This is a genomic window from Mesorhizobium sp. M7D.F.Ca.US.005.01.1.1 (assembly GCF_003952545.1).
GTDB classification, from domain to species: domain Bacteria; phylum Pseudomonadota; class Alphaproteobacteria; order Rhizobiales; family Rhizobiaceae; genus Mesorhizobium; species Mesorhizobium loti.
Genome location: NZ_CP034453.1, coordinates 1,417,762 through 1,475,432 on the forward strand (window position 1 = coordinate 1,417,762; position 57,671 = coordinate 1,475,432).

The 57,671-nt window shown below is 63.6% G+C and carries 46 protein-coding genes, 1 tRNA gene and 1 pseudogene (2 of these 48 only partly in view); 29 read left to right on the top strand and 19 right to left on the bottom strand.

What is annotated here, in order from left to right; genetic code table 11:
* The 8 genes from EJ076_RS06910 to EJ076_RS06945 form a co-directional block, all read left to right on the top strand.
* Positions 1-2,045, top strand: partial view of an EAL domain-containing protein gene (locus tag EJ076_RS06910; RefSeq protein ID WP_109665708.1) — the 3' portion only. The gene continues 268 nt to the left of window position 1, outside the view; 2,045 of the gene's 2,313 nt are visible here — the last part of the coding sequence; its start codon lies beyond the left edge, outside the window; it ends in the stop codon at positions 2,043-2,045.
* Positions 2,046-2,194: 149 nt separating this feature from the next.
* Positions 2,195-2,974: a hypothetical protein gene (locus EJ076_RS06915; RefSeq protein WP_126067378.1), complete on the top strand. Its 780-nt coding sequence runs from the start codon at positions 2,195-2,197 to the stop codon at positions 2,972-2,974.
* A gap of 116 nt (positions 2,975-3,090) precedes the next feature.
* Positions 3,091-3,240 (top strand): DUF3096 domain-containing protein, encoded by a 150-nt coding sequence (locus EJ076_RS06920; RefSeq protein ID WP_109665714.1) that lies wholly within the window; start codon positions 3,091-3,093, stop codon positions 3,238-3,240.
* A gap of 216 nt (positions 3,241-3,456) precedes the next feature.
* Entirely contained in the window at positions 3,457-3,681 is a 225-nt protein-coding gene (locus EJ076_RS06925; protein ID WP_013528204.1) for an aa3-type cytochrome c oxidase subunit IV, read from the top strand.
* An 85-nt stretch (positions 3,682-3,766) separates the two neighbouring features.
* Entirely contained in the window at positions 3,767-5,050 is a 1,284-nt protein-coding gene (locus EJ076_RS06930) for a Re/Si-specific NAD(P)(+) transhydrogenase subunit alpha (protein ID WP_126067379.1), read from the top strand.
* Positions 5,047-5,475 carry a proton-translocating transhydrogenase family protein gene (locus EJ076_RS06935; protein ID WP_206438770.1) on the top strand — a complete coding sequence of 143 codons (429 nt, stop codon included), beginning with the start codon at positions 5,047-5,049 and terminating at the stop codon, positions 5,473-5,475. Before EJ076_RS06930 ends, EJ076_RS06935 begins: the two co-directional genes overlap by 4 nt.
* A 6-nt stretch (positions 5,476-5,481) precedes the next feature.
* Positions 5,482-6,879 (top strand): NAD(P)(+) transhydrogenase (Re/Si-specific) subunit beta, encoded by a 1,398-nt coding sequence (locus tag EJ076_RS06940; RefSeq protein ID WP_109665727.1) that lies wholly within the window; start codon positions 5,482-5,484, stop codon positions 6,877-6,879.
* A gap of 128 nt (positions 6,880-7,007) precedes the next feature.
* Complete coding sequence (locus EJ076_RS06945; RefSeq protein ID WP_126067381.1) at positions 7,008-8,480, top strand: hypothetical protein; 1,473 nt, start codon at positions 7,008-7,010, stop codon at positions 8,478-8,480.
* Positions 8,481-8,584: 104 nt separating this feature from the next.
* On the opposite strand, the gene EJ076_RS06950 is transcribed toward EJ076_RS06945, so the two are convergent.
* The 4 genes from EJ076_RS06950 to EJ076_RS06965 all read right to left on the bottom strand — a co-directional run bounded on the left by EJ076_RS06950 (position 8,585) and on the right by EJ076_RS06965 (position 15,642).
* Positions 8,585-9,502, bottom strand: coding sequence for a hypothetical protein (locus EJ076_RS06950; RefSeq protein ID WP_126067382.1), 918 nt, complete (start codon positions 9,500-9,502; stop codon positions 8,585-8,587).
* A gap of 231 nt (positions 9,503-9,733) precedes the next feature.
* Positions 9,734-12,205, bottom strand: coding sequence for a DNA topoisomerase (ATP-hydrolyzing) subunit B (gene gyrB / locus EJ076_RS06955; RefSeq protein WP_109665740.1), 2,472 nt, complete (start codon positions 12,203-12,205; stop codon positions 9,734-9,736).
* A gap of 145 nt (positions 12,206-12,350) precedes the next feature.
* Positions 12,351-14,981 carry a caspase family protein gene (locus EJ076_RS06960; protein WP_245462966.1) on the bottom strand — a complete coding sequence of 877 codons (2,631 nt, stop codon included), beginning with the start codon at positions 14,979-14,981 and terminating at the stop codon, positions 12,351-12,353.
* A gap of 91 nt (positions 14,982-15,072) precedes the next feature.
* A complete protein-coding gene (locus tag EJ076_RS06965; RefSeq protein ID WP_126067383.1) occupies positions 15,073-15,642 on the bottom strand; it encodes an NADPH-dependent FMN reductase in 570 nt (189 codons plus the stop codon).
* Between the two features lie 193 nt (positions 15,643-15,835).
* Between EJ076_RS06965 and EJ076_RS06970 the strand changes: the two genes are divergently transcribed.
* A complete protein-coding gene (locus EJ076_RS06970; protein ID WP_126067384.1) occupies positions 15,836-17,212 on the top strand; it encodes a cytochrome P450 in 1,377 nt (458 codons plus the stop codon).
* 149 nt (positions 17,213-17,361) lie between these two features.
* On the opposite strand, the gene EJ076_RS06975 is transcribed toward EJ076_RS06970, so the two are convergent.
* The 3 genes from EJ076_RS06975 to EJ076_RS06985 form a co-directional block, all read right to left on the bottom strand.
* Positions 17,362-18,339: a complex I NDUFA9 subunit family protein gene (locus EJ076_RS06975; protein WP_109665755.1), complete on the bottom strand. Its 978-nt coding sequence runs from the start codon at positions 18,337-18,339 to the stop codon at positions 17,362-17,364.
* Between the two features lie 118 nt (positions 18,340-18,457).
* Positions 18,458-18,910 carry a DoxX family protein gene (locus EJ076_RS06980; RefSeq protein WP_126067385.1) on the bottom strand — a complete coding sequence of 151 codons (453 nt, stop codon included), beginning with the start codon at positions 18,908-18,910 and terminating at the stop codon, positions 18,458-18,460.
* A gap of 194 nt (positions 18,911-19,104) precedes the next feature.
* Positions 19,105-19,386: a hypothetical protein gene (locus EJ076_RS06985; RefSeq protein ID WP_126067386.1), complete on the bottom strand. Its 282-nt coding sequence runs from the start codon at positions 19,384-19,386 to the stop codon at positions 19,105-19,107.
* Between the two features lie 12 nt (positions 19,387-19,398).
* Here EJ076_RS06985 and EJ076_RS06990 point away from each other — a divergent pair, with 12 nt between their 5' ends.
* On the top strand, positions 19,399-19,614 hold the full coding sequence (locus EJ076_RS06990; protein ID WP_126067387.1) for a hypothetical protein: 216 nt from the start codon (positions 19,399-19,401) through the stop codon (positions 19,612-19,614).
* A gap of 15 nt (positions 19,615-19,629) precedes the next feature.
* Here the strand turns inward: EJ076_RS06990 and EJ076_RS06995 are convergent, their stop codons facing one another.
* The 5 genes from EJ076_RS06995 to EJ076_RS07015 all read right to left on the bottom strand — a co-directional run bounded on the left by EJ076_RS06995 (position 19,630) and on the right by EJ076_RS07015 (position 24,134).
* Entirely contained in the window at positions 19,630-20,631 is a 1,002-nt protein-coding gene (locus EJ076_RS06995) for an Ldh family oxidoreductase (RefSeq protein WP_164548560.1), read from the bottom strand.
* Between the two features lie 152 nt (positions 20,632-20,783).
* On the bottom strand, positions 20,784-21,593 hold the full coding sequence (locus EJ076_RS07000) for an ABC transporter permease (protein ID WP_109665767.1): 810 nt from the start codon (positions 21,591-21,593) through the stop codon (positions 20,784-20,786).
* Positions 21,593-22,306, bottom strand: a complete 714-nt coding sequence (locus tag EJ076_RS07005) for an ABC transporter permease (RefSeq protein ID WP_206438806.1) — start codon at positions 22,304-22,306, stop codon at positions 21,593-21,595. The genes EJ076_RS07000 and EJ076_RS07005 overlap by 1 nt, the downstream gene beginning before the upstream one ends.
* A gap of 157 nt (positions 22,307-22,463) precedes the next feature.
* Entirely contained in the window at positions 22,464-23,264 is an 801-nt protein-coding gene (locus EJ076_RS07010; RefSeq protein ID WP_126067388.1) for a transporter substrate-binding domain-containing protein, read from the bottom strand.
* Between the two features lie 54 nt (positions 23,265-23,318).
* A complete protein-coding gene (locus EJ076_RS07015) occupies positions 23,319-24,134 on the bottom strand; it encodes an ABC transporter ATP-binding protein (protein ID WP_126070979.1) in 816 nt (271 codons plus the stop codon).
* 220 nt (positions 24,135-24,354) lie between these two features.
* Between EJ076_RS07015 and EJ076_RS07020 the strand changes: the two genes are divergently transcribed.
* From EJ076_RS07020 to EJ076_RS07030, 3 genes are all read left to right on the top strand, one after another.
* Positions 24,355-25,203, top strand: coding sequence for an arginine deiminase family protein (locus tag EJ076_RS07020; protein WP_126067389.1), 849 nt, complete (start codon positions 24,355-24,357; stop codon positions 25,201-25,203).
* Entirely contained in the window at positions 25,200-26,789 is a 1,590-nt protein-coding gene (locus tag EJ076_RS07025) for a 5-guanidino-2-oxopentanoate decarboxylase (RefSeq protein WP_126067390.1), read from the top strand. Before EJ076_RS07020 ends, EJ076_RS07025 begins: the two co-directional genes overlap by 4 nt.
* A 188-nt stretch (positions 26,790-26,977) precedes the next feature.
* The gene (locus tag EJ076_RS07030; RefSeq protein WP_126067391.1) at positions 26,978-27,685 is read left to right on the top strand and encodes an SDR family NAD(P)-dependent oxidoreductase; all 708 of its coding nucleotides are present in this window, start codon (positions 26,978-26,980) and stop codon (positions 27,683-27,685) included.
* Positions 27,686-27,784: 99 nt separating this feature from the next.
* Here the strand turns inward: EJ076_RS07030 and rpsA are convergent, their stop codons facing one another.
* The 4 genes from rpsA to aroA form a co-directional block, all read right to left on the bottom strand.
* Positions 27,785-29,482: a 30S ribosomal protein S1 gene (rpsA, locus tag EJ076_RS07035; protein WP_023811516.1), complete on the bottom strand. Its 1,698-nt coding sequence runs from the start codon at positions 29,480-29,482 to the stop codon at positions 27,785-27,787.
* Between the two features lie 207 nt (positions 29,483-29,689).
* Complete coding sequence (cmk, locus tag EJ076_RS07040) at positions 29,690-30,340, bottom strand: (d)CMP kinase (RefSeq protein WP_126067392.1); 651 nt, start codon at positions 30,338-30,340, stop codon at positions 29,690-29,692.
* Positions 30,337-30,663 (bottom strand): hypothetical protein, encoded by a 327-nt coding sequence (locus EJ076_RS07045; protein WP_126067393.1) that lies wholly within the window; start codon positions 30,661-30,663, stop codon positions 30,337-30,339. Before EJ076_RS07045 ends, cmk begins: the two co-directional genes overlap by 4 nt.
* A 3-nt stretch (positions 30,664-30,666) precedes the next feature.
* A complete protein-coding gene (aroA, locus tag EJ076_RS07050; RefSeq protein ID WP_126067394.1) occupies positions 30,667-32,025 on the bottom strand; it encodes a 3-phosphoshikimate 1-carboxyvinyltransferase in 1,359 nt (452 codons plus the stop codon).
* 206 nt (positions 32,026-32,231) lie between these two features.
* On the opposite strand from aroA, the gene EJ076_RS07055 reads away from it, so the two are divergent.
* The 5 genes from EJ076_RS07055 to EJ076_RS07075 all read left to right on the top strand — a co-directional run bounded on the left by EJ076_RS07055 (position 32,232) and on the right by EJ076_RS07075 (position 41,829).
* Positions 32,232-32,621, top strand: a complete 390-nt coding sequence (locus EJ076_RS07055) for a TIGR02300 family protein (RefSeq protein WP_126067395.1) — start codon at positions 32,232-32,234, stop codon at positions 32,619-32,621.
* A 171-nt stretch (positions 32,622-32,792) separates the two neighbouring features.
* Positions 32,793-32,868: transfer RNA gene (locus EJ076_RS07060), tRNA-Ala, on the top strand.
* A 219-nt stretch (positions 32,869-33,087) separates the two neighbouring features.
* A complete protein-coding gene (locus EJ076_RS07065; RefSeq protein WP_164548561.1) occupies positions 33,088-33,795 on the top strand; it encodes a 4'-phosphopantetheinyl transferase superfamily protein in 708 nt (235 codons plus the stop codon).
* A 98-nt stretch (positions 33,796-33,893) separates the two neighbouring features.
* Positions 33,894-40,175 carry a non-ribosomal peptide synthetase gene (locus EJ076_RS07070; protein ID WP_126067397.1) on the top strand — a complete coding sequence of 2,094 codons (6,282 nt, stop codon included), beginning with the start codon at positions 33,894-33,896 and terminating at the stop codon, positions 40,173-40,175.
* Positions 40,168-41,829, top strand: coding sequence for an AMP-binding protein (locus EJ076_RS07075; protein WP_164548562.1), 1,662 nt, complete (start codon positions 40,168-40,170; stop codon positions 41,827-41,829). The genes EJ076_RS07070 and EJ076_RS07075 overlap by 8 nt, the downstream gene beginning before the upstream one ends.
* Before the next feature lie 18 nt (positions 41,830-41,847).
* Here the strand turns inward: EJ076_RS07075 and dgoD are convergent, their stop codons facing one another.
* Together dgoD and EJ076_RS07085 are read right to left on the bottom strand one after the other, a co-directional pair.
* Positions 41,848-42,996: a galactonate dehydratase gene (gene dgoD / locus EJ076_RS07080; protein ID WP_126067399.1), complete on the bottom strand. Its 1,149-nt coding sequence runs from the start codon at positions 42,994-42,996 to the stop codon at positions 41,848-41,850.
* Positions 42,997-43,003: 7 nt separating this feature from the next.
* Positions 43,004-43,693 (bottom strand): FadR/GntR family transcriptional regulator, encoded by a 690-nt coding sequence (locus tag EJ076_RS07085; protein WP_245463070.1) that lies wholly within the window; start codon positions 43,691-43,693, stop codon positions 43,004-43,006.
* Between the two features lie 258 nt (positions 43,694-43,951).
* On the opposite strand from EJ076_RS07085, the gene EJ076_RS07090 reads away from it, so the two are divergent.
* The 6 genes from EJ076_RS07090 to EJ076_RS07115 all read left to right on the top strand — a co-directional run bounded on the left by EJ076_RS07090 (position 43,952) and on the right by EJ076_RS07115 (position 50,925).
* Complete coding sequence (locus tag EJ076_RS07090; RefSeq protein ID WP_126067400.1) at positions 43,952-44,941, top strand: arabinose ABC transporter substrate-binding protein; 990 nt, start codon at positions 43,952-43,954, stop codon at positions 44,939-44,941.
* Between the two features lie 71 nt (positions 44,942-45,012).
* Positions 45,013-46,524, top strand: a complete 1,512-nt coding sequence (araG, locus tag EJ076_RS07095) for an L-arabinose ABC transporter ATP-binding protein AraG (protein ID WP_126067401.1) — start codon at positions 45,013-45,015, stop codon at positions 46,522-46,524.
* Positions 46,525-46,535: 11 nt separating this feature from the next.
* Entirely contained in the window at positions 46,536-47,486 is a 951-nt protein-coding gene (gene araH, locus EJ076_RS07100) for an L-arabinose ABC transporter permease AraH (protein ID WP_109665824.1), read from the top strand.
* A gap of 15 nt (positions 47,487-47,501) precedes the next feature.
* Entirely contained in the window at positions 47,502-48,281 is a 780-nt protein-coding gene (locus EJ076_RS07105; protein WP_126067402.1) for an SDR family oxidoreductase, read from the top strand.
* A gap of 14 nt (positions 48,282-48,295) precedes the next feature.
* On the top strand, positions 48,296-50,008 hold the full coding sequence (araD, locus tag EJ076_RS07110) for an L-arabinonate dehydratase (RefSeq protein WP_126067403.1): 1,713 nt from the start codon (positions 48,296-48,298) through the stop codon (positions 50,006-50,008).
* On the top strand, positions 50,005-50,925 hold the full coding sequence (locus tag EJ076_RS07115) for a dihydrodipicolinate synthase family protein (protein WP_245462967.1): 921 nt from the start codon (positions 50,005-50,007) through the stop codon (positions 50,923-50,925). The genes araD and EJ076_RS07115 overlap by 4 nt, the downstream gene beginning before the upstream one ends.
* Before the next feature lie 87 nt (positions 50,926-51,012).
* Here the strand turns inward: EJ076_RS07115 and EJ076_RS07120 are convergent, their stop codons facing one another.
* Complete coding sequence (locus tag EJ076_RS07120; RefSeq protein WP_126067404.1) at positions 51,013-51,687, bottom strand: GntR family transcriptional regulator; 675 nt, start codon at positions 51,685-51,687, stop codon at positions 51,013-51,015.
* Positions 51,688-52,070: 383 nt separating this feature from the next.
* Here EJ076_RS07120 and ssuD point away from each other — a divergent pair, with 383 nt between their 5' ends.
* The 5 genes and pseudogenes from ssuD to EJ076_RS07145 all read left to right on the top strand — a co-directional run.
* Positions 52,071-53,243 (top strand): FMNH2-dependent alkanesulfonate monooxygenase, encoded by a 1,173-nt coding sequence (gene ssuD / locus EJ076_RS07125; protein WP_126067405.1) that lies wholly within the window; start codon positions 52,071-52,073, stop codon positions 53,241-53,243.
* On the top strand, positions 53,240-54,691 hold the full coding sequence (locus tag EJ076_RS07130) for an FAD/NAD(P)-binding protein (protein WP_126067406.1): 1,452 nt from the start codon (positions 53,240-53,242) through the stop codon (positions 54,689-54,691). The genes ssuD and EJ076_RS07130 overlap by 4 nt, the downstream gene beginning before the upstream one ends.
* A 165-nt stretch (positions 54,692-54,856) precedes the next feature.
* Positions 54,857-55,960, top strand: coding sequence for a dimethylsulfone monooxygenase SfnG (sfnG, locus tag EJ076_RS07135; RefSeq protein ID WP_126067407.1), 1,104 nt, complete (start codon positions 54,857-54,859; stop codon positions 55,958-55,960).
* Positions 55,961-56,074: 114 nt separating this feature from the next.
* Positions 56,075-57,010 carry an ABC transporter ATP-binding protein gene (locus tag EJ076_RS07140; RefSeq protein ID WP_126067408.1) on the top strand — a complete coding sequence of 312 codons (936 nt, stop codon included), beginning with the start codon at positions 56,075-56,077 and terminating at the stop codon, positions 57,008-57,010.
* Positions 57,007-57,671: pseudogene (locus EJ076_RS07145) on the top strand (branched-chain amino acid ABC transporter permease); it runs 186 nt beyond the window's last position. Before EJ076_RS07140 ends, EJ076_RS07145 begins: the two are co-directional and overlap by 4 nt.

Sequence of the window (57,671 nt, forward strand, 5' to 3'; positions counted from 1 at the left end):
ACTACATACTGTACGGCTCGATGCATGGCTTCATGCTTGGTGCCTTTTGCTTTGTCGGCATCTACCTTGCCTATGACTCATTCGCGGAGATAGCTGCCGTCTGCGTGACGCTTGCCTCCGCCACGTCTATCGCTGGCCGCAACTATGGTTCGCCCAGGATGGTCGTGATCTTCATCATGACCATGACCTGGCCGATCTCGCTGGGCTTCATCCTGCGTGGCGATCCTTATCACTTCATTCTCGGCCTGCTTTCGGCGCCATTTCTTTTTGCCATCAAGCGCTTCGCCGATCTGGTCCGCGAGGTGCTTTTCGCTGCCCTGTCCGAGGAAAAGAAGGCCAATCGCATCGCCCAGCGCTTCAACCGGGCGCTCAACACCATGTCGCATGGGCTTGTCATGCTTGGCCCTGACGGCCGCGTCGCGGTGGCCAATGCCGAGGCCGCGCATCTGATGTCGCTGAAGTCGCCGGACGCGCTGCTCGGGCGGTCGATCCATGGTCTTTTGATGCGTGGCGTCGCCGGCGGCATGCTGGCGCCCAAGGATTGCCGCTATATCGAAGCTCAGCTGACCCGCGCCCTGCGCGAGGGCCGCGACCGCAAGGTGCTGGTTTCCCTCGCCAACGGCCAGCACTACGAATTCTCGGCTCGCGAAGGCAGCCAGGAGCTGGGTGTCATCACCTTCGAGGACGTCACCGCCCGTGTCGAGGCGGAAGACAAGATCCGCTTCATGGCACGCTACGACAATCTCACCGGCCTGCCCAACCGCGCCTATTTCCACGAACTTATCGGCGAGGCCATGGTATCAGGCGATCGCGACCGTCTCTGCGGCCTTGCGGTGCTTGACCTCGACGATTTCAAGAGCGTCAACGACACGCTTGGCCATCCGATCGGCGACGGCTTGATCTACGCCGTTGCCGAGCGGCTTGCCGCCATTGCCGGGCAAGGCATCACGGTCAGCCGTTTCGGCGGCGACGAGTTCATGATCTTCTTCGACCGCGTCGAGGACGAGAGCCATCTGACCAGCCAGCTCGACGAGATTTTCGCCGAACTGCAGGGGGAGGTGGACGTCGCCGGTCACGGGCTGCGCATCCAGGCCAGCGGCGGCGCGGTGCTGTCGCGGGTCAAGGACACCGATGTCGACGCCATGATCGTCAAGGCGGACCTGGCGCTCTACAAGGCCAAGGAGCTCGGCAAGAACAGCTGGCGGCTGTTCGAAGCCTCGATGGATGCCGCCTTCCGCAACCGTCAGCTGATGAAGGCGGATCTGCGCAGCGCGGTGGAAAGCAAGGGCTTGCGGGTGGTCTATCAGCCGATCGTGGCGATGAGCACCATGCGTATCGCCAGCTGCGAGGCGCTGTGCCGGTGGGACCATCCCGATCTCGGACCGGTCTCGCCCAGCATCTTCATTCCATTGGCCGAGGAAATGGGCATCATTTCCGAGATCAGCACCTTCGTGCTGCAGGCAGCCTGCGCCGAATGCGCCAAATGGCCGGACCAGACCAGCGTCTCGGTCAATCTTTCCGCCAAGGATTTCCGCAACCGCGACGTCATCCAGAAGGTTCGCGATGCGTTGGCCAGCACCGGCCTCGCGGCCGGCCGGCTCGAGATCGAGGTCACCGAAACGGCGCTGCTCGACGACAAGTCGCTGACGCGCCAGTACATCGAGGAGCTGAAGCAGATTGGCGTGCGCATCGCGCTCGACGATTTCGGCACCGGCTATTCGAGCCTGAGCTACCTGCACAAGCTGCCGCTCGACAAGATCAAGATCGACCGCTCGTTCCTGATGGACGTCACCCAGAATCCCCGTTCGCTCGAGCTGCTCAAGGGCATCGTCAACCTATCGCGGCCGCTGGGGCTTTCGGTGACCGTCGAAGGCGTCGAGACCTTCGAGCAGCTCAAGATTCTGGCGCTGCAGGTCAAGCCCGACCTTGTCCAGGGGTTCCTTTTCGGTTCGGCGCTCAGCGCCTCCGGCATCGAGACCATGTCGACCACGGTCTGGCCCTTCGCCAAGGACATCAACACAGCCAAGAGGGCGGCGCGCCGCTGATCTATTGACAGAGAAGTGATGCTTTTTCGTAAAATTTTACGAATTGTTAACGTTAACGATGAGTAAACAACGCCTGTCCCATTTTCATCTTTACATCCCGGGGGCCTGTCGTAGGGTTGAACTGCGGCGGCAACTTACGGGGATGCACGATGGATGCGCAGTTGACAGCGCTTCGCCAAGCGGCGGGCGCGGACGGAGAAAATTCGTCCGATAGCATGTCGAGATTTGCTCGAAATGTCTCGGCAATGCTAGAACGCACAGAGTATCGCCGCTGCGACAAGGGCGAAGATCTCGAAGACATCTACAGGTTGCGCTACAAGTCCTATCGGCTGAGCGATATGGTGGTCGAAAACCCAGATCATATTGTGCATGACGAGCTCGACGAAGCCGAAAATTGCTCGAAGTTCGGCATTTACATTGACGGGGAACTGGTCAGCACGCTCCGCATCCATCATGCCTGCAGCGCGACCCCGCAATCGCCCTCCACCACGGTCTATGGTGACATCTTGCGGCCGATGCTCGCCGCCGGCGCGCATTTCACCGACCCGAGCCGCTTTGCCGCCGACCCCGACTGGTCAAAGGTCTATCCGCAGATTCCCTATCTGACGTTGCGCCTCGCCGGGATGGCTTGCTTCTATTTCGATGCACCTTACTGCCTGTCGACCATCCGGCCGGAACATGCGGGTTTCTACCGTCGCATCTACTGTTCGGAGCAGATCGGCGAGCTGCGCGACTATCCAGGCCTGAACTACAAGGTCGTGCTCTACAGGGCCAACGTCAACGCGATCCGCGAGCGCTCCTTCTCTCGGTTCCCGTTCTTCCGCTCGACACCTATGGAGCAGCGCATGCTGTTCGAGACGCCTGGTGCGGGCGAACTGGCGCCGCTGACCATCCTGCCAACGGCAAAGTATTTTCGCGAAGCCGCTTGAGGCCACGCGATTTTTGGCGAATGCCTGGAGCTTTCCGGCCGGATTCGCGTTCTGATGACGGCGGGGCGTTGCCCCCGGCGTCTCCATTTCGACGGATTTGTCAAAAGGAACCCGACATGACCATTTCCACGCTTGCGCTCACCCCGCTCATCTCGCTGATCGCCGGCGTGCTGATCCTCGTGATGCCAAGGCTGTTGAACTACATCGTCGCGCTCTATCTGATCGTCGTCGGACTGCTCGGGCTTTTCCCGCATCTTGTCGGCTGACAGCGCCGTTTGAGGCGGCGCCAGCGTTCGCCTAGACCGCTTTCGGAGGATCTTTCCGATCAGGCACCCGGATCCGGGGCGGATTCTAGCGCGCGTCGGCAGCCGGCTTCAATTTTCCTTTGAGGCAGTTGTCGGCTGCGATGCGGCAATAGCGCCATTGCTCTCGGCCCGGCTTTTCGCTATGTGCCTGAAAGATGTCTTCGAAGGGGTATTCCTATGGCTGATCACTCGCCGACCGGTCCTGTCGAACTGGGCGCGAAGATGGACTATGCAGAGCATGACCGCACCTATGCGGGCTTCCTCGCACTGGCCAAGTATGGATCGCTTTTCTGCGGAGCCCTGCTTCTGGCGATGGCCTTCGGTTTCTTCGCGGGCGGCTTCTTCTCGGCGACTATCCTGTTCGTGCTGATTTTGGCCGTCGGCGCCTTTATCCTCCGATAGATTTTTCCGACACCTTGTCCATGGCGCCGCCGCGAGGCCGGCCGGCGTCTTGCGGGAAACAGCTTCCGGCCGAAAGGATCATGCGGTGGGACAGACGGTTTTCATCCCTCGTGAACTCGATGCCAACGAGCCGCGCGTCGCGGCCTCGCCCGATACGGTGAAACGGTTGGCGGCGCTGGGCTTCGACGTCGTTGTCGAGGCCGGCGCCGGTCTGAATTCGCGCATCATCGATGCCGATTATGCGAGCGCCGGCGCTGCCATCGGCAAGGCTTCAGATGTCGCCAAGGCCGATGTGGTGCTGAAGGTGCGTCGGCCTGGTGATGCCGAGCTGAAGAGCTACAAGCCCGGTACGGCGGTCATCGCCATCATGGATCCCTATGGCAACGATGCCGCCGTGACAGCCCTTGCCAAGGCCGGCGTCACCGCCTTTTCGATGGAATTCATGCCGCGCATCACCCGCGCCCAGTCGATGGACGTGCTGTCTAGCCAAGCCAATCTTGCCGGCTACCAGGCGGTGATCGACGGCGCTTCGGAATATGATCGCGCATTGCCGATGATGATGACAGCGGCGGGCACGGTGCCGGCGGCAAAGGTCTTCATCATGGGCGTCGGCGTTGCCGGCCTGCAGGCGATCGCCACCGCGCGCCGGCTTGGTGCGGTCGTCACCGCCACTGACGTTCGTCCCGCCGCCAAGGAACAGGTCGCCTCGCTCGGCGCAAAGTTCCTCGCGGTCGAGGACGAGGAATTCAAGGCGGCCGAAACGGCTGGCGGCTACGCCAAGGAAATGTCGAAGGAATACCAGGCCAAGCAGGCGGCACTCACATCAGAGCATATCGCCAAGCAGGACATCGTCATCACCACGGCGCTGATCCCGGGCCGGCCAGCACCGAAACTGGTGTCGGCGGCCATGGTCGCCTCGATGAAGCCGGGTTCGGTGCTCGTCGATCTGGCGGTCGAACGCGGCGGCAATGTCGAGGGCGCGGAAGCCGGCAAGGTCGTCACCACCGCCAACAACGTCAAGATCGTCGGCCATCTCAATGTGCCCGGTCGCATCGCCGCGTCGGCCTCGCTGCTTTACGCCAGGAACCTGTTTGCCTTCCTCGAAACGCTGGTCGACAAGACGACCAAGACGCTTGCCATCAATCGCGACGACGATCTGGTCAAGGCAACGATGCTGACCGATGGCGGCAAGGTGGTTCATCCAGCCTTCGCCAAGGCCGATCAGCAGCCGCGTGTCGAGCCGGCCGCGATCCCGGCCACCACCATGGTCGCCGACGCTTCAGTCAAACCTGCCACTGCAAAGAAGGCCGCGCCCAAGAAGGCGGCCGCACCCAAGTCGCCCTCGTCGAAGCCGAAAGGGATCGCGTGATGGACCAGACCCTGCAGAAAGCCCTCGACCAGCTCGACCAGGCCTCCGCCGCAGTTCGGCTGGCAGTGCACAATATGGCGACCGTGCCCGGTGGTGCCGATGCGGCGGGTGACGCCGCGCATGCGCTGTCCGGCGGCGCCATCGATCCCTTCGTCTTCCGCTTCGCCATCTTCGTGTTGGCGATCTTCGTCGGCTATTATGTCGTCTGGTCGGTCACGCCGGCACTGCACACGCCGCTGATGGCCGTCACCAACGCCATCTCCTCGGTCATCGTCGTCGGCGCGCTGCTGGCCGTCGGCATCGCCGCTTCCGGCATCGCCGCCGGCTTCGGCTTCGTCGCGCTGATGCTGGTGTCGGTCAATATCTTCGGCGGCTTCCTCGTCACCCAGCGCATGCTGGCCATGTACAAGAAGAAGGACAAGTAGAGCGCCATGAACGCCAACTTCGCGTCCTTCCTCTATCTGGTCTCCGGCGTCCTGTTCATCATGGCGTTGCGCGGCCTGTCGCATCCGACCACCAGTCGGCAGGGCAATCTCTACGGCATGATCGGCATGGGCATCGCCATCGCCACCACACTGGCGCTGGCGACCCCGTCCGCTGGCCGTTTCGGCTTGATCGTGCTCGGCCTTGCCATTGGCGGCGGCGTCGGTGCGGTCACCGCGCGCCGCATCGCCATGACCTCGATGCCACAGTTGGTCGCTGCTTTCCACTCGCTGGTCGGCCTCGCCGCCGTCATGGTGGCGGCAGCCGCCATCTATGCCCCGGAAAGCTTTGGCATCGGCACGGATGGCGACATCCACGCCCAGGCCCTGATCGAGATGAGCCTTGGCGTCGCCATCGGCGCCATCACCTTCACTGGCTCGGTCATCGCCTTCCTCAAGCTCGACGGCCGCATGTCGGGCAAGCCGATCATGATCGGCGGCCGCCACTTCATCAACGCGGCACTTGCCATCGCGCTCGTCGTCTTGATCGTGCTGCTGGTCACCACCGAGTCCAAGCTGGTGTTCTGGCTGATCGTTGCCGCCTCGCTGGTGCTTGGCATACTCTTGATCATCCCGATCGGCGGCGCGGACATGCCGGTCGTCGTCTCGATGCTCAACTCCTATTCGGGCTGGGCGGCGGCGGCCCTCGGCTTCACGCTCGGCAATCTGGCGCTGATCATCACCGGCGCGCTGGTCGGCTCGTCCGGCGCGATCCTGTCCTACATCATGTGCAAGGGCATGAATCGGAGCTTCATCTCGGTCATCCTCGGCGGCTTCGGCGGCGAGACGGCTGCTGCGGCCGATGACGGCATTGAGCGTACGGTCAAGCAGGGCTCGGCCGACGACGCCGCCTATCTGATGATGAACGCGCAGAAGGTCATCATCGTGCCCGGCTATGGCATGGCGGTTGCCCAGGCGCAGCACGCGCTGCGCGAAATGGCCGACAAGCTCAAGGCCAATGGCGTCGACGTCAAATACGCCATTCACCCGGTCGCCGGCCGCATGCCCGGCCACATGAACGTGCTGCTCGCCGAAGCCAACGTGCCTTATGACGAAGTATTCGAACTCGAGGACATCAACTCCGAATTCGCGCAGGCCGATGTCGCCTATGTCATCGGCGCCAACGACGTCACCAACCCGTCCGCGCGCGACGACAAGTCGTCGCCGATCTACGGCATGCCGATCCTCGACGTCGACAAGGCCCGCACCTGCCTGTTCGTCAAGCGCTCGCTCGGCTCCGGCTATGCCGGCATCGACAACACGCTGTTCTACAAGGACGGCACCATGATGCTGCTCGGCGACGCCAAGAAGATGACCGAGGAAATCGTCAAGGCCATGGATCACTGATAGGCGATCAGCACTGAGACAAGAAACGCCCGGCTTCGCGCCGGGCTTTTTCTTGGCTGACAGCGGTTTCAAGGCTACGATGACGACGTCCCGTCTCACCGACGGGATTGTCGTCAACGGAGACGCTGATGCCCGATCCCGTCGCATCGCCGGTCACCGCAAAAGCACCGCACAAGCTGAGCCAGGCGGTGGTGATCGTGCATGGCATGGGCGAACAGCGGCCGATGGATACGTTGCGCGGCTTTGTCCAGGCTGTCTGGAGCCATGATCCCAGCCGCGCGCCGTTTTATGCCCATGTCGCCGATCCGGCCGATCCCACCGGCGCGAAGATCAACCAGAGCTGGATCACCCCCGACAGCCGGACAAATTCATACGAACTTCGCCGCATCACCACGCCTTACGATGTCGAAGGCCGTCGCACCGATTTCTACGAGCTCTACTGGGCCGACATCACGCAGGGCACGACGCGGGGGCGGCTTGCCGCCTGGGTGACAAACCTGCTGTGGCGTAAGCTCGCCGACATTCCGCGCGACGCCCGCAAGCTCTATCTCGTCACTCTTCTTGCCGTCATCGTCGTCCTTTGCTCGATGCTCGCGCTCGCGACCTCGGTTTGGCAGCACTATATCTCCTGGGCCGCCGCTCTGTTCGTCACCATCCTGGCCTCGTTCATCATCTGGGTGGTGGACCGGTTTGGCCTTCCCTATTTCGGCGATGTCGCCGCCTATGTACGCGCCGAAGCGGCGACGGTCGAAAAGCGCGCGCTGATCCGCGACCGCGGCCTGAGGCTGCTGAAGCGTCTGATGATGGACGACAGTTACGACCGGATCGTGCTGGTCTCGCACAGCCTTGGGTCGATGATCGCCTATGATCTGTTGCAGATCCTGTGGGCCGATTTCAGGCCCCGGAAACTGGAGGCCATCCGCGACAAGGCGAAACTGAAGGCGATTCACGCCATCGACAAGGCGACGCTTGTTGCCGACGGTTCGGCTTGGCCCGGCAGCCTGGACGATCTCGCCGGCTTCCGGCGCGATCAGTGGGAGCTCTACCGGCAGCTGCGCACTGGCGATGCCGACCATCGGCCCTGGAAGATCAGCGATTTCGTCACGCTTGGCAGCCCGCTGACCCACAGCGAATTTCTGGTGACGTACAATCTCGCCGAATTCAGGCGCGGCATTGCCGAGCGGCTGTTCTCGGCGTGCCCGCCGATTGCCGAAGGGGCAGCGGCTGGCGGCACCGTGCTCTATCAGGAAGGCCGCAACCGTTCGGGCAAGCCGCAGCGCGCCGTGCATCATGGCGCGGTGTTTGCGGCGACGCGCTGGACCAACATCTTCGACCGCGGCAATGGCTGGCTTACGGGCGATCCGATCTCCGGGCCGATGGCGGAAAATTTCGGTCCGGGTGTGGAGAATATCCAGGTCGAGCTGCGCGGCTCACTTGGTCGCGTCTTCACCCACACGCTGTACTGGTCGTTGGCGGCGACCGGTGTCGAAGTCGCAGCCGGCGCTCGCTCGCATCTTGCCGTGCTGCGTGACGCTGTCGACCTTGGCCGCAAGCTGGAGCCGAGCCAGGCGGAAGCGCCGGCTATGACTTCCGAAAAATGAGAACGGCGAACGGGATCGATACTCCACGCGCCGCCTGGCAATTCAAACAGAAAATCCACCCCGGGGCTTTGCCCCGGAGTGGATCGATCTGCTTCAGGTCCAGATCAGCGGCTGGTCAGGAACACCGCTTCTTCATCATCGCGCTGCCTGCCGCCGAGAGCGGCTGCTGCACTGGCGATGAAGGCGCCGATCACCAGCGACAAGGCACCGAGCAAGGCAAAAGTCGCGCTGCCCTTCCTGGCGGTGTCGGCGGCCTGCTGTGCCTTGACCTTGGCGTCCTGGACCTTGGCGACTAGGGCATTGACACGTGCCTTGGCGTCAGCCTCGGAGAGGCCGGTGCGGGCGGCGACCAGTTGCGACAGATAGGTCCTGTCATCGGCCGAGATTTCGCCTGCCGCGGCACTGGCGACCAGGATGCGCGAGGCCTGCCCGATCGCGGCCGCATCGCCGTCCGGACTGACCGCCGTGAGCTTGCTCGGATCAGCCGGACGAAACAGCGAGTCCACCAAGTAGGACGTCGCATTGTCAGCAGCAGCGCCACCGGCATTGGCGGATGCACCGGCCGACGCACCCATGGCGGCGCCCGACGCCACGGTCGAGACTGCCTGCACGCCTGAACCCACCGCAGCGGAAAGCGCCGAGCCCAGGACACCGACGACGATCAGGGTGGCCATCGCCCAGGCCAAAAAGCCGTGGGCAGTGTCACGGAAATAGACCTCGTCGGTGTGGATGCCGACCCATTTCGTGCGCAGGCGTCCGGCAAGGTAGCCTCCGACACCGGAGGACAGCCATTGCACGATGACCAGCCAGATCGCGGTAGAGACCGCGAAGGTCGTGACCGACGCGCCGGAGCCAGACCAGGGTGACACCATGCTCAGCCCAAGGCCTGAACCAAGCAGCATGAGGATGAAGGTCAACGTCGAGGCCGCGAAGGCGCCGGCGATGATCGGTCCCCAACTGACGGCAGTAGTAGAGGATTCTGTTGAAGTGGAAACGTCGACAGCCGATAGAGTGGACTGCATGAGTTCCCCCTATCGTACGAAAAGCATGATCAGAATGATGATTGGAATCGGGATTCCGAGCAACCAGAGCAAAATGCCACGTCCCATGAAAGCCTCCTGTGAGAAATTGTGATCGATGTTGTCACAATGTCCCGAGGGGACTTCCGTTCCGGCGGGTTATAAAATGATTTTGTTTGCCATGGATGGAAGGATTGGCGCGCCGCGGCGCGCCAATGTCAGAGACTATCGAGATCAGATATCCAGATTGGCGACCGACAGCGCGTTGTCCTGGATGAACTCACGCCTGGGCTCGACCTCGTCGCCCATCAGCCGCGAAAACAGACTATCCGCATCCGTCGCGTCATTGACCTTGACCTGCAGCAGCGAGCGCACGTTCGGATCGAGCGTGGTTTCCCAGAGCTGTTCGGCGTTCATCTCGCCGAGACCCTTGTAGCGCTGCATGGTCAGGCCCTTGCGCCCGGTCGCGAAGACCGCGTTGAGCAGCGCCATCGGTCCCGAGATGGTCTCCGAGACATCCTTGCGGCGCAGCACCGGTGGCTCGCCATAGACTTCCGTAAGGCGCGGCGCATAGCGGTCGAGCTGACGTGCATCAGCCGAATTGATCAGCCCCAGATCGAGATGCGCGTATTCCTTGACGCTGCGCACCGTACGCTCGAACACATAGCCGCCGATGCCCTCGTTCGAGGTCGACATGCGACCGGTCCAGCCGCGTTCGGTGTCCTCGGCGATGATGTCGAGACGCTTGGCGATGCGCTCGGCCATGGCATTGGCCTGGGCGAGATCGGTAAAGACGTCCGGGTTGAGGCCGCCGGCGATCGCCGCCTGCTCGACCACGCCCCTGTTGTAGCGCGTGTGCAGGCCGTTGATCAGCTGGCGCACGGCCAGCGCGTCGTCGATGGCGCCGCGCAGGTCCTGTCCGATGCGAACCTCGCCCGAGCCGAGCGTAAGCGATGCTTCCTCCAGTCCCGAGCCGATCAGGAATTCCTCGAAGGCGCTCTCGTCCTTGATGTACTGCGAGCTCTTGCCACGCGTCACTTTGTAGAGCGGCGGCTGGGCGATGTAGAGATGGCCGCGCTCGATCAGCTCCGGCATCTGCCGGAAGAAGAAGGTGAGCAGCAAGGTTCTGATATGGGCGCCGTCGACGTCGGCGTCGGTCATCAGGATGATCTTGTGGTAGCGCAGCTTGTCGGCGTTGAACTCGTCCTTGCCGATCGAGGTGCCGAGCGCGGTGATCAGCGTGCCGATCATCTCGGAGCCGAGCATACGGTCGAAACGGGCCCGCTCGACATTGAGGATCTTGCCGCGCAGCGGAAGGATGGCCTGGTTCTGGCGCGAACGGCCGCCCTTGGCCGAGCCACCGGCGGAGTCACCCTCGACGATGAAGATCTCGGATTTCGCCGGGTCGCGTTCCTGGCAGTCGGCCAGCTTGCCGGGCAGCGAGGTGATGCCGAGCGAACTCTTGCGGGTGATGTCGCGGGCCTTGCGTGCCGCCTCGCGCGCCGCGGCGGCCTGGATCACCTTGTCGATCACCACCTTGCCTTCGGCCGGATGTTCCTCGAGCCAGGTGCCGAGAGCCTCGTTGACCAGTCCTTCAACCACCGGGCGGACTTCGGACGAGACCAGCTTGTCCTTGGTCTGCGAGGAGAATTTAGGGTCGGGAACCTTGACCGACAGCACCGCCGTCAGGCCCTCGCGGCAATCGTCGCCGATCAGCCCCACCTTTTCCCTCTTGGTCAGTCCGGAGGATTCGCCATAGCCGGTGATCTGGCGTGTCAGCGCGCCGCGGAAACCGGCCAGATGGGTGCCGCCATCGCGCTGCGGGATGTTGTTGGTGAAGGCCAGCACGTTCTCGTGGTAGCTGTCGTTCCACCACATCGCCACTTCAACGGTGATGCCGTCGCGCTCGGCCTTGATGGCGATCGGCTTGTCGATCAGCGGTTTCTTGACCCGGTCGAGATATTTGACGAACTCTTCCAGCCCGCCATCATAGTGCAGTTCATGGCGCACGATGTCGGCATGACGGGCATCGGTCAAAATGATGCGCACGCCGGAATTCAGGAAGGCGAGCTCGCGCAGCCGGTGTTCCAGCGTGCCGAAATCGAACTCGACCATGGTGAAGGTCTCGGACGACGGGAAGAAGGTGATCTCGCTGCCGCTGCGCCCTTCATAGGTGCCGGGCTGCTTGTCCTGCTCATAGCTGCCGGTGGCCTTCAGCGGCGCGTCGGCATTGCCATGCGTGAAGCTCATCTCGAAGATCTGGCCGTTGCGGCGAATCCTCAGCTTCAGCCAGGCCGAAAGCGCATTGACCACCGAGACGCCGACGCCATGCAGGCCGCCCGAGACCTTGTAGGAGTTCTGGTCGAACTTGCCGCCCGCATGCAGCTGCGTCATGATCACTTCGGCCGCCGAAATGCCTTCTCCGGTGTGGATATCGGTCGGGATGCCGCGGCCGTTGTCGATCACGGTGACCGAACCATCGGGATTGAGCGTCACGGTGACGAGGTCGGCGTGGCCCGCCAGCGCCTCGTCGATGGCGTTGTCGACCACCTCATAGACCATGTGGTGCAGGCCCGAACCGTCGTCAGTATCGCCGATATACATGCCGGGGCGTTTGCGGACAGCATCCAACCCCTTCAAAACCTTGATGGAATCGGCGCCGTATTCGGCTTCAGCGCCGTTGTTGTTGTCGATCTGATCGCTCATGAAAACCTGTTGTCTGGATGCCGCTTGCACGGCGCTAAAAATCGGCCCCGAATCGCGCCTCTGATATGCATTAGATATAGGCGCTAAAGGCGGTTTTTCCAAGGTTTGCGAGCATTTCGGGGGCGAACGCCCAGCCGGCAGCCGGCTATTTTTTTCGGCCGCCGAATTTGGCGAGAAGGCCGCGCAAATACTTGATCGTGGATTTGTCTCTCGGCGCCAGCCGACCCGTGCGGTCGAGCTCCAGCGTCAGGTTAAGCGCCTTGGTCAGCACCGCCTTCGGATCCTTCGCCACAAAGGCGTAGTTGATGTAGGCCTGTACCAGATCAAATTGCCAGATCGCATTGTCCGGATCGGACTGGGCCAGTTGCTGGCGGATGCCGAGGCTGGTTTCGAAGGCTTTCCTGGAGCCCTCGAAGTGGCGCTGCTTGGTCTCCAGCATGCCGATTTCCGAGAGCGTGATCGACAGATCGCGTTGCCAGTCGGAATTGGCTGGGTCGAGCTTGGCCAGACGGTCGGCAATGGCAAGACTGTCCTGATAGTTTTGCAGTGCGCCGCTGATATCGCCCTGGACATCAAGCACACCGGCGACCTTTTCCAGACAAACCGACAGGTCCCGCTGCCAGTTTGTGTTGCCAGGATCGGTGGCGGCGAGTTCACGCGCTATATCAAGCGCTTGCTGATAGGAAGCCAGTGCCGGCGACCAGCTCTTCCGGTCGCTTAGCGCATTGCCGGCCTTGGCGTAACCGATCGACAGGTCGCGCTTCAAGTCGGTATCGTTGGGGTCGCGGCGCACCAGCTCTTCGGCGATCGCCTGGCTCTTTTTGTAGGCCACGAGTGCACCGGCGGGGTCGCCGCGCTCGCGCAGCACGTCACCGATCCTTTCATGGCTGACGGAGACAGCGCGCTGGCGCTCGGGATCATCGGGTTTGTTCTCGGCCAGCGCCAGCCGAATTCTCAGACTCTCTTCAAATGCCGTCTGGGCGCTATCCAGCTGTCCGGCGGTGCGGGCAAGGTCGCCGATTTCATCATAGGTGATGGTCAGATCGCGCAGCAGATAGGCGCGGTCCGGCTCCGCATCGGCCAATTGCTGCTTGATCGACAGGCTTTGCTGATAGGCTTGGGCGGCCGCACCAACATCGCCTTGCGTCGCCAGCACGTTGCCGATCTTGTCATTGGCCATGGCCAGATCGCCAAGCCAGTCTTTCTTGTCCGGCAGGCTTGCGGTCAGACCCTGCAGCACGTCCCTGGCGGCCTCGTAGTTTTCCAGGGAGGCCGGCAGGTCGCCTTGGGCCATCTTGATGTTGGCGAGCTTGATATGGCTGATGGCGAGATCGCGTTTGACGCTGGGATCGGTTTCCTGACGCGACCGCTGCTCGAGGTTTGCCAAAAGGGCCGTGAAGGCGCGGCCGGCTGCGTCGACATTGCCGACCGTCGTATAGAGGATGCCGAGCTCCTCCAGTGTGCGGCTCTGGCGGTCGGCCTGTTCCAGGCTGAGCGAGGTCTGCCCGGCCTCGCCATAGAGCGACAGCACGGTCTCGTAGCCCTTGATGGCTGCCGCATAGTTGAGGTCGGCGCGCGATGCGCCCGCCGACAGGAACAGCGTTGCGGCCTGCGATAGCGTGCGGTCGACAAAATTCACCTTCAGCGCCTTGCGCGACACGTCGTCGATATCGACCGCTTCCGCCAGTCTTGCCTGTGCCGCGCCGAAGGCGCCCAGGGCCAGCTGCTCCTCGGCCTGCCGACGCAGTTCCGTCACACGTGGATCGTCGGCGGCTAGCGTCTTCATCTCGCCGCGCACCTTGACGAAAGCGTCCGCCGCCTCGCGCAGGCTGGCGTCCAGGCTCTCGGCGGAAAGGGGCTTGGTGTCGAGACCGATCAGCGCGCCATAAAGCGGCGCCAGCGGCATGTCGGCGTCACTGGCGATCTGCTCGACCTGGCCGCGCATTTCGGGCGTCACATCGGCCATGGCGAGCAACAGGCGCTCGCGCTCGGGCAAGTCCTGCCTGGCCTTCGCGGCAAAGAAGAGTTGCGGCAGAGCGCTCTCGACATAGGGCAGCTGCTTGCCGCGCGACAGGTCATAGACCTCCTGCTGCACCAGTGTCAGCACCGAGCGGATTTCGAGCCCGTCGGTGCCGAGATATTTGGTCAGCGCCGTCGTGAACGGCGAGTTCTGGCCGGTTCCGTCGGCGGCCGTCTCACCCGGTGCGGCGGAAAAGGCAAACAGGATGTTTTCGGCGCGGCCAGTCCGGCCGAGACCCGGCCGAACTTTTTCCGCGACATCCTTTGCCAGCGATGTCGCACCTCGACCTTCGCCCACCGTGCCCGAAAAAGGATCGCTGCGGCAGGCGTCGAGCATGATCAGGCCGACCTTGGCAGTGGCGGCCACGGTGTCGCGCACCTCCTCCAGCGGCAGGCTGGTTTTCTCCAGCGCATCGAGCGAGGAAGCGTCGGCATCGACCGGCAGCAGCCGGTTGTCGCCCGAGATTTCCACGCCGTGGCCGGAGAAATAGACCAGCGCCACGTCGGCGCCTTTGGCATCCTGGCGAAAATCGTCGAGCGCGCGGCGCATGCGCCGCAGGTCGCGATTGGTTTCGAGGACAACCTCGAAGCCGAGCTTCTTCAGCACCGCTCCCATTGCTTCGCCGTCATGGACCGGATTGGCAAGCGGCCGGATCAGGCGGTAGTCGTCGTCGGCGATGACCAAGGCCACGCGCCGCTCGGCCGCCACGGTGGCGGTGGTCGTGAGCATCAGCAGCAAGGCAAGAAGCAAACGCAAGTCGAACCGCCCCCCGGCTTGTTCATTTGCGCGAACATTCCACCTCTTTATGGCATGAGCAAGCCGGGCTTTTGCCGGAAAACCAGCGCTTTCAGGCGGCCCGCATCGGCTTCAGAGCCTCGCTCCAGCGCAACAGCTCGTCGAGCATGGTTTTGGCTCCGCCCTGCACCTGTTCGCTGGCGTTGAAAGCGCCGTTCACGTCGAGCAGTTTCTGATACATCGGCAGCGCGACGCCTTCCGAGATCGGCGTGACACCCACCGAGGTCAGCAGCGGCTTCAGCGCTTGCGCCGCGCGCAGGCCGCCGGAGACGCCGCCATAGCTGAAAATGGCGGCGGCTTTGTACTTCCATTCGCGCGAGAGATAGTCGATCGCGTTGACGATCGCCGGCGCCACGAAATAGTTGTATTCCGGCGCCACGAACACGAAGGCATCGGCGGCGTCGATCGCCTTGGACCAGGCCTTGGTATGGTCGTTCTGGTAGTTGCCGAGCCTTGGATGGTGCGGTTCGTCCAGCACCGGAAGCTTGAACGTATCGATGTCGGTCAGTACCGGCTCGAACTTTCCATGCTCGCGCGCGAACCTCTCCAGCCACTCGGCGAAAACCGGTCCGGCGCGGCCTGGCCGCGTGCTGCCGATGATGATGTTCAACTGGTGCTTCAAGGCGGGCTCCTGCGGTGGCGGTATCTATTGGTGACTGCCACCTAAGGCATGCCGCTCGGGGCAACAAGAAGGCACTTCGCGGTAACCGGTCACATTCCGGAGAGCAGGGGCCCGGAGAGCAGGGGCTTTGCCGTTCGGTCACATGGACGCCTGCTTTGCGGCCCACTACATTGGGTCATCAGCGGAGCACAGCATGGACATCCAGCCCGCCCCTTTCGTCCCGCCGGCGCCGAAGCCGCGCACGACGCCGCCCTCGACGCTGGAGATGATCCGCATCGTCTACCGCAACCCGCTCGAACTGTGGGGCGAGCATACCTACAACGAGCCCTGGATTTCGGCGAATGGCGTTGGCGGACATCTGATCGTCGCCAACGATCCAGGCCTGATCCGCCACGTGCTGGTCGACAACGCCAGGAACTACAAGATGGCGACGGTGCGCCAGAAGATCCTGCGGCCGATCCTTCGCGACGGCCTGCTGACCGCCGAGGGCGAAGTCTGGAAGCGGTCGCGCAAGGCGATGGCGCCGGTGTTCACGCCGCGCCACATCTTCGGCTTTGCTCAACCGATGCTCCGGCGCACGCAGGACTTCGTCACCCGCTACGAAGACGGCGGTACGTCAGACATCGCCCATGACATGACGCTGCTCACCTATGACATCCTGGCCGAGACGCTTTTTTCCGGCGAGATCGCTGGCGAGCCTGGCAGTTTCGCCAACGAGATCGACCGCCTGTTCGAGACCATGGGCCGCGTCGACCCGCTCGATCTGTTGCGCGCGCCCGACTGGCTGCCGCGTCTCACCCGCATCCGCGGTCGCAAGACCATGGCCTATTTCCGCAAGATCGTCACCGACACGGTCAAGATGCGCGAAGGGAAATTCAAACGCGACCCCGATGCCGTGCCGCAGGATTTCCTGACGCTGCTGCTCAAGGCCGAAGGGCCGGAGGGACTGACGCGGGCCGAGGTCGAGGACAACATCATCACCTTCATCGGCGCCGGCCATGAGACGACCGCGCGGGCTCTGGGCTGGACGCTCTATTGCCTCGCGGAATCACCGTGGGAGCGCAACCGGGTCGAACAGGAGATCGACCAGGTGCTGGCGCGTGAGCCCGATCCGACGAAATGGCTGGACGCCATGCCGTTCACGCGTGCGGCCTTCGACGAAGCGCTCAGGCTTTATCCGCCGGCACCGTCCATCAACCGCGAGCCGATCGAGCCGGAAATGTGGAAGGATCTTTATATCCCCAAGCACGCCGCCGTGCTGGTCATGCCGTGGGTCGTCCATCGCCACAGGAAGCTTTGGGACCGGCCGGATGCCTTCCTGCCGGAGCGCTTCCACCCGGGAAATCGCGAAAAGATCGACCGCTTCCAGTATCTGCCGTTTGGCGCGGGCCCGCGCGTCTGCATCGGCGCCAGCTTTGCCATGCAGGAGGCGATCATCGCGCTGGCGATCATGCTGTCGCGCTTCCGCTTCGACACCACCGCCGAAACCAAGCCCTGGCCGGTACAGAAACTGACCACCCAGCCGCAAGGCGGTCTACCGATGCAGGTCACGCCCCGCCAGGTGCGCTGATATTCAGGTGATGCCGGCCTGCGAACGATGGCTTCCTGCGCTTCCGGTGCTCACGTACCAAAAGTACGCTCCGTTCCGGTTCTCGGAATCCACCGGTCTCGGCTCGGCCTGACCTGAATCTCAACACACCTTCAAGCTGTGGTAATGAATTAAGCCGCAGGCTTGCGCTGCTGGAACTGGCCGGCGGCGCGGTAGCGCCAGAGGTAGCTGGGCAGGATCGTCGCGATCGATTGCGGCTGGATGCCGAGCCCGGCAAGCGTCCTGTTGGCCTTGGCGGCTGCGTCCGAAACGATGTTGTGCTCGCGCAGCTGCATCACCTGGTCCTTGGTCAGCAGCGGATTGGGCAAGAGGCCGAGGATCGATGCCTGGATGTTGGCCACCCACCACGGCACCGGCACCAGCAGGCGCTTGCGCTCGATCACCTCAAGCATCTCTTCCATGCACTCCTTGAAGGTGAGCACCTTCGGCCCGCCGAGCTCATAGATCTGGCCGCCATCGACCTTGCCGTCGACCGAGCGCGCCACCGCTTCGGCGACGTCGCCGACATAGACCGGCTGGAACTTGGTCTGGCCGCCGCCGATCAGCGGCAGCACCGGCGAATAGCGTGCCATGTTGGCGAAGCGGTTGAAGAAGCCGTCCTCGGGCCCGAAATTGATCGACGGCCGGAAGATGACGGCGTCCTTGATCGTCTCCAGCACGGCCTTTTCGCCAAGCGCCTTGGTGCGCGCGTAGTCCGATTCGGAGTTCGCATCCGCGCCCAGCGCCGAGACATGGGTGAGGCCGGCGCCGACGGCACGAGCCGCTTCGGCCACCGCACGGGCACCGAACTCGTGGACGGCGGGGAATTTCTGCCGGCCGCTTTCATGCAGGATGGCGACGAGATTGACGACGTGATCTGCGCCCTGCACAGCACGGTCGACAGACCAGCGCATGCGCACATTGGCCTGCACCGGCTGGATCTGGCCGACATTGCCAAGCGGCTGCAGATGCCCGGCGAGATCGGGCCGCCGGCAGGCGACGCGGATGCGATAGCCGCGCTTGGCCAGCGCGCGCACCACATGGCGTCCGACAAAGCCTGATCCGCCAAAGACGACGACGAGCTTTGGGGTCTGCAGGATTTCGGTCATGGCTGGCTCCGGCGCTCGCAAGCTTGGCTGAAGCCGTTTCATAATCCGTTTCGCGCCAAAGGCAAAGGGCGACGCGTGGTCGCTGCCGCCCTTGTTTTAGCCTTGTCAGAACGCCCTGTCAGAACGCCTTGCCGATGCGAGCGTCGACCGAATGGCGGTTGCCGCCGCGAATGACGAAGAAGAGCAGGATTGCCGCCCACAGCAGCGACTTTTCCGCGCCCGAAAAACCCTGGCTCATGGTCACCCAGTGGAACCAGACCGTGACCAGCAGCACGAACAGCCCGGCAAAGGCGGCCGGCCGTGTCAAAAGCCCGATGGCGATGAAGATGCCGCCGAAGAATTCGGTGCAGGCCAGGACCAACGACCACAAGGCGCCCGGATAAAAGCCGAGGCCCTCGACCATTTCGGCGGCGCCGAAAGGATTGCTGATCTTCTGCGAACCATGAATGGTGAGAAACGCCCCGGCGACGACGCGAAGAACGGTTTCGCCAGCGTCATGCAGCGACGAATACAGGCGGCCAAGCACCGGAATGATCAGCTTGCCGCGGGAAGCGTCGATAGTGGCGGACATTGTAGCTCCTGTCGTTGTGGTCATCCCCGCAAACGCCCGATGGGTTCCATCAAGTCAAGTTAACAAAAGTTAACTATCGTAATCATGTTTTGGTGCATGTAGGGCGAAACGCAGAAAACCCCGCCGAAGCGGGGTTTTCCGGGTGACATCATGCGAAGTCAGGGGCCGACGGAGCGGCCTGACCTGAGACGGTATCAGGAGGGCGTGAAGCAAGTACGCCCACCCCAGCCCTGAACATCCGACATGGTGCCACCAACCTTCTTGCAGGCCGCGATGAAATCGGCGCTGCAGTTGGCGAATTTTGCATGGCCGTTCTTGCAGTAGTGATCTTCGGTGGCGCCGCCGCTCGGGGCGGTGATGAAGCCCGGGCTGGACGGCTTGACTGGCGCGGCCTTTAGGTTGGCTGCCTGTGTGGCACCCATGAACGAGCCGAGCAGAAGGACGGCGGTCAGTATGGTGATCTTGGTGTTGGTCATGGTAGTTTCCTCTTGATCTGGATTGAGTTTTCCGAGGCGCAAAGGGACATCCTCCGCGTGACGCAGGCTCTCGCTTTCGGTTTGCTGCTTCCCTCGGTGTGGATCGGGCAAGCTCGCCTTGCCCTGGACAAAGCTGTGTCGCAGCAAGGCGCGGAAAGGTTCAGCGGCGCGCAAGGAAAATCGCGCCGCGCCGCGCCTGAGGCGGGCGGATTTCAGATAACTATCTGATGTCTAATGGAATAATCAGGAAGAATAGCGGGCGGCGAATTCGGAAATGCGCTGTACCACCGCCTTGGACGCGGTGATGCCGCGCGCTTGCGCCTTCTCGGCGGCTTCGGCCCGGGCACGGCCGGGCACATGCACGCCGAAGCGCCGCCGCAGCCGGTCGAGTTGGTCCTTCATCCGCTGCTCGAAATCCGGATCGAGCAGCTTGGGCTCAATGGCAAGCACGAACAGCCCGGTGCCGGGGCTGTCCGGTCCGCCGCTGAACCATGGCGCGTCGAGCGACCAGTTGGCGCCCGACAGGCCCGCCGCCAGCACCTCGACCATCAGCGCGATGTTGGCGCCGCGCTGGCCGCCGAAGGCAAGCATGGCGCCCTTCATGGCAGCAGCCGGATCGGTGGTCGGGTTGCCACTGGCGTCCAGCGCCCAGCCTTCTGGGATTGTCTTGCCGTCCTCGGCCGCCTTGCGGATGTTGACGAAAGCGGTGGCGCTCGACGACTGGTCGATGACCAGCGGCGCGCCGTCGGCGGCGGGTGCGGCAAACGACATCGGGTTGGTGCAGTAGACCGGCTTGACCGAGCCGGAGCCGGCAAGCACGGCCGGGCCGTTGGTGGCTGCGAATGAAACCAGTCCTTGGGCTGCCAGCCTTCCGGTGAAATAGCCGAGCGCCCCGCATGTATAGGCGTTCTTCTGCGAGAAGATGGCGACGCCGAACAGTTTTGCTGCCTTGGCGAGGTCGTCGATGGTGCGGTCGAAGCCGGTATGCGCCAGCCCGCCGCGCGCATCGGAGAGATAGACCGCCAGCGCCGGCCGGGTGATCACCGGATCGGCATTGCCGTCGATGCGTCCGGCTTCCAGTGCCTCGAGATAATCGATGAAGTGCGACAGTCCGACCGAGGAAAGCCCTTCGGCCTCGGCGGCGATGATCGAAGCAGTGAGCGATTGTGCCGCTTCCTCATTGGCGCCGGCGCCAAGTGCCGCCATCCGGCACAGTCCTTTTGCCTGGTCGAGACTGAGTTGCATGATGGCCGTCCTGAGATCGCGCATTGCGGTTATGGGGTTGGGTTTGTGAGTAGCAGCACATGAGGGGGCTTTTGTGTTGAAAATCGTCCGCAACTGCAAGAAAAGCGGCGAGCGCGTCCGCCGCCGCCGTCTGCCGTGCGACTCGTGCGCCACTAACCGATCTTGTTCGGGATCCTGGCCTCTATCCTGCTGAAGGCGAAGACCAGAATACCGGTGATCGTCATGTAGATCAGCGCCAGCAGCAGCAAGGGTTCATAGGTGAGGTAGGTATCCTGCCGCACCTTGGACGAAACGGCGAAGATGTCGATGACGCTGATCGTCGCCACCAGCGGCGTCGACTTCAATTGCAGCACGGTCTCGCCGGTCAGTGTCGGCAGCGCCCGGTAGATGGCTTGCGGCAGCCAGATGCGCCGGAACGTCTTCCAGCGGCTCATGCCGAACGCGCGCGCCGCTTCGAGTTGCCCCTTGGGCACGCCGGCAAAGGCGCCGCGCATCACCTCGCCCTCATAGCCGGCGAAAGACAGGGTCAACGCCAGCACGCCATAGGGCCAGGCTTGCCTGAGATACGGCCACATCCAGGATTCGCGGATCCACGGATATTGCGGGAACAGCGAACCCAGGCCGTAATAGAGCAGCCACAGCTGGATCAGCAGCGGCGTGCCCCGGATCACCGTGCAGAACACCTTGGCAGGCGCGGCGAACCAGAAGGAGCCTGTGGCCTGCGCCAGTCCCAGCGGCACGGCGAGCAGGAAGCCCAGCACGCATGTGACGGCCAGGATCCACAACGAGCGCCAGATGCCGATCAAGCCCATTTCATAATATTGCGGCAGCCAGTCCCAGCGCATGAAAAAGGCCGCCGACAGAACCAGGCCGAGTGCGATCAGGATCAGCACGATGCGGTGCGGCTGCAGCCACAGCGACGTGCGCGCGACGGCGTTGATGATGGCCGCCTCGTTGGCCATCAGCGCGCCTCCTTGAGCGAAGGCATGCCGCGCCGCGACCAGGCCTCGACCCGGCCGATGATGAGATTGGAAAACAGCGACAGCAGCAGATAGAGCACGCCCGCTGCGAAAAAGAAGGTGAAATAGGCTTTGGTGACACCGGCGGCCTGCCGCGTTGCCAGCGCCAGCTCGTAGAAACCGACGACCGCCAGCAGCGCGGTGTCCTTGGTCGCGATCAGCCAGAGATTGGCGAGACCCGGTATGGCGAAGGGCAGCATTGCCGGCAAGGTGATGCGCCGCAAGAGCAGGCCGGGAGACATGCCATAGGCGCGGGCCGCTTCGATCTGGCCTTGCGGAATGGCCAGGATCGCACCGCGGATCACCTCGGTCGAATAGGCGCCCTGGACAAAGCCGAGCACGGCGATGCCGGCGGCAAGGCCGCTGATGTCGACACGTTGATACCCCATTGCCGTCAGCGCCTGATTGATCAGGTCGGTCCCGGCATAATAGAGCAGCAGGATCAGCACCAGTTCGGGCACGGCGCGCACGATGGTGGTGTAGACCGCCAGCAGGTCGCGCACCACCGGGCCGCCATAGAGCTTGCCATAGGCGCCGCCTGTGCCGATCAAAAGACCGAGGCAGGTGGCGCCCAGCGCGATCTCGATCGAGTGGAGCAGTCCAACCAAAAGGGTCCCGCCCCAGCCCGGCGGATTGGGCGAGAGAAGTTCGATGATGCCGGCCGCCGAGGCCGAAAGAAGTGCGTCGATCAGCGTCGCCCCCGAGGTGCTGGCTCTAACCGCCGACGGCTGCGTCGGCGGCAAACATGCCTGGGAAAGATCGGCAGGAGGGGCATGGCGCTGACGCCATGCCCCTCAGCTCATGCGAGGGTCGTCAGTTCGACTGCGCGCCGCCGCCGCCGTAAATATCGAAATCGAAGTACTTCTTCGAGATCTCGTCATATTTGCCGTTGGCGCGGATCGCCTTGATGCCGGCGTTGATTTTGCCCTTCAGCTCGGTGTCCTCCTTGCGCACACCGGCGCCGACGCCCGGTCCGAGCACTTCGTCGTCCGGAGCGACCATCCCTTTCAGGTCGCAGCAGGCCTTGCCCTGGTCGGACTTCAAGAACTCGCCAAGCGCGATGGAATCGGCCTGAACCGCATCGAGGCGGCCGGCGGCAAGATCGTTGTTGGCTTCGTCCTGGGTCTGGTATTCCTTGATCTCGGAAGCTGTGCTGCCAAAGTGCTTCTTGGCGTAGACGGCATGCACCGTCGAAACCTGCACGCCGACCACCTTGCCCTTGAGATCGTCCGGAGCGGAGCCGAATTTCTGGTCCTTCGGGCCAATGATCGCCGTCGGGGTGTTATAGTACTTGTCCGAGAAGTCGATCGTCTTCTCGCGTTCGGCGGTGATCGACATCGAGGAGACGATGAGGTCGATCTTCTTGGTCGTCAGCGCCGGGATGATGCCGTCCCAGGCAACCGGCGTAATGACGCAGTCGAGCTTCTCTTCGGCGCACACCGCGTCGATGAACTCGATCTCCCAGCCGACCCATTTGCCGGAAGCGTCCGGCGAGGTGAAGGGCGGATAGGGCTCGGCGGCGACGCCGATCTTGACCGGATCGGCCTTGGCCACGCCCATGGCGGCGACACCGAGCAGCAGGGCTGCGGCGAATGTCTTCAGAACAGTCTTCATGTCACGACTCCCAGTTTGTTGTTGGTTCCCGGTTTTCTTCCGTCCCGGCCTGTCCTAGCCGATGTTGCGGATGAACTGCTTCAGCCTTTCGGATTTGGGCGCGCCGAAGATCTGCTCGGGCGGGCCTTCTTCCTCGACCAATCCATTGTAGAGATAGACGACATGCGTCGCGACCTCGCGGGCGAACTTCATCTCGTGCGTCACCAGCACCATGGTGCGGCCTTCGCGCGCCAGGTCGCCGATCACCTTCAACACCTCGCCGACCAGTTCGGGATCGAGCGCCGAGGTCGGCTCGTCGAACAGCATGACGCGCGGATTGATGGCCAGTGCCCGGGCGATCGCGGCGCGCTGCTGCTGGCCGCCCGACAGATAGGCCGGATAGACGTCGCGCTTTTCGGCCAGGCCGACGCGGGCGAGCAGCTTTTCGGCCTCACTGATCGCTACATCGCGCTTGATGCCAAGCACATGCACGGGAACCTCGATGACGTTTTCGATCAGCGTCATGTGGCTCCACAAATTGAAGTTCTGGAACACCATGCCGAGCTTGGAACGGATGCGCTCGATCTGCTTGCGGTCGGCCGGAATGGTGTGGCCGTGGCTGTCGGCCTTCAGCTTGATCTCCTCGCCATTGACGCGAATGATGCCGCTGGTCGGGTTTTCCAGGCAGTTGATGCAGCGCAGCAGCGTCGATTTGCCCGAGCCTGAGCCGCCAATGATGGCGATCACCTCGCCGTCGCGCGCCGACAGCGAGACGCCCTTCAGCACATGCAGCTCGCCGAACTTCTTGTGCAGGTTCTCGACATGGATGGCTTCGGCGGCGCCGTCCTGCGCCGTGTGTTTCAATACGGGTGCGGCGCTGCTTTGCACCATCATCCCTTCGACGCTCCGCGGAGCGGTCGAGCCCGTCGCTGCTGGTATCTTTTACCCATTACCCGTCACTGGACAGAGTTCCCATTCTCAGGATGGACCGTTCCGCTTGCCTCCGTCAACCATGGTTTTTGGACTATTGATCACAGCTTGCTGTAGTGGTTAGTGGCGGCAACGGACGTTTCGGGAGAATTTAGTGGGCAAATCATACGGGTCGCAGTCCATGGCCGGACCCCTGAAACGCGTGCTGATGCGGTCCGCCGCCAGCGCCATGCGTCATGCCAAAGCGCAGGAATGGCACTACGGCCCGGGTTTTGATTCGCAAAAGGCCGCAGCCCAGCATGAGCAGTTGACCGGCATGGTCGCGGCTTCCGGCGCCGAAATCGAATGGTTGACGGATGCCGATGACGGGCTGGCCGATTCCGTCTTCACCCATGATCCGTCGCTGATGACCGATCATGGCGCGATTATTCTCTCGATGGGTAAGGCGCTGCGCCGTGCCGAGCCTGGTCTGCACGAAGCAGCTTACAAACGCATGGGCATCCCCATCCTTGGCCGCCTCGAAAGCCCTGGCCAGGTGGAAGGCGGGGACTGCGTCTGGGTCGATGCAAACACGCTGGCCGTCGGCCGCGGCGTGCGTACCAACCAGGACGGCATCCAGCAGCTTTCGAACCTGCTTTCGCCCAAGGGCATTTCGGTTTTCGGTTTCGATCTGCCGCTCTGGCACGGCGAGGAAGCCTGCCTGCATCTGATGTCGGTGATCAGTCCGCTCGCCGACGATCTCGCGCTGGTCTACGCGCCCTTGCTGCCGGCCGCCTTCTATCAGTTGCTGCGGGCGAGGGGCATCAAGCTGGTCGAGGGCGATGCCGACGAGTTCTTCGCCTCCAATGGGCTCAGCCTCAACGTGCTGCCGACCGCGCCGCGCCAGGTCATCGCCGTTGCCGGGTTTCCCAGGACAGCGGCCGCCATGCAGGCGGCTGGCTGCGTGGTTTCCACCTTCGAGGCGGATGCGCTCTGCATCGCCTGCGAAGGCGGCCCGACCTGCCTGACGCGCCCGGTGCTGCGCCAATGACCACCATTGGGACCACCGTCGGCGAGGCGCTCATTTCGCTGCTCGAAGCCCATGGCGTCGACACGGTCTTCGGCATTCCCGGTGTGCACACGGTCGAACTCTACCGCGGGCTGGCGCGCTCCAAGATCCGCCATGTCACGCCGCGTCATGAACAGGGCGCCGGCTTCATGGCCGACGGCTATGCGCGCGCCAGCGGCAGGCCGGGTGTCGCCTTCGTTATCACCGGGCCGGGGCTGACCAACACCATCACCGCCATGGGACAGGCACGCGCCGATTCGGTGCCGATGCTGGTGATCTCAGGCGTCAACGCCATGCCGACGCTGGGCAAGGGGCTGGGCTTTCTGCATGAATTGCCCGACCAGCGCGGCATGATGGAGAAAGTGGCGCTGTTTTCGCAGCGCGTTACCGAGGCCAGCGAATTGCCCGGTGCTCTGGCGCAGGCCTTCGCTCTGTTTTCATCGGCTCGGCCCGGTCCGGTGCATATCGAGATCCCGACCGACGTCATGGTCAAGCCGGCGGATGGCATCGCTGCCATGCTGAGCAATGTGACGCCACCCGCGTCGGAAGGTGCTGCAATTGCCAGCGCTGCCAAACTCATCACTGCTGCGCGCCGCCCGCTGATCCTGGTCGGCGGCGGCGCCAAACGCGCCGAGGCGCCATTGCGGCGTCTGGCCGAACGGCTGGGAGCACCGGTCGTCCAGACCGCCAATGCGCGTGGCCTGCTGCATGGGCATCCGCTTTGCGTGCCGGCCAGTCCCAGCCTGAAGGCGGTGCGGGCGCTCATGGCCGACGCCGACCTGGTGATTGCCGCCGGCACCGAATTCGGCCCGACCGATTATGACGGCTACAGCGATGGCGGCTTCGTCCTGCCCGCCAATCTGATCCGCATCGATATCGGCGCCGACCAGCTTGCCCGCCGCCCGGCGACGGTTTCGATCCAGGCCGATTGCGCCGAGGCGCTCGAAGCGCTGCTTCTGGAAACTGGCCATGTCCCGACAAGCGAGGGCGGTTCGTCGCGCGCCGCTGCTACACGAAAAGCAGCCTTTGCGGAGCTCAATCCGACCCTGCAGGCGCAGGTGCGCGCGGTCGAGATGATCCGCGACGCCTTGCCGGGCGCGCTCATTGTCGGCGATTCGACGCAGCCGATCTATGCCGCCAACCTCTATTATGACCATGACCGGCCAGGCGGCTGGTTCAATGCCGCCACCGGCTTCGGCGCACTCGGCTATGGCCCGCCGGCGGCGATCGGCGCTGCCCTTGCGGTGCCCGATGCGCCGGTTGTCTGCCTGACCGGCGACGGCGGCTTCCAGTTCACGCTGCCGGAACTGGGCGCCGCGCTCGATGCCGCAGCGCCGGTCATCTTCGTCGTCTGGAACAATCGCGGCTACCGCGAGATCGAAACCTCGATGCTCGATGTCGGCGTCGAGCCCGTCGGCGTGTCGCCGGCGCCGCCGGATTTCTGCAAGCTGGCCGAGGCCTATGGCATCGGCGCCGAGCGGCTTGCCGATATCGACGCTCTGGCGGGCGCGCTGAAACGCGCGCGGGCCACCGGACTGCCGCGCGTCATCGAAATCGCGGTTGACTGAACATCGGTGGCGCGTGCTTCCCGTCCCGGCTGGCATGACCTATGGCCGACCGGTGGGCGGACGCATGCAAAGACGCGACAACTGCCATGTCGAGATTTCAATTGAGTGATGGCGCGAAAGGCGCGACGCTTCGCGTCGGCGTGGCATAGAAACGACCTAACGATAAAAAAATGACAGGAGCGTCCAAGATGACGGAAACACTTGAAGGCAAGCATATCGTCGTGACCGGCGGAACCGGTGCGCTCGGCGGTGCGGTTGTCGGCAAACTGCTGAGTGACGGCGCGATCTGCCATGTGCCCAATGCCCATGCCGCCGCCCCTACGCATTTCCCCTTCACTACGCATGATCGTGTCCAGCTGGTGCACAATGTCGATCTCTCGGACCCCGCCAAGGTCGAGGCGTTCTACAGTCAGGTTCCAGGCCTCTGGGGCTCGATCCACCTGGCCGGCGGCTTCACCTCGGCACCGGTGGAAAAGATCGAATCGGCCTCCTTTGCCGAGATGATGGACACCAATGCACGCACTGCCTTCCTGTGCTGCCGCGCCGCGATCCGCTCGATGCTGTCGTCGGACATCGCGGGCCGCATCGTCAACGTCACGGCGCGCGCCGGGCTCGATCCGCGGCGCGGCGCCGGCATGGTCGCCTATGCCGCCAGCAAGGCCGCGGTGGCGGCGATGACGGTGGCGATGGCCGAGGAGCTGAAGCACAAGGGCATCCTGGTCAATGCCGTGGCGCCGTCGACGCTCGACACCCCGGCAAACCGCGCCGATATGCCGGATGCCGATGCCACCAGATGGGTCAGCCTCGAAGCTGCCGCCGAGGCCATCGCCTACCTTGCCTCGCCGGCCAACCAGGCGATGAGCGGCACGCTGGTGCCGCTTTACGGCAGGGCGTAACCTTCCAACTTTTACGTCGGTCAAAGAAAAACCCCGCCGGATCGCTCCGGCGGGGTTTTGTTTTCGAGCCTATGCGAAGGGCTTCGCGGTGCGAAGGGCTTAGCTGCCCTGCTTCTTCAGCGCGGCACCCAGGATGTCGCCCAGCGAAGCGCCGGAGTCGGTCGAGCCGTACTGAGCGACTGCTTCCTTCTCTTCGGCGATTTCCAGCGCCTTGATCGAGACCTGCAGCTTGCGGGTCTTCTTGTCGAAGGCGATGACGCGGGCGTCAACCTTCTGGCCGACGGTGAAGCGCTCGGGGCGCTGCTCGTCGCGGTCACGGCTCAGATCGGAGCGCTTGATGAAGGTCTCGATGCCGCTGTCGACCAGCCGCACTTCCAGACCGCCATCCTTGACGCCGATGACTTCGCAGGTGACGACCGCGTTCTTGCGCAGTTCGCCCGAGGTCGCCGCTTCGCCGACCGTATCCTTGGCCAACTGCTTGATGCCGAGCGAGATGCGCTCCTTGTCGATGTCGACGTCGAGCACCTGCGCCTTGACCATGTCGCCGCGATTGTACTCTTCGATGACCTGCTCGCCCGGACGGGTCCAGTCGAGGTCGGAAAGGTGCACCATGCCGTCCACGTCGCCTTCGAGGCCGATGAACAGGCCGAACTCGGTCTTGTTCTTGACCTCGCCCTCGACCTGGCTGCCGACCGGATGGCTCGAGGCGAAAGCCTGCCACGGATTCTCGAGCGTCTGCTTGAGGCCGAGCGAGATGCGGCGCTTGGCCGGATCGACCTCGAGCACCACCACGTCGACTTCCTGGGTCGTCGACAGGATCTTGCCGGGATGCACGTTCTTCTTCGTCCACGACATTTCCGAAACGTGGATGAGACCCTCGATGCCCGGCTCCAGCTCGACGAACGCGCCGTAGTCGGTGATGTTGGTGACGGTACCCTTGATCTTCTTGCCGATCGGGAACTTGGTGCCGATCTCGGACCACGGATCGCTCTCGAGCTGCTTCATGCCGAGCGAGATGCGGTGGGTTTCCTGGTTGATGCGGATGATCTGCACCTTGACCGTCTGACCGATGTTGAGGATTTCGGTCGGATGGTTGACGCGGCGCCATGCCATGTCGGTGACATGCAGCAGGCCGTCGATGCCGCCGAGGTCGACGAACGCACCGTAATCGGTGATGTTCTTGACGACGCCTTCGACAACCTGGCCTTCTTCGAGGTTCTGCACGATTTCCGAACGCTGTTCGGCGCGGCTCTCCTCGAGCACGGTACGGCGCGACACCACGATGTTGCCGCGGCGGCGATCCATCTTGAGGATCTCGAAGGGCTGCGGGTTGTGCATCAGCGGGGAGACATCGCGGATCGGGCGGATATCGACCTGGCTGCGCGGCAGGAAGGCCACGGCGCCGTCGAGGTCGACGGTGAAGCCGCCCTTGACCTGGTTGAAGATGACGCCTTCGACGCGCTCACCCTTGGTGAACTTCTCTTCGAGACGGACCCAGCTCTCTTCACGGCGGGCCTTCTCACGGCTGAGCATCGCTTCGCCAAGCGCGTTCTCGATGCGCTCGACATAGACTTCGACGGTGTCACCAACCTTGAGGGTGGTGTCCTTGCCCTTGACGCCGAATTCCTTCAGCGGCACGCGGCCTTCGACCTTGAGGCCGACGTCGATGATGGCCATGTCCTTTTCAATGGCGGTGATGATGCCCTTGACGACCTGGCCTTCGCCGGAGTGACCGGCGGTAAAAGATTCTTCGAGCAGGCTCGCGAAATCATCGCGAGTGGGATTTGCAGCTGACATTGTTTCTCCTGGAGTGCCCCGCATCTCAAGCGGGACGGGCGCCGTGGGTTAGCGTTGCGTTGGCCTGCCGGCGTTCCGGGCTACAAAAGCCCTGGGCCGCTCTTTAAGCGGCAATTCCGGCGCATGAAGAATGCTGGCAGGCTGGTTCGTGCCCGATATGGGTATTTTCTTCGCCTCCGGCAACGGAAACACGAGGGAAAACCCGGATCAGGCCTTGTCTCTCTTGGCCAGCACGTCGTCTATGATCGCCATGGCTGCAAGAAACGCGGCTTCTATAGCCATTTCGCTGGTATCAAGCAAGTGCGCGTCGGCGGCCGGCTTCAACGGTGAGTCCGCACGGCCCATGTCGCGCTCGTCGCGGCGCACGATATCGGCGAGGATCTCGGTGAAATCAGCGGTGCCGCCGATGCTTTCGATCTCCGCCAGCCGCCGCTTCGCGCGCACCTCGGCGCTCGCCGTCACATAGAGTTTGATGTCGGCGTCGGGGCAGACGACGGTGCCGATGTCGCGGCCGTCGAGCACGGCGCCTGGTGGTGTCTTGGCGAAGTCGCGCTGCTTTTCGACGAGGATGCGCCGCACAGTTGGATACACCGCGACCTTCGAGGCAGCCTCACCGACCGCATGCGCCGACAGCACCGTCCGGTCGAGCTTTGCCAGATTGACCTGGCGGGCAGCGGTTTCCGCCGCCGAGACATTGTCGAGCGGCAGCGCGTGCTGGATCAGCGCATAGGCCACGGCGCGGTAGGTGAGGCCGGTGTCGAGCAGGTTCAACCGGTAGTGGTCGGCCAACCTGCGGGCAAGGGTGCCCTTGCCGGCGCCGGCCGGGCCGTCGATGGCGATGGTGAAAGTTGGGGTCATTTGGCTGGTCTGAAAAAGCGAAATGCCAACACCGCCGCAGCGATCAGAATCGACAGCGGCAGCGCAATAAACGGTACGACGCCAATTGTTACAAAAGCCATTGCGCCGAACCCTTTGATCAGCACCGCAAGGAAAACCCATTTGTTGTTTTCCAGGAACGTGGCTGCGTAAACCGACAGATACATCGTTAGAAATTGAAGTGCCAAAATCCAAAAAAGAATGGCAAAAATGCCGATGCGTTTTTTGAAAACAAAACCCTCAATCAGATAAGGGACCAACGCCGCTCCCAGGCAAGCTGCTAGGATGGGCCAGTCTTGCAACATTTGCTACCCAATCTCCGCGCCCAGCGCCGTCATCAGGCCCATGAATTCCGGAAAGCTCGTTGCGATCATCGCCTGATCGTCGATGGTGACAGGCTTTTCCGTCGCCAGCCCCATCACCAGAAAGCTCATGGCGATGCGGTGGTCGAGATGGGTCTGCACGGTCGTGTCCTGGCCGTTGGGATGGCCGCCCAGCCCCTTGCCGCCCGGTTTGCCGCGCACGGCGAGCGAGGCTTCGCCCTCGGTGCAGTCGACGCCGTTGAGCTTCAGCCCGTTGGCGACGGCCGATAGCCGGTCGGACTCTTTCACGCGCAGTTCTTCCAGCCCCTGCATCAGCGTTTCGCCCTCGGCGAAGCTGGCAGCGACGGCGAGCACCGGGTACTCGTCGATCATCGACGGCGCCCGTTCGGGCGGCACGGTGACGCCCTTCAGCTCGGAGTAACGCACGCGCAGGTCGGCGACATCCTCGCCGCCGGCATTGCGCGCGTTGAGGATGTCGATCTTGCCGCCCATTTCCTGCAGCGTCAAAAGCAGGCCGGTGCGGGTCGGGTTCATCAACACGTTTTCGATGGTGATGTCCGAACCCGGCACGATCAGTGCGGCCACCAGCGGGAAGCCGGCCGAGGAGGGGTCGCCCGGCACGGCGATCGTCTGGCCGGTCAGCTTGCCCTGGCCTTCGATGAAGATGTGGCGCACGCCGCGCTCGTCGGTCTCGACCGACAGGTTGGCGCCGAATCCTTTGAGCATCTTTTCGGTGTGGTCGCGCGTCATCACGGGTTCGATGACGGTGGTGATGCCGGGCGTGTTCAGACCGGCAAGCAGCACAGCGGACTTCACCTGCGCCGAGGCCATTGGCACGCGATAGGTGATCGGCGCGGCATGCTTGGGCCCATGCAGCGTGATCGGCATGCGGTCGCCCGGCGTCGCCTTCAGCACCTGCACGCCCATCTGGCGCAAGGGTTCGAGGACGCGGCCCATCGGCCGGCCGGACAGCGAGGCGTCGCCGATGAACGTCGTTTCCATGTCATAAGTGCCGACAAGGCCCATGGTGAGCCGCGAGCCGGTGCCGGCGTTGCCGAAATCGAGCGGGCCTTCCGGCTGCAGCAGTGCACCATTGCCGGTGCCGCGGATTACCCACTCCGCGCCGCGTTTCTCTATATGTGCGCCCATTGCCTTCATGGCCGCACCCGTGCGCATCACGTCCTCGCCTTCGAGCAGGCCGGTGATGCGGGTCTCGCCGGAGGCGAGGCCGCCGAACATGAAGGAACGGTGCGAGATCGACTTGTCGCCCGGCACGCGAGCGGTGCCGCAAAGGGCTGGGGATCGGCGGGCGGTGGCCGGCTTGGGGGCGGCGGCGTGAGACATGGAATTTCCCTGGACGGAATGCCGGCGAGCCGGCGCTTTTCATTTGTTGCGGCGGTCTCGTATCACGGCGGGCCGAAATGGTCATCCCCATGGTCGTCACTTGACGTGAGGCCTTTCAATGCATGGTTTTGTGACGCCGGCTTTTCGCTTTGACAGCGCTGCAAACTGTGGTTAAGGGGACCACTCTTTTATTGACGAGGCTTGCCGTGGCAAAAACCGAACTTGGCACAAAACGCATCGACCCGGAGACGGGCCGAAAATTCTACGACCTGAACAAGGACCCGATCGTCTCGCCCTACACCGGCAAGACCTATCCGCGTTCCTATTTCGAGGAAGGCAAGATTGCCGCCATCGAGGAGGAAGAGGAAGTGGCCGAGAAGGAAGTGGACGCCGAGGAAGAAGAGGGCGTTGAAGTCGTCTCGCTCGAAGAGGCCGACGAGGACGTCAAGGGCGACGACCTGCCGGATCTCGGCGACGACGAGGACGATGTCGACCTCGGCGACGACGAGGATGACACTTTCCTTGCCGACGAAGAGGAAGAAGATGACGACGTCGCCGACATGATCGGCGTTGGCGACGACGACGACGAGGTCTGATCGGCCTTGAAAGCGGACGTTTGCGGGCTTTCGAGGCCTGTGAAGAAAAAGCGGCTCTCGAAGGCTTGATATCTGAGAAAGGCGGGGTTAGAAGCCGCCTGCACTAACGGCGCGGTCTCCAACCCGCGCCGGATCTCTTCGCCGGAAACGGCGCCGGTGACTGCCGGAAGTGGGGCCATAGCTCAGTTGGGAGAGCGCTTGAATGGCATTCAAGAGGTCGTCGGTTCGATCCCGATTGGCTCCACCAAACAGTCTTTCTGCAAAACTGGCTATCTCCTTGCTGAAATAACCGCGCCTCTTCAAAGGCTTGCCAGCGTCGCGTTACAACGCCTGACAGGGACTGCGCTTGTCTCGTGCCGTCGGATTTCAGCCCCAGATACCCAGGCCTTGGCCGGATCGGCGACGCTCTGATACAACTCGCGACAGCATCGAATGGGCAGCAATTGCACCCGGCAAAGGAATGGTATTGCCTGTTGAGCCGGAATTCCGCGACGATAGTTCGTCAGTCCAGTTGGTGGCGGCTGTCCGGCAGTTGGTTGGCCATGGCCTCGTCGTCGAGGGCGGCGATCTCACACCAGCCGATCGCGACCTGCTGCTCGAGGAAGAACTTTCGCTCGGCAATGTCGTGCCGGCGCGACGCCGCGAATTTCGCGCGGGACGCTTCTACGCCCGGCAGGCGTTGCAGGGCCTTGGCGCAGGCGGCAGCGTCGTCCCGATCGGGGACAATCGTGCGCCAGTCTGGCCGACAGCTATTGTCGGTTCCATCTCTCATACTCGAAACCTGTGCGTCGTCGCCGTCGGATCATCCACCGAATTCCTCGGCGTCGGCATCGATATCGAGGAGGATTCTCCCCTTTCATGCGAACTGGCGCGATTGGTGTCCGACGCCGCCGAACTGGAGGGGCGGGAAGAGATCGAAAGGGGTCTGGGCTGCGACCTGCCAAAGCTTCTGTTCGTGATCAAGGAAGCGTTCTACAAAATGTATTTCCCGCTTACCGGCCGTTTTCTGGCGTTTCACGACGTTCGCATCGAACTGGATGTAGAGAAGCACGCCGCCAAGGCCCGGATCGTTCCGTCAAAACGCCTGGCGGCGATCGACAGCCGCTGTTTTGAGGGTCGCTTCGGCAGCAGCGACGGAACCCTGTTTTCATGTTTTGAGCTCTCCGCGCGTTGACAGCCGCGCCGCCAGCAAGCACTCAGGGAACCGGGCAGAGGCTATTTGGGTTGAACGGTGGGTATTTCTGATCGACGTCGATCCCGGATCGGGATCTGATGGGCACGATACGTGACCATGTGAACCGGCATGCCGGATACAATTCGCAGACGGTGGCCCTTCTGGCCGCGGGACAGCCTGCGCTTACCTTTGCAGGGTTGGCTGCCCAGATCCGCTATGTCGGCGAAATACTGGCGCTGGAGGGCATCGGCCTATCCGACCGTGTCGCGTTGCTGTTGCCCGAGGGTGCGGAAGCCGCGGTAGCGATCGTGGCCGTCGCAGCCAATGCAGCATGCGCTCCCTTGAACCCCGCATGGCCAGCGCGCGAATTTGAATCGCAGCTGGCCGCGCTGCGCGCCACGACGCTGATCGTGCCGCATGGCTGGCAATCGCCGCTGCTTGCCGTAGCGGCTTCGCTCAATATCCGCGTTCTGCAACTGCTTGCCGAGCCGGGTGCGGCGGCCGGACGCTTTTCGCTGACCGGTGCAGGCGAGACGCATCGCGATGATCGGCGCAAGGCCTCCCAACAGGACGCGGCAACGCTGGACGATACCGCGCTGCTGCTGTTCACCTCGGGCACGTCGGCGCGGCCCAAGCTGGTACCGCTGACCCATCGAAACCTCTGCGTTTCGGCGCAGGACATCTGCGCGGCACTGGATTTGCGGCACACCGACCGTTGCCTGGGCGTGATGCCGCTGTTCCATATCCATGGCATCAGCAGCCTTTTGGCGTCGCTGGTTTCGGGGAGTTGCTACGTCAGCCTGGCGGGCTTTTCCGCCGACGGCTTTTTCAGCGGCCTCGAAGACTTCAGACCGACCTGGTATTCGGCCTCGCCGACCATTCATCGCACGATCCTCGACCAGATCCGTCTTTGCCGGGGAGACCCGCGCCGGGCCGGGCTGCGCTTCATTCGTTCGGCTTCGGCGCCGATGCCGCCCCAATGGATCGCGGATATCGAAGGCGCGTTCGGCGTACCGTTCGTCGAGGCGTATGGGATGACCGAGGCGGCGCCGCAAATTGCCAGCAACGGCCTGCCGCCGTTCGAACGCAAGCGCGGCTCAGTCGGCAGGTCCGCAGGTCCGCAGATCGCCATCATGGATCAAGCTGGGCGTCTCCTGATGCCGGGCCAGAGCGGCGAAATTGTCATTCGTGGCGCCAATGTCATGCCTGGCTACGATGGCGACCCTGCTGCCAATGAGGCCGCTTTCGTCGATGGCTGGCTGCGGACAGGAGACAGAGGACATCTCGACGCTGACGGCTATCTGTTCGTTTCCGGCCGCCTGACGGACACCATCAATCGCGGCGGTGAAAAGATTGCGCCGGCGCTGGTGGAGCAAGTCCTGCTCGACCATCCCGACATCGAAAAAGCGGTCGTCTTCGGCATCCCCCATCCAGTGCTTGGCGAGACCGTTGCCGCAGCGGTCGTCCCCAAGCCGGGGAAAGCGCCGTCGGCGCAGCAGATCCGCGGCTTTGTCGCCGAGCGGCTGGCGCGCTCCAAAGTGCCCCAGCGGATCGTGCTGGTCGATGAGATTCCGATCAATGCCGGCGGAAAGATCAATCGCAGGCATCTGGCTCTGGCGCTGAACCTGCAAGAACAGGACGGTCAACCTGTTTCGCCGCAGGCCGGCAAGGTGGTTGCGCGAACCGCGATCGAGCGCCGGGTAGCGGCGGTCTTTGCCGAGGTTCTGGGAACCGAGCCGCCCGGCATCGATGACGACTTCTTCGACCTTGGCGGTCATTCGCTGACCGCGATGCAGGTTCTCGTCCGGCTGCATGCCATATTCGAGGTCACATTGCCGGTCGATTGCATGTTTGACTGCCCGACCGTGGCGCAGCTTTCCCAGCGCATCGGCGAAGAGATGGCCAACCTCGTCGCGGATGGCCTGGCGCGGCTGGAGCGGGGGCCGACGTCCGAGCGGGAAACCACACGCATTCCTCGCCGACAGGAGGGTGAGCCCGCACCGCTTTCCTCAGCCCAGCAGCGCGTCTTTTTTCTCGACCGGATGGGCGCCGGCAGCGCTTACACCATGTCGGCCTCGCTGTGGCTGAGAGGCGCGCTCGATAAGCGTGCCTTGGCGTTGGCGCTCGATGAGATTCGCCGCCGCCACGACATCTTGCGCACGACCTTTCACCTGCGCGACGGCGACCCGGTCCAGGTCGTTTCCGGATTTCGGGAAACCAGGCTGGAAATAATCGACCTGACCGGCCACGCGGCGGACGCGCGAACCACCGAGGCCATGCGCATCGCCACGCAGGAAAGCGTCGCACCCTTCGACCTGGCGCAAGGTCCGTTGTTTCGCGCCAGCCTGGTTCGGCTGGCCGAGCAGGACCATGCCTTGCTGCTGACGATGCACCACATCATCTGCGATGGCTGGTCGATCGGTGTGCTGCATGCCGAGCTGAAGCAGCTTTACCAAGCCTTTCATGACAACCGGGCGTCGCCGCTCGCGGAGCTGCCGCTGCAGTTCGGCGACTTCGCCGCCTGGCAGCAGCGCGGCATCGAGACCGTGGAAATCGAACGCCAGACCGCATACTGGGTCCGGCAACTCAAGGACCTGCCGCCGACCTGCACGCTGCCGACGGACCGGCCTCGCCCGGCGGTCCAGTCCCATCGCGGTGGCACGGTGCAGGTCGAGATCGATCGTCAAACGACGGATCGCCTGAAAATCCTCGGCCGAAGCCAGGACGCGACCGCGTTCATGGTCTTTCTGGCGGCCTTCAAGACATTGCTCTTCCGATACAATGGGCAGGATGATTGCGTCGTCGGCACGCCGATCGCCAACCGCCCGAGGAAGGAACTGGAGCCGCTCATCGGCTTCTTCGCCAACACGCTGGTTTTGCGCACGATGCTTGGCGGCGACCCGTCCTTCGTCGAATTGCTCGGTCGAATCCGCTCGACAGCGCTCGACGCCTACGCGCATCAGGATGTCGCCGTCGAACGCATCGTTGACCAGCTGAAAATCGTGCGCGATCCCGGCCACATGCCCCTGTTCCAGGTCATGTTCGCATTCCAGAACGTCCCGGATCATCTGGCGGGACCGTCTTTCGATTTCGCGCAGGATCTTGCGGCACGGAAGCTGAGCGTCGACAAGGCGATGGCGAAATTCGACCTCGCTTTGTACCTGTCGGAAACCCCGGACGGGATGGCCGCGACCTGGCAATTCAACGCCGATCTCTATGAGCCTGCCGCCATCGATCGGCTGGCTCGGCAGTTCCAGACCTTGCTCGAAGGGATAGCAAGCGATCCCGCGCAAACGCTTTCGCAATTGCCGCTGTTGCCCGAGGCTGATCGTCGCCAGATCGAGACCGACTGGAACCGCACGCAGGCCGGAGAACTGCTGGGGCAGGACTATGTCCAGCTGTTTGAGGCACAGGTCGAGCGGACGCCCGATGCTGTCGCCGTGCTGGACCAGGATCGGCGGCTCACCTATCGCGAGCTGAATGAACGGGCCAACCGTTTCGCGCGCTATTTCAGCAGTTGCGGCGTCGCCCGCGAGACATTGACGGCGGTCTGCCTGCCAAGGTCGGCCGAGGTGCTGGCGGTGCTGCTGGGAGTGTGGAAGGCGGGCGGCGCATTTCTGCCGCTTGACCCCGACTACCCTCCCGATCGCATTGCCTTCATGCTGGCTGATGCCGGTGCGGCACTGCTCATCACGGAGACATCGCTGTTGCCGAAATTCGGCGCCGCGTTTCAGCCGGAGGCATCGGGCCAACCCGCCGCCAGGCCGGCCATTTGCATCGACGCCTGCCGGTCGTCCGTTGCGGAGCAGGATCCCGACAATCCGGGTGTCATCGCTGTACCCGATGCGCTCGCCTACGTCATCTATACGTCGGGCTCCACCGGCCAGCCCAAGGGCGTGATGATCACGCAGGCAAATGTCGGCCACTATGCCCAGGCGATGGTCCGCGCGATCGAACTTGGATCAGACGACATCTGGCTACATACGGCGTCGTTTTCGTTTTCCTCGTCGATACGTCAGTTTGCCGTTCCACTGTCATGCGGTGCGGCGGTTTCGATCGCCTCGGCCGAGGAAATCAGCGACCCGCATCTGCTGTTTGAGATGGTGCGCCGCCAGCGCGTGTCGGTGGTGGATCTCGTCCCGTCCTTTTCGGCCGGCTGCCTACATATGCTGATGTCGCTCGATCCATCCGTGCGCCAAAGACTACTCGACAATGGGGTGCGGCTGATGTTGTCGGCGAGCGAGCCCCTGCCGGGCGCCCTGGTCGAAAAGTGGCGGCGTCTCTGCAAGCCGGCGACAAAATTCATCAACATGTTTGGCCAGACCGAGACGACCGGAATCGTAACCGTCTGTCCTATTCCGATCGAGGCCGGCACGGCGGGGATGATCCCGATCGGCCGGCCGATCGCCAATACGCAGGCCTATGTGCTGGACACGTCCCGCCGTCCGGTTCCGGTCGGCATCAGCGGTGAGCTGTATGTCGGCGGCGCCGGTGTCGGCCGCGGCTACATCAATCGCTCCGATGCCGGCAATCTCGTGCCGAACCCGTTCAGCACTGGCGAGCGGCTGCAGCGAACCGGCGATCTGGCGCGCTACCTGCCTGACGGGACGATCGAAATCGTCGGGCGTGCCGACGAACAGATCAAGATGCACGGCTTCCGTATCGAACCGGGTGAGATCGAGGCTGCGATCCACACGCATCCGGAGGTACGCGAATGTCTCGTCGGTGTTGTCGAGGATGCTATCGAAGATGACGATATCGGCGATCACAAACGCCTGGTCGCCTTCGTTGCGCCCAATGCGCCGCATGATGCGCAAACGCCTGCTCTGTCTCAGCGGCTGCGCGATTTTCTGCGGCGGCAGCTGCCGCAATACATGCTGCCTCAACGCATCGTCATCCTGGATCGCTTGCCGCGCACGCCAAACGGCAAGATCGACCGCCGGGCCCTGCTTGCCAGCCAGCCGCAAGCGGCGACGCGGCCAATTGCCGGCATACCTCCCCTAAGCCAGGCCGGGTTGCATGGGGTGGCGCGAACGGAGGCCGAGACGATCCTGGTGGCGGTCTGGAAGAAGGTGCTGAGGCTGGAGGAGGTTGGCCTGCACGACAATTTCTTCGATCTCGGCGGCAATTCCCTCCTCAGCATCAACATCGTCGTCGAAGCCGGCAAAGCCGGCTTGGCCATCGATCTGCGTCAGCTCTACCAGCACCAGACGATCGCCGATCTGGCGCACGCTGCCTCCCGGGCGGGCCTTGGGCAAACTGTTGCGGTTACACCGGTGGGTGCGGACGCGGCGAAAGTTCTGGTGACGATCGAAAGCCTCCGTGCCTATGGCCGCGAAGCGCTGACACGGGCCGGACTGAGCGCGCAGGGGGCGGCGATCGTCACCGAAGTGCAGCTCGAGGCAAGCCTGCGCGGACAACCGACGCACGACATTGTCAGCATTCCCCGCTACGCCACGCGGATTGCCTCGGGCAAGATCAATTCGCACCCGCAAATCCGCATCGAACATGACAGCGCCACCATCGCCCGCATCGATGGCGACAACGGCCCCGGCCAGTGGGTCAGCACGGTGGCGATGGACCTCGCCATTGAAAAGGCGGGCAGGCACGGTGTCGGCATTGTCGGTGTCCGCCGCTCCAACCATTTCGGTGCCGCCGGCCACTATGTCTGGCAGGCAGCAAGGAAAGGGCTGATCGGCCTGTGCACGACCAACGGGCCGCTGATCCTGGCGCCGACCGGCGGCGTCACGCCGACATTCGGCAACAACCCGCTCGGCGTCGGCATTCCGGCGGGGCGGCATTTTCCCATTCTTCTCGACGTCGCCATGAGCGTTGCGCCGCGCGGCAAGATCGGCCTGTCGGTTGCCGAAGGCAGTCCGTTGCCGGCAGGCTGGATTCTGGACCGGTTCGGGCGGCCTTCGACAGACCTTAGCGATCTCGCATCCGGGCTCGGCGTCCCGATCGGCGGACACAAGGGCTATGGCCTGGCCATGGTGATGGAAGTGCTTGCCGGCGTGCTCACAGGCGCCGGTTTTGGCAGCGACCACCATCAGGACAGGTTGCGCGAAGGCTCCCACGCGCCAGATTACGGCCATTTCTTCATGGCGCTCGATCCCGAGCGGTTCATGCCCGTGGTGGACTTCACCGAGCGCGTCGATCGTCTCATCGAGCAGACCAGGAATGGCAAACGCGCCGAAAACGCCACTGAAATCCTCATTCCCGGCGAAATGGAATTACGCACCCGCCAACAGAGCTTGAGTGAAGGCGTGCGGCTGAGGTCATCGACTTACAAGGTACTCCTCGCCTACGCACGCAAGGCCGGGTTCGATGCCGGGCTGGAGATCGTCGGGGAAAACCGGTTTGCCGAAAGCCATGGCTGAGCTGCTGACGTTCGATCGGATCGAGCTGGACGGGAGCATCCCGGCGCGTTTCGACAAAGTGGTGCGCAGCTTTGCCTCGCACGTGGCGATCGGTGGCGGCGACCGGCCATGGACCTATGACGAGGTCGACCGGCGGACCAATCAACTGGCCCGGGCGATCCTCGAACGCACGCAGCCCGGGCACGGATGCGTCGCCTATCTTGTCGACCATTCGCCCGAGATGGTGATATGCGCACTGGCCGTGCTCAAGGCGGCGAAGGCGTTCCTGTGCGTCCATCCGGCTATGCCGTTCAAAGCGCAACGTGACATCGTCGGCGATGCCGTCCCGGACCTGCTGCTGACCGACGCGGCTCACGCGGCTGCGGCGCGTGATCTTGTCGGCGATGACAGCCGGGTTCTGCTGCTGGAAGATATCGACGTGCGGTATTCCGCCGATGCGCTGCATGTTTCGGTCGACCCACGCGACCCGGCCGCGATCTTCTACACGTCGGGAAGCACCGGGCGGCCGAAAGGTGTGGTCAAAAGCCATCGCACCGTGCTGCACAGGGCCTGGCTTTGTGCAGGGTATGACGGGTTGGCTCCCACAGACCGGCAGTCTCTTCTGACCTATTGCAGTTTCGCCTCGTCGGAGGCGGATGTCTTCGGCGCGCTGCTAAATGGAGCCACGCTGGAACTCTACGATGCCGCATCGCGCGGTCTTGGCGATCTCGGCGCGTGGATCGACGAGCGTCGCATCACGCTGCTGCACCCGCCCGTCATGCTGTTTCGCAAATATCTGGAGATGATCGACGGCCAGGGCCTGCATCCCTCGGTCCGGCTGGTGGCGCTGGCAGGCCAGACGGTCATTGCCTCCGATATCGAGCAATGGCGCGGTCATTTCGCCCTGTCCTGCGGCTTGCGCCATCGTTTCTCTTCCACCGAGGCCGGCCACATCGCCGTGGCATTGGTGGCTCCGGGCGAGACACCTGCGCCAGGCACGGTGCCAGCGCCTCGACCCGTCGCCGACAAGTTTCTTCTGGTCGTCGACGGGGACGGGCAACCGGTCGAACCGGGCGCCGTCGGCGAACTCGTCGTGCGCAGTGCCTTTCTGGCCGACGGCTATTGGCGCCAGCCTTCCGAAACGGCGAAATATTTTCGCGACGCTCCCGGTTTCCCCGACCAGCGCCTGTTTCACACCGGCGACATCGGCCGTTTGTCGAGCGATGGCAGTCTTGAATTCCTCGGGCGCCGCGACGACCAGGTCAAGGTTCGCGGCTATCGCGTCGAAACGCGGGAAATCGAGCAGGCTCTCCTGCAGCTTCCAACGGTGGATGAAGCCGCCGTCATCACCGAACTCCGCCAGAATGCGCACTCGATTGCCGCCTTCGTCGTGATGAAGCAGGGAGCCTTGTTCCGGGCTGACGCTCTGAGGGCCGGCTTGAGGCCGATCCTACCGCCATGGAAAATTCCAGGCCGAATCCATGCGATCGAGTCGCTGCCGCTGACGCCAACCGGCAAGATCGACAGGCCGCGTCTCCAGCAATATCTGCAGGCGCGTGACGGCTCCGTTGAAAACAGTCAGGCCGCGCAATCGCCCGATGAGACAATGACGGTGCCGACCGCAAAACGGGTCAGGAGTTGGAAGCGGCTTTTTACCCGAACCGGTAACCGGTGAAGGGCGAGCGACATCCCGTCACCACTCGGCGAAAGAACCGTCCTTGTGGCGCCAGATCGGGTTGCGCCAGCGGTGGCCTTCCTTGGCGCGTTCCTTGACATAGTCCTCGTCGATTTCGACACCGAGGCCCGGGCCGTCGGGAATGGCGACATAGCCATCCTCGTAGCGGAAGACGTCCTTGTTGGCGGCGTAGTCGAGCAGGTCGTTGGCGGCATTGTAGTGAATGCCGAGGCTCTGCTCCTGGATGAAGCAGTTGTAGCTGACCGCGTCGAGCTGCAGGCAGGCGGCAAGTGCGATCGGCCCGAGCGGGCAGTGCGGCGCCACGGCCACGTCATAGGCTTCCGCCATCGCAGCGATCTTGCGGCATTCGGTGATGCCGCCGGCATGCGACAGGTCTGGCTGGATGATGTCGACGACGCCTTCCTCGAACACCGACTTGAAATCCCAGCGGCTGTAGAGCCGCTCGCCGAGCGCGATCGGCGTCGAGCCGAGCGCGGCGATCTCCTTCAGCGCCTCACGGTTTTCGCTGAGCACCGGCTCCTCGATGAACATCAGCCTGTAAGGCTCGAGCTCCTTGACCAGGGCGCGCGCCATCGGCCGGTGCACGCGGCCATGAAAATCGACGGCGATGCCGATGTTGGGCCCGACGGCCTCGCGCACCATGGCTACGCGTTCGACAGCGGCGTCGATCTTGTCATGGCTGTCGACGATCTGCAGTTCTTCGGTGCCGTTCATCTTGAGAGCCAGGAAGCCGCGCGCCACCATTTCCCTGGCGCCCGCCGCGACCTCCGCCGGCCGGTCGCCGCCGATCCACGAATAGACCTTGATCGTGTCGCGCAGCTTGCCGCCGAGCAGTTCATGCACGGGCACGCCGAGCGCCTTGCCCTTGATGTCCCACAGCGCCTGGTCGATGCCGGCAATGGCGCTCATCAGGATCGGCCCGCCGCGATAGAAGCCGCCGCGGTGCATCACCGTCCAGTGGTCCTCGATCAGGCGGGGATCCTTGCCGATCAGATAATCGCCAAGCTCCTTGACCGCTGCCTCGACGGTCAGCGCCCGGCCTTCGACGACTGGCTCACCCCAGCCGGTGACGCCGGCATCGGTTTCGATCTTCAGGAACAGCCAGCGCGGTGGAACGATGTAGGTGGTGAGCGAGATGATTTTCATGCGAGTCTCAGTTGCTCTTGAGTTTCTTGGCGCTGACGAGGTCGCGCGCCGCGAGGTCGAGGATCTTGTTTGCCGCCCCACGTGCCGCCTCGGCATCGCGCATGCGCAGCGCCTCGACCACCTCGCGGTGCGCCGCCACGGCCTCCATGCGCCGGTCGAGCGAAATCACCGCCGTCGCCTCCAGCGAGAATTTCAGCCCTGTGTCGATCAGATTGCCGATCTGGCGAAAGATCGGGTTGTGGCTCGCGGCATAGACGATCTGGTGGAAAGCGATGTCGCTGCGCGAGAAGGCGGCGAGGTCCTCGCCGGCGCCGGCCATGCCGCGCCAGGCGGCTTCGAGATCGGCGATCTCCTGCAGCGTCGCGCGGGTGGCAGCGAGTTCTGCGACCAGCGGCTCGATGGCGCGGCGCGTTTCGAGAATGGCGTCGAAGAGCTTGTCGTCCAGCGCATGCGGCGCGTGCCAGGCAAGCACCTGCGGGTCGATGATGTTCCAGTCGTCCTCGTTGCAGACGATCGTGCCGATGCGCGGCCGCGACAAGACCAGCCCTTTGGCGGCCAGCACCTTCAGCGCTTCGCGGATGACGGTGCGGCTGACGCCATACTCGACACCGAGCTCGTTTTCCGTAGGCAAGGACGATCCGGCCGGGTAGCGCCCGGAAAAGATGTCCGAGGCTATCGCCTTGGTCACATCGGGCATCACGCGCGGGCGGCGAGTGGTCGTATCTCCCGGGGCCTTCTTCAGAATCTCGGTCACCCCAGCCCTCCTCCAAGGCGGCGAACCCGCTGGTTTCGCACAACCGATCCGGCCTTAGCGGATGCGGGTGACTTGCGCCAGCGATCGTTGGTCGGAGCATGTACATTAATTATCATACCAGATCAATTGACGAGTATGATAAAAACGAATAGAGACTCCGACATCCGGGCTGAGCGCCCGGCCTATCGCTGGGAGGAAATCATGCGACTTTTGAAGACCGCGCTCGTTGCGGGCGCGCTTGCCGTGCTGTCCGTCACGACCATCGCTGCATATGCTCAGGACACCAAGATCGGTTTCATCGTTAAACAGCCCGAGGAGCCGTGGTTCCAGGACGAATGGAAGTTCGCCGACCAGGCCGCCAAAGAAAAGGGCTTTACCCTGGTCAAGATCGGCGCCGAGGACGGCGAGAAGCTGATGTCGGCGATCGACAATCTCGGCGCCCAGGGCGCCCAGGGCTTCATCGTCTGCACACCCGACGTGAAACTCGGACCCGGCATCGTCGCCAAGGCGGCTGCCAACAATCTCAAGCTGATGACTGTCGACGACCGCCTGGTCGGAGCCGACGGCAAGGCGCTGGAAGACGTGCCGCATATGGGCATCTCGGCCACCAAGATCGGCGAGGCCGTCGGCCAGGCGATCGTCGACGAGATGAAGGCGCGCGGCTGGAAGGCCGAAGAGGTCGGCGCCATCCGCGTCTCCTATGACCAGCTGCCGACGGCGGTCGACCGTGTCGAAGGCGCCATCTCGGTGCTCAAGGCGAACGGCTTCAAGGCCGAGAACATCTTCGACGCGCCACAGGCCAAGACCGACACGGAAGCTGCCCTCAACGCGGCGACGGTCGTGCTCAACGCCCATGCCGACATCAAGAAGTGGGTTTCTTTCGGCCTCAACGACGAGGCGGTGCTGGGTGCGGTGCGTGCAGCCGAAAGCGTCGGCATCCCCGCTGATAGCGTGATCGGCGTCGGCATTGGCGGTGCGGATTCGGCGATCAACGAGTTCAAGAAGCCGACCGCCACCGGTTTCGTCGGCACGGTGATCATCTCGCCGAAGCGTCATGGCTACGAGACGGCGCTCAACATGTATGACTGGGTTGCCAACAACAAGGAACCGGAGAAGCTGATCCTGACGTCGGGTGCACTCGCCAAGCGCGACGACTACCAGAAGGTCCGCCAGGGTCTCGGCATCCAATAATCCTCCCTGTACAAACAGGCGGCGGCTCATCCCGCCGCCTGTTTGCCATGGCACAAGAAGGATCGGCGCCCTTGTCCTTTCTCGACTTCTCGCACATCACCAAGACCTATCCGGGCGTCAAGGCGCTGTCGGACGTCTCGTTCGGCGTCGACAAGGGCGCCGTGCACGGCCTGATGGGCGAGAACGGTGCTGGCAAATCCACCCTGATCAAGATTCTGTCCGGCGACCAGCATGCCGACGAGGGCGAGATACGCATCGACGGCAAGGTCCAGGCCTATGCCTCGACCAGGGATGCCTTCGACAATGGCGTCATCGTCATCCACCAGGAACTGCAGCTCGTCCCCGAGCTTACCGTTGCCGAAAATCTCAGCCTCGGGCGTTTCCCCGCCAACGCCGGCATCATCGCCGGCCGCCGGATGCTGGACGACGTCGGCGCCAAGCTTAAATCGGCCGGCATCGACATCGACATGCGCCGCAAGGTCAAGACGCTGTCCATCGGCGAACGCCAGATGGTCGAGATCGCCAAGGCGATCATGCTCGACGCACGCGTCATCGCGCTGGACGAGCCGACCTCGTCGCTGTCCTCGCGCGAAAGCGAAATCCTGTTTGCCCTGATCGACCGCCTGCGCGGCGAGGGCAAGGTCATCATCTACGTCTCGCACAGGCTCGACGAAGTGTTCCGGCTCTGCGACAGCCTGACCGTGCTGCGCGACGGCAAGCTCGCGGCGCACCACGCTTCGCTGAAAGGCGTCACCCGCGATCAGGTCGTCGCCGAAATGGTCGGCCGCGAAATCTCCGACATCTGGGGTTTTCGCGCACGAAAAACGGGCGATGTTCGCCTGAAAGTCGACGCTCTCAGCGGCCCCAAACTGAAGACACCGGCCAGCTTCGAGGCCCGCGCCGGCGAGATCGTCGGCTTTTTCGGCCTGATCGGCGCCGGGCGCTCGGAACTGATGCGGCTGGTCTATGGCGCCGATCCGCGCTCGGGCGGCACCATCACCGTCGACGGCAAGCTGGTCCGCGCCACCGATCCGCGTGGCACGATCCGGGCCGGCATCGTGCTGTGCTCGGAGGATCGCAAGCATGACGGCATCATCCAGGGCCGCTCGGTCGAGGAGAACATCAACATCTCGTCGCGGCGCCATCACACACGCTTCGGCGTGCTCAACCGCGTCAACGAGATCGCCACGGCCGAGACCTTCATCAAGAAGCTGAAGGTGCGCACGCCGTCGCGCAAGCAGGACATCATCAACCTCTCCGGCGGCAACCAGCAGAAGGTCATTCTTGGCCGCTGGCTGTCCGAACAGGGCGTGCGTGTCCTCATCGTCGACGAGCCGACGCGCGGCATCGATGTCGGTGCCAAGTCGGAAATCTACGAATTGCTTTACCAGCTTGCCGAGGACGGCATGGCGATCGTCGTCGTCTCGTCCGAACTGCCGGAGGTGATGGGCATCTGCGACCGCATCCTGGTGATGTGCGGCGGCCGCGTCAGCGCTGAACTCACCCGCGATCAGTTCGCCGAAAGGGCGATCCTGGCCGCCGCTCTCCCCGATCAGAAAACCCCCGACGCGATCGCATCCTAAGGACTTTTGGCATGACCGACCAGTTGAAGAAGCTCTTGCTCGGCGAACAGGGCCTCGTCGTCATCTTCGTCGTCGCCTTCGCGCTGGTGTCGCTCCTGGTGCCGAACTTCCTCACCGACCGCAACATGCTCGGCCTGCTGCAGTCGGTGGTCACTGTCGGCATCGTCGCCTGCACCATGATGTTCTGCCTTGCCGCCCGCGACTTCGACCTGTCGGTAGGTTCCATCGTCGCCTTTGCCGGCATGGTCGCGGTTATGGCGTCGAACGCCACCGGCTCGATCCTGCTCGGCCTCCTGGCGGCAATCGCCTGCGGCGCCTTCGTCGGCTTCATCAACGGCGTCGTCATCGCCAAATTCCGCATCAACGCGCTGATCACGACGCTGGCCACCATGCAGATCGTGCGCGGCCTTGCGCTGATCGCGTCCGACGGCCGCGCCGTCGGCATCAACAGCCCGGATTTCTACCAGCTCGCGCTGTCGAAACTGCTCGGCATACCGACACCAGTTTGGGTGCTCGCCATCCTGTTCTGCATCTTCGGCTTCGTGCTCAACCGCACCGTCTTCGGCAAGAACACGCTGGCCATCGGCGGCAATCCGGAAGCCTCGCGTCTTGCCGGCGTCAATGTCGACCGCACGCGCATCTGGATCTTTGCACTGCAGGGCGTCGTCTGCGGCATCGCCGGCATCCTGCTCGCGTCGCGCATCACCTCGGGCCAGCCCAATGCGGCGGTCGGGCTCGAACTTTCGGTCATCTCGGCCTGTGTGCTCGGTGGCGTTTCGCTTGCCGGCGGCCGCGCCACCATGTCGGGCGTCATCGTCGGCGTGCTGATCATGGGCATCGCCGAGAACGCCATGAACCTGCTCAACATCCCGGCCTTCTACCAGTACATTGTGCGTGGCGTGATCCTGCTGCTGGCCGTGCTGCTCGACAATCTGCGCTCGTCGGCACTGGGTCGGCGTTAAGCTGGAGGGACAAAAATGGCTGAGCGCCTTTCCGGCAAACGCATCTTCCTGACCGGCGCCGCGCAAGGCATCGGGCTGGCCATCGCCGAGGCCTGCCTTGCCGAAGGCGCAAAGCTGTTCCTCGTCGACCGCGACGGAGCGTTGCTGGACAGGGCCGTCGCTAGCCTCGCTGCGCCGCACGGCCATGTCGGGCATGCGGCAGCCGACATCAGCAACGGTGCCGCGATTGCCGCTGCCGTCAGCCAAGCGACCACCGAGATAGGTCCGGTCAACGCGCTGATCAACAATGCCGGGGTCAATGTGTTTTCGACGCCGCTCGAGGCGACCGAGGAAGAGTGGAACCGCAATTTCGACGTCAACGTCAAGGGCGCCTGGAACTGCAGCAAGGCGGTGCTGCCGGGCATGATCGCGAGCGGCAGCGGCGCCATCCTCAACATCGCCTCGACGCACAGCTTCACCATCATCCCGCACACCTTCCCCTATCCGGTCGCCAAGCACGCGCTGCTCGGCCTGACCAAATCGCTGGCGCTCGAATATCCGGCGCAAGGCGTGCGCGTGAACGCGCTGGCGCCGGGCTATGTCGAGACGCAGAAGGCGATCGACTACTGGAACAGCTTTCCTGATCCGGTGGCGGCGCGCGCCAACACCATGGCGCTGCATCCCGGCGGCCGCATCGCCACGGCGCGCGAGATCGCGCTGGCTGCGGTGTTCATGATTTCCGACGAGTGCCCGTTCATGAACGCGGCCACGCTCGTCGTCGATGGCGGGCTGAGCCAGCTCCAGCATCCTGCCTGAATTCCGGGAAAACCATGACCAAGAGACGATCGCAGCACTGGTTCGGCGGGCTGGGCAAGGATGCCTTCATCCACCGCAGCTGGATGAAGAACAACGGCCTGCCCGACGATGCCTTCGACGGCCGCCCGGTGATCGGCATCTGCAACACCTTCTCCGAATTCACGCCTTGCCATGTGCATTTCCGTGGCCTGATCGAGCACATCAAGGCAGGTGTGCTGGAGGCCGGCGGCTTGCCGCTGGAATTCCCTGTGTTCTCCTGCGGCGAATCCAATCTGCGACCGACGGCGATGCTGTTTCGCAACCTTGCCTCGATGGATGTCGAGGAGGCGATCCGCGGCAACCCGATGGACGGCGTCGTGCTGATGGCCGGCTGCGACAAGACCACGCCGTCGCTGGTCATGGGCGCGGCCTCCTGCGACCTGCCGTCGATCGTCATTTCCGGCGGGCCGATGCTCAATGGCCGCTTCCAGGGCCGCGAGATCGGTTCGGGCACGGATGTCTGGAAATTCTCCGAGGATGTCCGCGCCGGCGTGATGAGCGAACAGGATTTCGCCAATGCCGAGAGCGCCATGTCGCGCTCGCCCGGCCATTGCATGACCATGGGCACCGCCTCGACCATGGCCTCGATGGTCGAGGCGCTCGGCCTGGCGCTGCCGGGCAACGCCGCCTATCCCGCCGTTGACGCGCGCCGCAGCCGCATTGCCCGCATGACGGGACGGCGCATCGTCGAGATGGTCAACGAGGATCTGCGCCCGTCGGCCATCCTCAAGAAGGCGGCCTTCGCCAACGCCATCCGCGTCAATGGCGCCATCGGCGGCTCGACCAATGCGGTCGTCCATCTCATCGCCATCGCCGGCCGCGTCGGCACCGAACTGACGCTGGACGACTGGGACAGATATGGCCGCGATGTGCCGACCATCCTCGACCTGATGCCGTCGGGCCGTTTCGTGATGGAGGATTTCTGCTACGCCGGCGGCATTCCGGCCGTCATGAAGGAGGTCGCCGATCTGCTCGATCTCGACGTGCTGACCGTCACCGGCAAGACTGTGCGCGACAACATCGCGGATGCCCAGAACTACAATCCCGAGGTGATCCGCCCGCGCGACAAGGCGCTCACTCCCAATGGCGGTATCGCGGTGCTGCGTGGCAATCTGGCGCCCGACGGCGCCATCATCAAGCCGTCAGCCGCGTCGCCACAGTTGATGAAGCATCGCGGCCGCGCCATCGTCTTCGAGGACATCGACGACTACAAGGCGCGCATCGACGATCCCTTGCTGGACATCGACGAGGGCTCGATCATGGTGCTGAAGAATTGCGGCCCGAAAGGCTATCCGGGGATGGCCGAGGTCGGCAACATGGCGCTGCCCCGGAAGCTGCTGAAGCAAGGCGTCCGCGACATGATCCGCATCTCCGATGCCCGCATGTCCGGCACCGCCTTCGGCACCGTCGTGCTGCATGTCGCACCCGAAGCCGCCATCGGCGGCCCGCTGGCGCTGGTCCGCAGCGGCGACATGATCGAGCTTGATGTCGAAGCGCGGAAATTGCATCTCGACGTGTCCGAACAGGAACTCGCAAAGCGGCGGACATCCTGGGCTCCGCCGGAACCGGCGATGCGCGGCGGCTATCAGGGACTTTACGTCGACCATGTCCTGCAGGCGGATCGCGGCGCCGACCTCGACTTTCTCGTCGGAAGCCGTGGCCACACCATCCCGCGCGAAAGCCATTGAGGCCGACCGGCGTGCCCAATTTCCAGCCTGATGATTTCCACGGCATTCACGCTATTCTCTACGCGCTGTTCGACAGCGACGAAAAACTAGACCGCGCGGCGATGCGCAGGCAGGTCGAGATCTGCCTGGCGAGCGGCGTGCACGGCATGGCGGCGCTCGGCCTGGCAACAGAAGTCGCCAAGCTGACCGAGGCCGAGCGTCGGATGATCATGGACTGGACGGCTGAGGACACCGCCGGGAAAGTGCCGCTTGCCTTCACGGTCTTCGGCTCTTCGGTGGCCGAGCAGGTCGCACAGGTTCGCCATGCTGAAAGCGTGGGAGCGGATTGGGTGATCCTGCAGCCGCCGGCTGTCGGCTCCTATGGCGCGCCGGAATACATCAGGTTCTTCGGCCGCGTCGCCGCGGCGACCGACCTGCCGGTGGCGATCCAGAATGCGCCGGCCTTTTTCGGGCGCGGCCTGTCCTCAGACGAAATCCGCGAACTCGTCACGCTGCATCCCAACATAAGGCTGATCAAGGGCGAGGGCCCGGTCACCGACATTGCCGGATTGATCGAACGCACCGAAGGCCGGATACCGGTCTTCAATGGGCGCGGCGGCCTGGAGCTGGTCGACAATTTCCGCATCGGTTGCCGCGGCATGATCCTGGCGCCTGATAGCATCGACCTCGCCGTGCGCGCCTATGAAGCATTCCGCGCCGGAGACGAAGCAACGGCCGAGGCCGAGTATGCAAGAATGCTGGCGGCAGCGGTCTTCGTCATGCAAGGCATCGAAAACCTGATCTGCTACGGCAAGCGGCTGTTTGGCGCCCGTGCCGGCATCCCGATACACGACCGGTCTCCGGCGATGCGGCCGAGCGAGGTTGGCCTGGCGATGGTGGCGCGCTTTGCGGCTGGCCTCGGTGGGTTGCCGGGCTGAAAATGGCAGCTGAGCGCCCGGCAATGTCGAGGCCGTGGTAAGCTCCTTGAGACCAGCCACGCAACCATGCGGCGGGCCCTGGCGGCTTCAGCCGAGAAGGTCGGCTGCGACTTCGAGCGTGTTGCGCAACGACGTCTCAAGATGGCGTTCCATCGCCTGCGCGGCGCCCTCGGCATCGTGATGCTTCAAAGCCGCGAAAATGGCTTCGTGCTGCTCGATCGTCTGTTCGCCATAGCCGGGCTTCGGAATGACGAGATGGCGGCCGCGATCCATCTGCGCCTTGGAGATGTCGACGGCTCTCCAGATCATCGGCAGGCCGCAGATTTCGGCGATAGTGCGGTGAAAGACGTCGTCGAGCTGTATCGCGGTGGCATATCTGCCCTGCGATATGGCAAGCTGGTGCGCCGCCATATTGTCCTCCAGCAATTCGCCGGCAGCCGGTGAGAACCTGGCGGCCGCGCGTCGGGCGCTTTCCATCTCCAGGGCCCGGCGGATGACGTAGGCTTCCTCCAGGTCGGCCCGGCTGATCGGTGCGACATAAATGCCGGTCTGCGCCAGGATGTTGACCAGACCCTCGTCGCTGATGCGCTTGACCGCCTCGCGCACCGGGGTACGCGAAACACCGAGCGCTTCCGCGATGGCCACCTCATTGATCACTTCCCCGGGCCTCATCTGTCCGACGACGATCAGGTTGCGAATCTGATGATAGATCTGATCGCGGAGCGGAAGAGCCCGATTGAGCGCCGAAGGATCCAGGTCCATGGGAAATCCGTGGCTTAAGTCGCCGGAAATGGTCAGTTTAGAATGAAAATCAGAAAGCCTCTAATACGAGGGGCGGCTCGGGCGTGCAACTCGCCCATGGCTTCCGGAATCCGATGCCGAGGACAAGAGGCCAGCCATCGGGGGATCTGGCCGCCCTAGGAAGGCGTGGCAGCCAATGAATTCGGATTCGGGCGGATGGAGAGAATTTCTAATCCCGTCAGCGGATTTAGAATAAACTAACTCTACAGAATTTGTGGAATAAGCAATCTGCACTTGCGATCTGGTTTTCCTCGGACAGGACACGCCATGCCTACTCTTTTGCGCTCGCCCTTAGCCAAAGCAGGGATATCCGGCCGCCTCCGCCAGGCAGCAGGAGAAAGGCCATGAGCCGGGATGTGCCAGAACACATCAAGGTGCTCTGGTTTCTGCCGACGCATGGCGACAGCCGCTATCTCGGCACGACAGAAGGCGGCAGAGCCGTCGATCTGCCCTACCTGACACAAGTGGCGAAGGCCGCCGACACGCTGGGTTACTACGGCGTGCTGCTGCCGACCGGTCGGGCATGCGAGGATTCCTGGGTGATCGCATCGGCGCTTGTGCCGCTGACCGAGCGCTTGCGTTTCCTTGTCGCCGTGCGGCCGGGCCTGCAGTCGCCGACGCTGGCCGCGCGCATGACGGCGACGCTGGATCGCATCTCGAATGGACGCCTGCTGATCAATGTGGTCACTGGCGGCGACCCGCTGGAGAACAAGGGCGACGGCATCTTCCTGTCGCATGCCGAGCGCTATGAGGTGACGCAGGAGTTCCTGCAGATCTACAAGCGGGTGTTGAGCGGCGAGACGGTCGAGCACGAGGGCAAGCATTTCCGCATCGAGGATGGCCGGCTGCTGTTTCCGCCGGTGCAGACGCCCTATCCACCGCTCTATTTCGGCGGCTCGTCCGACGCCGGATCCGTGGTGGCGGCGCAGGAGATCGACAAGTACCTGACCTGGGGCGAGCCGCCCGCCGATGTCGAGCGCAAGCTGGATGGCATGCGTGAACTGGCCGAAAAGGCCGGCCGCAAACTCTCCTTCGGAATTCGCCTGCATGTCATCGTGCGTGAAACCACCGAGGAAGCCTGGGCTGCCGCCGACAGGCTGATCAGCCGGCTCGACGATGCGACGATCGCCTCGGCGCAGAAAGTCTTTGCCCGCATGGATTCGGTCGGCCAGGCGCGGATGAGCGCGCTGCATGGTGGCAACCGCGCGAAGCTCGAGATCGCGCCCAACCTCTGGGCCGGCGTCGGCCTGGTGCGCGGCGGCGCCGGGACCGCACTTGTCGGCGATCCCGACACGATCGCCGAGCGCATCGACGAATACCGGCGTCTCGGCATCGATACCTTCATCCTGTCCGGCTATCCGCATCTGGAAGAAGCCTATCGCTTCGGTGAGCTGGTGCTGCCGAAACTGCCGACCGATCATCCGGTCAAAGTTGCGGCTTCGTCCGTCAACACCGGCCCGTTTGGCGAGACCATCGCCGGCGACCACCGGCCGAAGTCGCTCGCCAGCGCTTCATGAACGCGCTCCCTCCGATCCGCCGGTTGCGTGTCGCCATAATCGGCGGCGGTTTTTCCGGCGCGGCGGTGGCCTGGCACCTGGCGTGGTCACATCGACCGGCGCACCTGTCGATTTCCGTGATCGAGCCGCGACCGTTGCTTGGCGGCGGCCTTGCCTATTCCAGCAAGGAACCTGCGCATCGGGTCAATGTCCCAGCGACAAGAATGAGCATGGCTCCGGAAGATCCGCAGCACTTTGCACGCTGGTTGACGGACAGTGGGGAACTCGAGCGCGACGCGGACGCGATCTGGAAGAATGGCGACGCCTATCCACGCCGGCGCGTGTTCGGTCGCTATGTCGCCGAGCATCTGGCGCCCTATCTCAATTCCGGCATTGTCCATCATGTTGAAGGTTCCGCCACACGCGTGACGCGCGATGCCAGTGGCGCGGGCTGGACCGTGCACACGTCCAGTGGGCCAATTGGCACCGACATCGTCGTCCTGGCGGCGACGCACCCGCAGCCCGCGATTCCAGCCGCGCTGATCCACCTGGCGGAAGCGCCGGGTTTCATCGCCGATCCGTACGCGCCATCAGCACTTGCCGGGATCGGTCCGGACGCGTCGGTGTTGATCGTCGGCTCTGGCTTGACCTCGGCCGACATGGTCGCCGAACTGGACCGCCGCGGCCATTGTGGCCGCATCCTGTCGTTGTCGCGCCGCGGCTTACGCTCGCGCGGCCACCCGGATGTCAGGGGCGAGCCCTTCGGCGATTTTGCCTCGGCCCCGGCCATATCAGCGCTTGGCCTGCTCAAGACCATTCGTACGACGCTGGCGGGGGCGCGTGCGGCCAATGTCAACTGGCAGTCGGTCTTCGATCAGTTGCGCCTGCAGGGGCCGGTGCTGTGGGCCGCACTTTCCCCGCCGGAGCGGGCAAGGCTGGTCCGCCAGCTGCGCGTGTTCTGGGACGTTCATCGCTTCAGGATCGCTCCACAGGTCGCTTCCGTGCTCGACCGGCGTCACGCAGCCGGCACGTTCGACACCATTGCCGCCAGGCTCGTCGCATCGAACGATGAGGACGGCAGCCTGGCGGTCAGCTTTCAACGGCGCGGGCAGACGCGGATCGAGACGGCGCGCTTCGATGCCGTCATCAACACCACGGGTCCGGCCCATGGGCAGGCACTGCAACTGAATCCGGCGCTAAGCTCGCTGGCGGAAGCCGGGCTGATCAGGACGGACCAATACGGGTTGGGCATCGAGACCAGTCTCGACAGTCGTGCCGTCGGCCGGGATGGCAGGATAATCACGACACTCTTCGTCGCCGGTCCGCTGGCACGAGGGACTTTCGGCGAACTCATGGGCCTGCCCGAGGTTGCCCGCCATGCCCAGACGGTCGCGACCGAGATTGCAAGACTGCTCGACACGCCAGCCACCATCAGCGCAAACGCCGCGCGTGGTTCGGTCACGAGCTGACCCCAGCAAGCCGGGTTGGCCTGATAAAATTGGTATTTCCGTCCCCAGAGGGCCGCAAAAACGGAAAATCCTCCTTTGTATATATATTCTATAAACATAATAAATATTGGGGAAAGCCGGCGCGACCGGAGCGATCAACGACACGGCCTGAATGGGAGACAGTTCATGGCACAAGCAGAAACCGACGCAATCAAGTTTGCCTACTGGGTGCCGAATGTTTCGGGCGGCCTGGTAATCTCCAACATCGAGCAGCGCACCAGCCATTCGGCCGAGTACAACCGCAAGCTGGCGCAGATCGCCGAGAAGTCCGGCTTCGACTATGCGCTCAGCCAGATCCGTTTCACCGCCGGCTACGGTGCTGACGAGCAGCATGAATCGGTGGCGTTCAGCCATGACCTGCTGGCCGCGACCACCACGCTCAAGGTCATCGCCGCGATCCTGCCCGGACCGTGGAACCCGGCGCTTGCGGCCAAGCAGATCGCCACCATCAGCTATTTGACCAACGGCCGTGTTGCGGTCAACCTCGTCTCCGGCTGGTTCCGTGGCGAGTTCCATGCCATCGGCGAGCATTGGCTCGACCATGACGAGCGCTATCGCCGCTCGGAGGAGTTCATCCGTGCGCTGCGCGGAATATGGACTGAAGACAGCTTCACCTTCCGCGGCGATTTCTATCGCTTCAACGAATATTCACTGAAGCCGAAGCCGCCGCAGCCGCTGCCCGAAATCTTCCAGGGTGGTTCATCGCGCGCCGCACGCGACATGGCATCGCGGGTTTCGGACTGGTACTTCACCAACGGCAACACGCCGGCCGAGATCGCCAAGCAGGTCGACGACCTCAGGGCCAAGGCGAAGGCCAACAACCATTCCGTCAAGGTCGGCGTCAACGCTTTCGCGGTCGTCCGCGAGACAGAGGACGAGGCCAGGGCGGTGCTCGCCGAAATCATTGCCAAGGCCAATCCCGAGGCGGTGAACGCCTTTGGCCACGAGGTCAAGAATGCCGGCAAGGCTTCGCCGGAGGGCGAAGGCAATTGGGCGAAATCGTCCTTCGACGATCTGGTCCAGTACAATGACGGTTTCCGCTCGAACCTGATCGGCACGCCCCGGCAAGTCGCCGAACGCATCGTTGACCTGAAGCGCGCCGGCGCCGATCTCATCCTGCTCGGCTTCCTGCACTTCCAGGAAGAGGTCGAGTATTTCGGGAAGCATGTCATCCCGCTCGTCCGCGAACTGGAAAACGCCGAGGCGGCAGCGTCGCTGGCGGCTGAGTAGTCACCCCACAGGCTGGCCGGATAGGCTCCGGCCGGCACACGCATGAAAGCTACCGGCGCGCTCGAGCCGTCGAGCAGCAATGAGGATTTGCGCGCCTAATCGAGGACGATTGGAATGCCGTTGCCCAGTTATACACTCGGAGTGATGGAGGCTTCCGCCTATGCGCCGGAGGTCTTTGCGCGCGGCCTGCCGTCAACCCCGCGGGAGCAGCAGCAGTCCGAAGACAATAGCGGGCCGATCGGCTCCGTTGCCGGCGTCGCCTCTCCGCTGCTTTCGCTCCAGGGCATCGGCCTGTCGTTCGGCGGCGTCGTGGCACTGGCCGATCTCGACCTGTCGGTCCGCCCCGGCGAGATCCGCGCCATCATCGGCCCGAACGGCGCTGGCAAGAGCTCGCTGATCAACGTCATCAGCGGCGTCTATCGGCCGGATCGTGGCCACGTCCAGCTCGACGGCGCCGTCTATGCCCAGGTGCCGACGCAGCGGCTGGCGCATCTCGGCGTCGCCAGGACCTTCCAGAACCTGGCGCTGTTCAAGGGTCTCAGCGTCCTCGACAATGTCGCTTCCGGCCTCGCCTACAAGGTCCGCTCCAACTTTGCCGGCCAGGTGCTCGGCATCGGCCGCTCGCGCGGCGAGCAGCGCGACTCGCGCAGCCGTGCCGAACAAATCCTCGAATTCCTCGACCTTACCGCTGTTCGCGATCGCCTTGCCGGCACGCTGCCTTACGGGCTGCAGAAGCGGGTCGAACTGGCCCGTGCACTGGTCGCTGAGCCGCGCCTGCTTTTGCTCGACGAGCCGATGGCCGGCATGACGGCAAGCGAAAAGAGCGAGATGGCGGGTTTCGTCCGCGCCGCGCGCGACCGCTTCGCCACGACTGTGGTGCTGATCGAGCACGATGTCGGCGTCGTCATGGGCCTGTCCGACCGCATCGCCGTTCTCGACTACGGCCGCAAGATCGCCGACGCCACGCCCGACGAAGTCAGGAACGACCAGCGTGTCATCGATGCCTATCTCGGCGTCGCCTCGGACAATGAGGACGGGGCAGGCATATGATCGCCGATTTCGACTACCAGTTCTTCATCGAAGTGCTCGTCGGCGGTCTGCTCTCCGGCGTCATGTATTCGCTGGTCGCGATCGGCTTCGTGCTGATCTACAAGACCTCGGGCGTGCTCAACTTCGCGCAAGGCGCGATGCTGCTGTTCGCCGCACTCACCTTCGTCAGCCTTGTCGAGCGCGGCATTCCGTTCGCGCTGGCGCTGGTGGTCACTTTCGCCATCATGGTGGCGATGGGTGTCGCCATCGAGCGCACGGTGCTGCGGCCACTGACCAACAAGCCGCCGATCACGCTGTTCATGGCGACGCTCGGCCTGTCCTACATCATCGAGGGCGCCGCCCAGCTGATCTGGGGCACGCAGGTCCACGGCCTCGATCTCGGCATCGAGGACGTGCCGCTGGAAGTCGGCGGCGTGCTGATCAGCCAGTTCGATATCTTTGCCGCCGTGGTTGCCGCCGGCATGGTTCTCCTGCTGTCGCTGTTCTTCCGCTACACCCGCATCGGCCTCTCCTTCCGTGCCGTCGCCGACGATCAGTTCGCCGCACTCGCGGTCGGCCTCAGGCTGCCCTTGATCTGGGCGACCGTCTGGGCTGCTGCCGGCCTCGTCGCGCTGGTGGCGGGGCTGCTATGGGGCGCACGCCTCGGCGTGCAGTTCTCGCT

Coding starts and splice junctions, on each gene's coding strand:
- EJ076_RS06915 (WP_126067378.1), top strand. CDS start 2,195: ATGGATGCGCAGTTGACAGCGCTTCGCCAAGCGGCGGGCGCGGACGGA.
- EJ076_RS06920 (WP_109665714.1), top strand. CDS start 3,091: ATGACCATTTCCACGCTTGCGCTCACCCCGCTCATCTCGCTGATCGCC.
- EJ076_RS06925 (WP_013528204.1), top strand. CDS start 3,457: ATGGCTGATCACTCGCCGACCGGTCCTGTCGAACTGGGCGCGAAGATG.
- EJ076_RS06940 (WP_109665727.1), top strand. CDS start 5,482: ATGAACGCCAACTTCGCGTCCTTCCTCTATCTGGTCTCCGGCGTCCTG.
- EJ076_RS06945 (WP_126067381.1), top strand. CDS start 7,008: ATGCCCGATCCCGTCGCATCGCCGGTCACCGCAAAAGCACCGCACAAG.
- EJ076_RS06950 (WP_126067382.1), bottom strand. CDS start 9,502: ATGCAGTCCACTCTATCGGCTGTCGACGTTTCCACTTCAACAGAATCC.
- gyrB (WP_109665740.1), bottom strand. CDS start 12,205: ATGAGCGATCAGATCGACAACAACAACGGCGCTGAAGCCGAATACGGC.
- EJ076_RS06970 (WP_126067384.1), top strand. CDS start 15,836: ATGGACATCCAGCCCGCCCCTTTCGTCCCGCCGGCGCCGAAGCCGCGC.
- EJ076_RS06975 (WP_109665755.1), bottom strand. CDS start 18,339: ATGACCGAAATCCTGCAGACCCCAAAGCTCGTCGTCGTCTTTGGCGGA.
- EJ076_RS06980 (WP_126067385.1), bottom strand. CDS start 18,910: ATGTCCGCCACTATCGACGCTTCCCGCGGCAAGCTGATCATTCCGGTG.
- EJ076_RS06985 (WP_126067386.1), bottom strand. CDS start 19,386: ATGACCAACACCAAGATCACCATACTGACCGCCGTCCTTCTGCTCGGC.
- EJ076_RS06995 (WP_164548560.1), bottom strand. CDS start 20,631: ATGCAACTCAGTCTCGACCAGGCAAAAGGACTGTGCCGGATGGCGGCA.
- EJ076_RS07000 (WP_109665767.1), bottom strand. CDS start 21,593: ATGGCCAACGAGGCGGCCATCATCAACGCCGTCGCGCGCACGTCGCTG.
- EJ076_RS07010 (WP_126067388.1), bottom strand. CDS start 23,264: ATGAAGACTGTTCTGAAGACATTCGCCGCAGCCCTGCTGCTCGGTGTC.
- EJ076_RS07015 (WP_126070979.1), bottom strand. CDS start 24,134: ATGGTGCAAAGCAGCGCCGCACCCGTATTGAAACACACGGCGCAGGAC.
- EJ076_RS07020 (WP_126067389.1), top strand. CDS start 24,355: ATGGCCGGACCCCTGAAACGCGTGCTGATGCGGTCCGCCGCCAGCGCC.
- EJ076_RS07025 (WP_126067390.1), top strand. CDS start 25,200: ATGACCACCATTGGGACCACCGTCGGCGAGGCGCTCATTTCGCTGCTC.
- EJ076_RS07030 (WP_126067391.1), top strand. CDS start 26,978: ATGACGGAAACACTTGAAGGCAAGCATATCGTCGTGACCGGCGGAACC.
- rpsA (WP_023811516.1), bottom strand. CDS start 29,482: ATGTCAGCTGCAAATCCCACTCGCGATGATTTCGCGAGCCTGCTCGAA.
- cmk (WP_126067392.1), bottom strand. CDS start 30,340: ATGACCCCAACTTTCACCATCGCCATCGACGGCCCGGCCGGCGCCGGC.
- EJ076_RS07045 (WP_126067393.1), bottom strand. CDS start 30,663: ATGTTGCAAGACTGGCCCATCCTAGCAGCTTGCCTGGGAGCGGCGTTG.
- aroA (WP_126067394.1), bottom strand. CDS start 32,025: ATGTCTCACGCCGCCGCCCCCAAGCCGGCCACCGCCCGCCGATCCCCA.
- EJ076_RS07070 (WP_126067397.1), top strand. CDS start 33,894: ATGGGCACGATACGTGACCATGTGAACCGGCATGCCGGATACAATTCG.
- EJ076_RS07075 (WP_164548562.1), top strand. CDS start 40,168: ATGGCTGAGCTGCTGACGTTCGATCGGATCGAGCTGGACGGGAGCATC.
- dgoD (WP_126067399.1), bottom strand. CDS start 42,996: ATGAAAATCATCTCGCTCACCACCTACATCGTTCCACCGCGCTGGCTG.
- EJ076_RS07085 (WP_245463070.1), bottom strand. CDS start 43,693: ATGCCCGATGTGACCAAGGCGATAGCCTCGGACATCTTTTCCGGGCGC.
- EJ076_RS07090 (WP_126067400.1), top strand. CDS start 43,952: ATGCGACTTTTGAAGACCGCGCTCGTTGCGGGCGCGCTTGCCGTGCTG.
- araH (WP_109665824.1), top strand. CDS start 46,536: ATGACCGACCAGTTGAAGAAGCTCTTGCTCGGCGAACAGGGCCTCGTC.
- EJ076_RS07105 (WP_126067402.1), top strand. CDS start 47,502: ATGGCTGAGCGCCTTTCCGGCAAACGCATCTTCCTGACCGGCGCCGCG.
- araD (WP_126067403.1), top strand. CDS start 48,296: ATGACCAAGAGACGATCGCAGCACTGGTTCGGCGGGCTGGGCAAGGAT.
- EJ076_RS07120 (WP_126067404.1), bottom strand. CDS start 51,687: ATGGACCTGGATCCTTCGGCGCTCAATCGGGCTCTTCCGCTCCGCGAT.
- ssuD (WP_126067405.1), top strand. CDS start 52,071: ATGAGCCGGGATGTGCCAGAACACATCAAGGTGCTCTGGTTTCTGCCG.
- EJ076_RS07130 (WP_126067406.1), top strand. CDS start 53,240: ATGAACGCGCTCCCTCCGATCCGCCGGTTGCGTGTCGCCATAATCGGC.
- sfnG (WP_126067407.1), top strand. CDS start 54,857: ATGGCACAAGCAGAAACCGACGCAATCAAGTTTGCCTACTGGGTGCCG.
- EJ076_RS07140 (WP_126067408.1), top strand. CDS start 56,075: ATGCCGTTGCCCAGTTATACACTCGGAGTGATGGAGGCTTCCGCCTAT.